The sequence below is a fragment of the Sphingobium sp. 3R8 genome, assembly GCF_020166615.1.
GTDB lineage: Bacteria > Pseudomonadota > Alphaproteobacteria > Sphingomonadales > Sphingomonadaceae > Sphingobium > Sphingobium bisphenolicum.
Map to the genome: position 1 here is coordinate 1 of NZ_JAIQXR010000013.1, position 55,459 is coordinate 55,459.

At 60.4% G+C, this 55,459-nt stretch carries 57 protein-coding genes, 1 tRNA gene and 1 pseudogene (1 of these 59 cut by a window edge); 21 read left to right on the forward strand and 38 right to left on the reverse strand.

The genetic code is table 11. The annotated features are described in order from the left end of the window. Positions 1 to 237 precede the first annotated feature (237 nt). The 3 genes from K9B33_RS13225 to K9B33_RS13235 all read left to right on the forward strand — a co-directional run bounded on the left by K9B33_RS13225 (position 238) and on the right by K9B33_RS13235 (position 2,610). Positions 238 to 1,020 (forward strand): alpha/beta fold hydrolase, encoded by a 783-nt coding sequence (locus K9B33_RS13225; RefSeq protein WP_224549376.1) that lies wholly within the window; start codon positions 238 to 240, stop codon positions 1,018 to 1,020. Further along, on the forward strand, positions 1,013 to 2,143 hold the full coding sequence (locus K9B33_RS13230; RefSeq protein WP_224549377.1) for a PAS domain-containing sensor histidine kinase: 1,131 nt from the start codon (positions 1,013 to 1,015) through the stop codon (positions 2,141 to 2,143). Before K9B33_RS13225 ends, K9B33_RS13230 begins: the two co-directional genes overlap by 8 nt. 92 nt (positions 2,144 to 2,235) lie before the next feature. Further along, positions 2,236 to 2,610: a response regulator gene (locus tag K9B33_RS13235; RefSeq protein ID WP_224549378.1), complete on the forward strand. Its 375-nt coding sequence runs from the start codon at positions 2,236 to 2,238 to the stop codon at positions 2,608 to 2,610. Between the two features lie 197 nt (positions 2,611 to 2,807). On the opposite strand, the gene K9B33_RS13240 is transcribed toward K9B33_RS13235, so the two are convergent. From K9B33_RS13240 to K9B33_RS13250, 3 genes are all read right to left on the reverse strand, one after another. Further along, positions 2,808 to 3,899 carry a hypothetical protein gene (locus K9B33_RS13240; protein WP_224549380.1) on the reverse strand — a complete coding sequence of 364 codons (1,092 nt, stop codon included), beginning with the start codon at positions 3,897 to 3,899 and terminating at the stop codon, positions 2,808 to 2,810. 93 nt (positions 3,900 to 3,992) lie between these two features. Then, a complete protein-coding gene (locus tag K9B33_RS13245) occupies positions 3,993 to 4,631 on the reverse strand; it encodes an FMN-binding negative transcriptional regulator (protein ID WP_224549382.1) in 639 nt (212 codons plus the stop codon). A gap of 11 nt (positions 4,632 to 4,642) precedes the next feature. Beyond that, positions 4,643 to 5,263 (reverse strand): LysE/ArgO family amino acid transporter, encoded by a 621-nt coding sequence (locus K9B33_RS13250; RefSeq protein WP_224549384.1) that lies wholly within the window; start codon positions 5,261 to 5,263, stop codon positions 4,643 to 4,645. 72 nt (positions 5,264 to 5,335) lie between these two features. Between K9B33_RS13250 and K9B33_RS13255 the strand changes: the two genes are divergently transcribed. After that, a complete protein-coding gene (locus K9B33_RS13255; RefSeq protein WP_224549386.1) occupies positions 5,336 to 6,235 on the forward strand; it encodes a LysR family transcriptional regulator ArgP in 900 nt (299 codons plus the stop codon). Positions 6,236 to 6,585: 350 nt separating this feature from the next. Here K9B33_RS13255 and K9B33_RS13260 read toward each other — a convergent pair whose 3' ends face one another. After that, positions 6,586 to 7,299 carry a Crp/Fnr family transcriptional regulator gene (locus K9B33_RS13260; protein ID WP_224549388.1) on the reverse strand — a complete coding sequence of 238 codons (714 nt, stop codon included), beginning with the start codon at positions 7,297 to 7,299 and terminating at the stop codon, positions 6,586 to 6,588. A 315-nt stretch (positions 7,300 to 7,614) separates the two neighbouring features. On the opposite strand from K9B33_RS13260, the gene K9B33_RS13265 reads away from it, so the two are divergent. Beyond that, positions 7,615 to 8,676 carry a PHB depolymerase family esterase gene (locus K9B33_RS13265; RefSeq protein WP_318011131.1) on the forward strand — a complete coding sequence of 354 codons (1,062 nt, stop codon included), beginning with the start codon at positions 7,615 to 7,617 and terminating at the stop codon, positions 8,674 to 8,676. A gap of 7 nt (positions 8,677 to 8,683) precedes the next feature. Here the strand turns inward: K9B33_RS13265 and K9B33_RS13270 are convergent, their stop codons facing one another. Together K9B33_RS13270 and K9B33_RS13275 are read right to left on the reverse strand one after the other, a co-directional pair. Then, a complete protein-coding gene (locus K9B33_RS13270) occupies positions 8,684 to 8,977 on the reverse strand; it encodes a DUF3253 domain-containing protein (protein WP_224549392.1) in 294 nt (97 codons plus the stop codon). A 7-nt stretch (positions 8,978 to 8,984) separates the two neighbouring features. Further along, positions 8,985 to 9,242 (reverse strand): hypothetical protein, encoded by a 258-nt coding sequence (locus K9B33_RS13275; protein ID WP_224549394.1) that lies wholly within the window; start codon positions 9,240 to 9,242, stop codon positions 8,985 to 8,987. 206 nt (positions 9,243 to 9,448) lie between these two features. On the opposite strand from K9B33_RS13275, the gene K9B33_RS13280 reads away from it, so the two are divergent. Continuing rightward, positions 9,449 to 9,901, forward strand: a complete 453-nt coding sequence (locus K9B33_RS13280) for a PA2169 family four-helix-bundle protein (RefSeq protein ID WP_224549395.1) — start codon at positions 9,449 to 9,451, stop codon at positions 9,899 to 9,901. A gap of 36 nt (positions 9,902 to 9,937) precedes the next feature. On the opposite strand, the gene K9B33_RS13285 is transcribed toward K9B33_RS13280, so the two are convergent. The 8 genes from K9B33_RS13285 to K9B33_RS13320 all read right to left on the reverse strand — a co-directional run bounded on the left by K9B33_RS13285 (position 9,938) and on the right by K9B33_RS13320 (position 18,648). Then, a complete protein-coding gene (locus K9B33_RS13285; protein WP_224549396.1) occupies positions 9,938 to 10,783 on the reverse strand; it encodes a glycosyltransferase family 2 protein in 846 nt (281 codons plus the stop codon). Next, positions 10,780 to 11,367, reverse strand: coding sequence for an SAM-dependent methyltransferase (locus tag K9B33_RS13290; protein ID WP_224549397.1), 588 nt, complete (start codon positions 11,365 to 11,367; stop codon positions 10,780 to 10,782). Before K9B33_RS13290 ends, K9B33_RS13285 begins: the two co-directional genes overlap by 4 nt. Next, positions 11,364 to 12,059, reverse strand: a complete 696-nt coding sequence (locus tag K9B33_RS13295; RefSeq protein WP_318011132.1) for a PIG-L family deacetylase — start codon at positions 12,057 to 12,059, stop codon at positions 11,364 to 11,366. The genes K9B33_RS13290 and K9B33_RS13295 overlap by 4 nt, the downstream gene beginning before the upstream one ends. Beyond that, on the reverse strand, positions 12,053 to 13,180 hold the full coding sequence (locus tag K9B33_RS13300) for an acyl-CoA dehydrogenase family protein (protein ID WP_224549398.1): 1,128 nt from the start codon (positions 13,178 to 13,180) through the stop codon (positions 12,053 to 12,055). Before K9B33_RS13300 ends, K9B33_RS13295 begins: the two co-directional genes overlap by 7 nt. After that, on the reverse strand, positions 13,177 to 14,223 hold the full coding sequence (locus tag K9B33_RS13305; RefSeq protein WP_224549399.1) for a glycosyltransferase: 1,047 nt from the start codon (positions 14,221 to 14,223) through the stop codon (positions 13,177 to 13,179). The genes K9B33_RS13300 and K9B33_RS13305 overlap by 4 nt, the downstream gene beginning before the upstream one ends. Continuing rightward, the gene (locus K9B33_RS13310) at positions 14,220 to 15,191 is read right to left on the reverse strand and encodes a glycosyltransferase (protein WP_224549400.1); all 972 of its coding nucleotides are present in this window, start codon (positions 15,189 to 15,191) and stop codon (positions 14,220 to 14,222) included. Before K9B33_RS13310 ends, K9B33_RS13305 begins: the two co-directional genes overlap by 4 nt. Next, positions 15,184 to 16,338 carry a glycosyltransferase family 4 protein gene (locus K9B33_RS13315; protein ID WP_224549401.1) on the reverse strand — a complete coding sequence of 385 codons (1,155 nt, stop codon included), beginning with the start codon at positions 16,336 to 16,338 and terminating at the stop codon, positions 15,184 to 15,186. The genes K9B33_RS13310 and K9B33_RS13315 overlap by 8 nt, the downstream gene beginning before the upstream one ends. 72 nt (positions 16,339 to 16,410) lie before the next feature. After that, positions 16,411 to 18,648 carry a catalase gene (locus K9B33_RS13320; protein WP_224549402.1) on the reverse strand — a complete coding sequence of 746 codons (2,238 nt, stop codon included), beginning with the start codon at positions 18,646 to 18,648 and terminating at the stop codon, positions 16,411 to 16,413. Between the two features lie 255 nt (positions 18,649 to 18,903). Here K9B33_RS13320 and K9B33_RS13325 point away from each other — a divergent pair, with 255 nt between their 5' ends. Beyond that, positions 18,904 to 19,656 (forward strand): Crp/Fnr family transcriptional regulator, encoded by a 753-nt coding sequence (locus K9B33_RS13325; RefSeq protein ID WP_224549403.1) that lies wholly within the window; start codon positions 18,904 to 18,906, stop codon positions 19,654 to 19,656. Next, on the forward strand, positions 19,635 to 19,844 hold the full coding sequence (locus tag K9B33_RS13330) for a hypothetical protein (RefSeq protein WP_224549405.1): 210 nt from the start codon (positions 19,635 to 19,637) through the stop codon (positions 19,842 to 19,844). Before K9B33_RS13325 ends, K9B33_RS13330 begins: the two co-directional genes overlap by 22 nt. Before the next feature lie 469 nt (positions 19,845 to 20,313). On the opposite strand, the gene K9B33_RS13335 is transcribed toward K9B33_RS13330, so the two are convergent. Next, on the reverse strand, positions 20,314 to 20,487 hold the full coding sequence (locus K9B33_RS13335; protein WP_224549407.1) for a hypothetical protein: 174 nt from the start codon (positions 20,485 to 20,487) through the stop codon (positions 20,314 to 20,316). 74 nt (positions 20,488 to 20,561) lie between these two features. Here K9B33_RS13335 and K9B33_RS13340 point away from each other — a divergent pair, with 74 nt between their 5' ends. Together K9B33_RS13340 and K9B33_RS13345 are read left to right on the forward strand one after the other, a co-directional pair. After that, the gene (locus tag K9B33_RS13340) at positions 20,562 to 23,381 is read left to right on the forward strand and encodes a response regulator (protein WP_224549409.1); all 2,820 of its coding nucleotides are present in this window, start codon (positions 20,562 to 20,564) and stop codon (positions 23,379 to 23,381) included. After that, positions 23,378 to 24,307, forward strand: a complete 930-nt coding sequence (locus tag K9B33_RS13345; protein WP_224549411.1) for a diguanylate cyclase — start codon at positions 23,378 to 23,380, stop codon at positions 24,305 to 24,307. The genes K9B33_RS13340 and K9B33_RS13345 overlap by 4 nt, the downstream gene beginning before the upstream one ends. Before the next feature lie 466 nt (positions 24,308 to 24,773). On the opposite strand, the gene K9B33_RS13350 is transcribed toward K9B33_RS13345, so the two are convergent. From K9B33_RS13350 to K9B33_RS13370, 5 genes are all read right to left on the reverse strand, one after another. Further along, the gene (locus tag K9B33_RS13350) at positions 24,774 to 25,334 is read right to left on the reverse strand and encodes a MarR family winged helix-turn-helix transcriptional regulator (protein WP_224549413.1); all 561 of its coding nucleotides are present in this window, start codon (positions 25,332 to 25,334) and stop codon (positions 24,774 to 24,776) included. Positions 25,335 to 25,397: 63 nt separating this feature from the next. Continuing rightward, complete coding sequence (locus K9B33_RS13355) at positions 25,398 to 25,823, reverse strand: hypothetical protein (protein ID WP_224549415.1); 426 nt, start codon at positions 25,821 to 25,823, stop codon at positions 25,398 to 25,400. Between the two features lie 50 nt (positions 25,824 to 25,873). Then, positions 25,874 to 26,230 (reverse strand): hypothetical protein, encoded by a 357-nt coding sequence (locus K9B33_RS13360; RefSeq protein WP_224549417.1) that lies wholly within the window; start codon positions 26,228 to 26,230, stop codon positions 25,874 to 25,876. A 73-nt stretch (positions 26,231 to 26,303) separates the two neighbouring features. Continuing rightward, positions 26,304 to 26,789: a helix-turn-helix transcriptional regulator gene (locus tag K9B33_RS13365; RefSeq protein ID WP_224549418.1), complete on the reverse strand. Its 486-nt coding sequence runs from the start codon at positions 26,787 to 26,789 to the stop codon at positions 26,304 to 26,306. A gap of 46 nt (positions 26,790 to 26,835) precedes the next feature. Next, positions 26,836 to 27,501 carry a S24 family peptidase gene (locus tag K9B33_RS13370; protein WP_224549420.1) on the reverse strand — a complete coding sequence of 222 codons (666 nt, stop codon included), beginning with the start codon at positions 27,499 to 27,501 and terminating at the stop codon, positions 26,836 to 26,838. A 332-nt stretch (positions 27,502 to 27,833) separates the two neighbouring features. Here K9B33_RS13370 and K9B33_RS23260 point away from each other — a divergent pair. Beyond that, a pseudogene (locus K9B33_RS23260) lies at positions 27,834 to 27,917 on the forward strand (hypothetical protein); the annotation flags it as partial. Between the two features lie 168 nt (positions 27,918 to 28,085). Then, entirely contained in the window at positions 28,086 to 28,718 is a 633-nt protein-coding gene (locus tag K9B33_RS13380; RefSeq protein ID WP_224549572.1) for a tyrosine-type recombinase/integrase, read from the forward strand. Between the two features lie 293 nt (positions 28,719 to 29,011). Here K9B33_RS13380 and K9B33_RS13385 read toward each other — a convergent pair whose 3' ends face one another. The 4 genes from K9B33_RS13385 to K9B33_RS13400 all read right to left on the reverse strand — a co-directional run bounded on the left by K9B33_RS13385 (position 29,012) and on the right by K9B33_RS13400 (position 35,090). Beyond that, positions 29,012 to 30,091: an NAD(P)-dependent alcohol dehydrogenase gene (locus tag K9B33_RS13385; protein WP_224549422.1), complete on the reverse strand. Its 1,080-nt coding sequence runs from the start codon at positions 30,089 to 30,091 to the stop codon at positions 29,012 to 29,014. Positions 30,092 to 30,093: 2 nt separating this feature from the next. Then, a complete protein-coding gene (locus tag K9B33_RS13390) occupies positions 30,094 to 32,679 on the reverse strand; it encodes a TonB-dependent receptor (RefSeq protein ID WP_224549424.1) in 2,586 nt (861 codons plus the stop codon). Positions 32,680 to 32,775: 96 nt separating this feature from the next. After that, on the reverse strand, positions 32,776 to 33,696 hold the full coding sequence (locus K9B33_RS13395; protein WP_224549426.1) for an AraC family transcriptional regulator: 921 nt from the start codon (positions 33,694 to 33,696) through the stop codon (positions 32,776 to 32,778). 551 nt (positions 33,697 to 34,247) lie between these two features. Then, positions 34,248 to 35,090, reverse strand: a complete 843-nt coding sequence (locus K9B33_RS13400; RefSeq protein WP_224549428.1) for a helix-turn-helix transcriptional regulator — start codon at positions 35,088 to 35,090, stop codon at positions 34,248 to 34,250. A 102-nt stretch (positions 35,091 to 35,192) separates the two neighbouring features. Between K9B33_RS13400 and K9B33_RS23160 the strand changes: the two genes are divergently transcribed. After that, complete coding sequence (locus K9B33_RS23160; protein WP_318011134.1) at positions 35,193 to 35,519, forward strand: NAD(P)H-binding protein; 327 nt, start codon at positions 35,193 to 35,195, stop codon at positions 35,517 to 35,519. A gap of 51 nt (positions 35,520 to 35,570) precedes the next feature. Continuing rightward, positions 35,571 to 36,092 (forward strand): NAD-dependent epimerase/dehydratase family protein, encoded by a 522-nt coding sequence (locus K9B33_RS23165; RefSeq protein WP_318011133.1) that lies wholly within the window; start codon positions 35,571 to 35,573, stop codon positions 36,090 to 36,092. Positions 36,093 to 36,215: 123 nt separating this feature from the next. On the opposite strand, the gene K9B33_RS13410 is transcribed toward K9B33_RS23165, so the two are convergent. After that, positions 36,216 to 36,914: an O-methyltransferase gene (locus tag K9B33_RS13410; RefSeq protein ID WP_224549430.1), complete on the reverse strand. Its 699-nt coding sequence runs from the start codon at positions 36,912 to 36,914 to the stop codon at positions 36,216 to 36,218. A 146-nt stretch (positions 36,915 to 37,060) separates the two neighbouring features. Between K9B33_RS13410 and K9B33_RS13415 the strand changes: the two genes are divergently transcribed. Then, positions 37,061 to 37,849, forward strand: coding sequence for a helix-turn-helix domain-containing protein (locus K9B33_RS13415; RefSeq protein ID WP_224549432.1), 789 nt, complete (start codon positions 37,061 to 37,063; stop codon positions 37,847 to 37,849). Positions 37,850 to 37,854: 5 nt separating this feature from the next. Here K9B33_RS13415 and K9B33_RS13420 read toward each other — a convergent pair whose 3' ends face one another. After that, a complete protein-coding gene (locus K9B33_RS13420) occupies positions 37,855 to 38,520 on the reverse strand; it encodes an O-methyltransferase (RefSeq protein ID WP_224549434.1) in 666 nt (221 codons plus the stop codon). A gap of 87 nt (positions 38,521 to 38,607) precedes the next feature. Between K9B33_RS13420 and K9B33_RS13425 the strand changes: the two genes are divergently transcribed. Next, positions 38,608 to 39,264, forward strand: a complete 657-nt coding sequence (locus K9B33_RS13425) for a TetR family transcriptional regulator (RefSeq protein ID WP_224549436.1) — start codon at positions 38,608 to 38,610, stop codon at positions 39,262 to 39,264. 582 nt (positions 39,265 to 39,846) lie between these two features. Here the strand turns inward: K9B33_RS13425 and K9B33_RS13430 are convergent. From K9B33_RS13430 to K9B33_RS13455, 6 genes are all read right to left on the reverse strand, one after another. Beyond that, positions 39,847 to 39,922, reverse strand: a tRNA-Lys gene (locus tag K9B33_RS13430). A gap of 106 nt (positions 39,923 to 40,028) precedes the next feature. Then, positions 40,029 to 41,141, reverse strand: a complete 1,113-nt coding sequence (gene rodA / locus K9B33_RS13435; RefSeq protein ID WP_224549438.1) for a rod shape-determining protein RodA — start codon at positions 41,139 to 41,141, stop codon at positions 40,029 to 40,031. Beyond that, entirely contained in the window at positions 41,138 to 43,222 is a 2,085-nt protein-coding gene (gene mrdA, locus K9B33_RS13440) for a penicillin-binding protein 2 (protein ID WP_224549441.1), read from the reverse strand. The genes rodA and mrdA overlap by 4 nt, the downstream gene beginning before the upstream one ends. After that, the gene (mreD, locus tag K9B33_RS13445) at positions 43,219 to 43,746 is read right to left on the reverse strand and encodes a rod shape-determining protein MreD (RefSeq protein WP_224549442.1); all 528 of its coding nucleotides are present in this window, start codon (positions 43,744 to 43,746) and stop codon (positions 43,219 to 43,221) included. Before mreD ends, mrdA begins: the two co-directional genes overlap by 4 nt. Further along, positions 43,743 to 44,657, reverse strand: a complete 915-nt coding sequence (gene mreC / locus K9B33_RS13450; RefSeq protein ID WP_224549444.1) for a rod shape-determining protein MreC — start codon at positions 44,655 to 44,657, stop codon at positions 43,743 to 43,745. Before mreC ends, mreD begins: the two co-directional genes overlap by 4 nt. Before the next feature lie 17 nt (positions 44,658 to 44,674). Next, complete coding sequence (locus K9B33_RS13455) at positions 44,675 to 45,721, reverse strand: rod shape-determining protein (protein ID WP_066601439.1); 1,047 nt, start codon at positions 45,719 to 45,721, stop codon at positions 44,675 to 44,677. Between the two features lie 160 nt (positions 45,722 to 45,881). Between K9B33_RS13455 and mutL the strand changes: the two genes are divergently transcribed. The 3 genes from mutL to K9B33_RS13470 all read left to right on the forward strand — a co-directional run bounded on the left by mutL (position 45,882) and on the right by K9B33_RS13470 (position 48,641). Beyond that, positions 45,882 to 47,672, forward strand: coding sequence for a DNA mismatch repair endonuclease MutL (gene mutL / locus K9B33_RS13460; protein ID WP_224549446.1), 1,791 nt, complete (start codon positions 45,882 to 45,884; stop codon positions 47,670 to 47,672). A gap of 103 nt (positions 47,673 to 47,775) precedes the next feature. Beyond that, positions 47,776 to 48,027, forward strand: coding sequence for a hypothetical protein (locus K9B33_RS13465; protein ID WP_224549448.1), 252 nt, complete (start codon positions 47,776 to 47,778; stop codon positions 48,025 to 48,027). Positions 48,028 to 48,149: 122 nt separating this feature from the next. Next, positions 48,150 to 48,641, forward strand: coding sequence for a hypothetical protein (locus K9B33_RS13470; protein WP_224549450.1), 492 nt, complete (start codon positions 48,150 to 48,152; stop codon positions 48,639 to 48,641). A gap of 107 nt (positions 48,642 to 48,748) precedes the next feature. On the opposite strand, the gene K9B33_RS13475 is transcribed toward K9B33_RS13470, so the two are convergent. The 4 genes from K9B33_RS13475 to ychF form a co-directional block, all read right to left on the reverse strand. Further along, positions 48,749 to 49,216 carry a MaoC family dehydratase gene (locus K9B33_RS13475; protein ID WP_224549574.1) on the reverse strand — a complete coding sequence of 156 codons (468 nt, stop codon included), beginning with the start codon at positions 49,214 to 49,216 and terminating at the stop codon, positions 48,749 to 48,751. 58 nt (positions 49,217 to 49,274) lie between these two features. Further along, positions 49,275 to 50,555, reverse strand: coding sequence for an ectonucleotide pyrophosphatase/phosphodiesterase (locus tag K9B33_RS13480; protein WP_224549451.1), 1,281 nt, complete (start codon positions 50,553 to 50,555; stop codon positions 49,275 to 49,277). 71 nt (positions 50,556 to 50,626) lie between these two features. Continuing rightward, positions 50,627 to 51,157 carry a DNA-deoxyinosine glycosylase gene (locus K9B33_RS13485; RefSeq protein ID WP_224549452.1) on the reverse strand — a complete coding sequence of 177 codons (531 nt, stop codon included), beginning with the start codon at positions 51,155 to 51,157 and terminating at the stop codon, positions 50,627 to 50,629. 4 nt (positions 51,158 to 51,161) lie between these two features. Then, positions 51,162 to 52,262 (reverse strand): redox-regulated ATPase YchF, encoded by a 1,101-nt coding sequence (gene ychF, locus K9B33_RS13490; RefSeq protein ID WP_224549453.1) that lies wholly within the window; start codon positions 52,260 to 52,262, stop codon positions 51,162 to 51,164. Between the two features lie 160 nt (positions 52,263 to 52,422). Here ychF and K9B33_RS13495 point away from each other — a divergent pair, with 160 nt between their 5' ends. After that, positions 52,423 to 52,866: a DUF983 domain-containing protein gene (locus K9B33_RS13495; protein WP_224549454.1), complete on the forward strand. Its 444-nt coding sequence runs from the start codon at positions 52,423 to 52,425 to the stop codon at positions 52,864 to 52,866. Here K9B33_RS13495 and K9B33_RS13500 read toward each other — a convergent pair. Both K9B33_RS13500 and K9B33_RS13505 read right to left on the reverse strand, forming a co-directional pair. Beyond that, entirely contained in the window at positions 52,863 to 53,615 is a 753-nt protein-coding gene (locus K9B33_RS13500) for a glutaminyl-peptide cyclotransferase (RefSeq protein WP_224549455.1), read from the reverse strand. The two genes, K9B33_RS13495 and K9B33_RS13500, sit on opposite strands and share 4 nt — an antisense overlap. Then, complete coding sequence (locus K9B33_RS13505) at positions 53,612 to 54,349, reverse strand: YgfZ/GcvT domain-containing protein (protein WP_224549456.1); 738 nt, start codon at positions 54,347 to 54,349, stop codon at positions 53,612 to 53,614. The genes K9B33_RS13500 and K9B33_RS13505 overlap by 4 nt, the downstream gene beginning before the upstream one ends. A gap of 155 nt (positions 54,350 to 54,504) precedes the next feature. On the opposite strand from K9B33_RS13505, the gene K9B33_RS13510 reads away from it, so the two are divergent. After that, on the forward strand, positions 54,505 to 55,459 hold the 5' portion of the coding sequence (locus K9B33_RS13510) for a dihydroorotase (protein WP_224549457.1). 377 nt of this gene lie beyond the right edge of the window; only the first 955 of its 1,332 coding nucleotides appear in the window; it begins with the start codon at positions 54,505 to 54,507; the stop codon falls past the right edge of the window.

Consider the following 55,459-nt stretch of genomic DNA (forward strand, 5'->3'; position numbering starts at 1 on the left):
TACTTCCGTTCTGTCCGACGGAGCCAGTTCATCAAATGCCAAAAACCCGGCTCTCTCATCGTCGATCTGCGTGGTTGCGCTGTTCGGATTATGCTATCACCGGCATCTCATCGCGTACCCCCTCGTTGCGCCTTGATCGTCTAATTGATTCCGCGAGTGTACACGCAGCCTCATGACCGAGTATCTCTTCCTGTTGTCGCCTGCCGCGTTTTGAGCGTCCTTGGTCAACCTGCCGCCATGGCGAAGCGGCTCAATGCTCGCGCGGCCGGCACCGGAGCGCGCGCGATGCTGTTCGCCCATGGCTTTGGCTGCGACCAGAATATGTGGCGCTACGTAGCGCCGGCATTCGAGCAGGACTTCCAGACCATAGTCTTCGATTATGTCGGAGCAGGCGCGTCCGATCTCACAGCCTATGACCCGCAAAAATATGCGTCGCTGGAGGGATATGCCGACGACGTCGTCGCGCTGGCAACGGAGCTTGGCATTTCCGATGGCGTGTTTGTCGGCCACTCGGTCAGTGCGATGATCGGCTTGATTGCAGCGCGCAAAGCGCCCGGGCTCTTTTCAACACTCATACTGGTAGGCCCCTCACCCCGTTATATCGACGATGGCGATTATGTTGGTGGGTTCAGCGAGGACCAGATCGTGGAACTGCTGGACTTCCTGGACACCAATCATCTTGGATGGTCGCAGGCTATGGCGCCCACCATTATGGGCAACCCCGACCGGCCTGAGCTGAGCGAGGAACTGGCCGCCAGTTTCTGCCGTACAGATCCGGAAATCGCAAAACGCTTTGCGCGCACGACCTTCATGTCGAACAACCGCGCCGATCTGGGGCCAATCGATGCGCGAGTGTTGATCCTTCAGTGCCGTGACGATGTGATCGCGCCGGAGAGCGTCGGCGCGTTCGTTCAGCAATCCATTCCCGGCAGCGAGCTGGTGCTGCTTGATGCCAACGGCCATTGCCCAAACCTGAGCGCGCCAGCTGAGACGATCGCTGCGATCAAAGCCTTTGTCTGAAGTCGAGGCCGGAGCGTCAGCCGCGCAACGGGAAGCCGGAATAGATTTCGAGCGCCTTTTCGACGTTGCCCCATGTGGATATGTGCTGGCAGAGAGAAATGGCCGCATCATTCGCGCCAATGAGACCTTTGCGGCCTGGACCGGCCGGCCGGCCGAACAGCTTGTCGGCAAACGTTTCTCGGATCTGCTGTCCATCGCAGGCAAGATTTTCTACGAAACGCATTTTGCTCCCACGCTGCATATGGCGGGTAGCTTCAACGAAGTGGCGCTCGATCTGGTCGACGATCAGGGGGCCAAGCTTCCCGTCCTTGTAAATGCCACGGGCGGACTCCACGACGGCGAGCATGTCCAGATATTGTTCGCGGTGTTCCGGGCCACGCAGCGTCGGCAATATGAGCAGGGATTGCTGGAAGCCCGAGACAAAGCCGAGGCGACCATCGTCAGTGAGCGCGCCACTTCCGAACTGCAGGAGCAATTCATAGCGGTACTCGGTCATGATCTGCGCAACCCGATCGCATCGATCGCGAGCGGTATCCATATGCTGGCCAAGGAGACGATCAGCCAAAGGGGAGCAAGGGTCGTTGAATTGATGAGCGGGAGCATCCTGCGTGCAAACGCCCTTATCGACAATGTGCTCGACTTTGCGCGGGGCCGGCTGGGCGGTGGCATCACACTTGATCGAAACGCCCGGGAACCGCTGGAACCGGTTCTGCGCCAAGTGGTAGCGGAACTGCAGTCCGTCTACCCCAAGCCGACTATCGAAACGCGCTATGAGCTGGCGGATCCGGTCGATTGCGATCGGATGCGGATCGGGCAGCTGCTATCCAACCTGTTGGGTAATGCGCTGACCCACGGCGCCAAGGACCAGCCGATCATGGTGGACGCGTCCACGTCGCGGAGCGAACTGGTGATCGCTGTTTCCAACGGCGGTGAGCCCATCCCGCCGCAAGTCCTGGAAAGGCTATTTCAGCCCTTCTTCCGTGGCGATGACCGGGTCAAACACGGCCTTGGCCTTGGGCTGCATATCGCGGCGGAAATCGCGCGGGCTCATGAGGGTATGCTTGTTGCGCGGTCGGATGTGAAGGCGACGACCTTCGTTTTCACCATGCCGTTGGATATTTGAGCGACCATCACATTCCATCGTTTTTATTTTGAACCTCGAATGATCTCAGGCATTCAGGATTATTGGGCATTCTCCCGGAAGGAACTCCAATCATGGCAGTAGACCGGGCAGTGCTCACCGTTCTCGTAGTGGAAGATGACGCGCTCGTGCGGATGCACGGCATCGACATACTCGAGGACGCAGGATTTGCGGTCCTCGAGGCGGCTGATGCGGACGAGGCATTGGTAATCCTGGATGGGCTGGACGATGTCGATCTCCTGTTTTCGGACGTCGACATGCCCGGCAGCATGAGTGGGCTAGACCTCGCTCACGTCGTGCATGAGCGATGGCCGGATATGCCCGTTCTACTCACCTCCGGTCATCATCGGATATGTGAGGCACAATTGCCGGCAGAGGGGAAATTTGTGACCAAGCCTTGGGCTCAAGCTGCTCTCGTCAAGCAAATACGAGACCTGCTTCACGCCTGACCCTCCACCGCCACAGGTGACGGATAAGGCCGCAGGGTAATATCACGTTCGTAGAGGCAAACGTTGCAGCGGCGAGGTTTATGCCAGCCAAACGGCGAGTCTTGGTGACAGCCGCCGGAATAGCTACCGGTCCGGACCTGAGGATCGAAATCCGGCTCAGGAACAGCAAGAATGGGTCGACCTATGCCTGCCGATCTCTAACGGCGCATGGCAAGTGCAGCCATGCCGGTCGCTTCGTCGGTCATGAAAAGATAGGCGTCCGTCTCAGGCTTGCGGTCCTTGTTGATCGACTTTGCCGTTACAGAGCCGTCATTGCCTTGATGAGCCGCCAGCCAAGCCTGTGCCTGTTTGAGCGCCGCCGCGCTGGTCGGTCCTCCCCCTTCCCGCAGAATGACCGCTACTATGGCGGTGGCATATCCGTCGCTCTCCTGCGGGAGGCTGGAGCCGTCGATCCTCTGCCAAGTCGACAGGCTTGGTAAATTCCATCCGCCGTCTGCTTGCTGGCAAGCGACCAGTTCCGAAATGACCTTCGTCCGCTGATCCGGTGCTAATACATCGCCAAGTTGGCTGTCAGCCCACAGGATAAGTGCGCGGGAATAAAGCGAGCCGCCGATGCCTTGGCGCAAATAGGCGCGCAGTGCTTCAATCTGCGGAGCCACCGCCGGATCGGCGGCATACCCGTCGGGCGCACGCGCGACAGCCAAGGCGGCCAATGTCGCCCCCCAATAGGTCGCTGTCGGGGATTCGAAGGGTTCCAGCCGGAAGTTGAGCCAAGTAAAGCCGCCCTTCTGATCGCCGGCCTTCATCTGCACGCCCCACATGTTGGCGAAGGCCTGTCGCGTATCGGGTCCAAGGTGGCCGCGTTCCTGATCGCGTGTCGCCAGTATCAGCGCGTTGAGAACGGCTTCGACGCCGCGAGATTCCGCCGACTTGGGCACGCCACGCGTCTGGTCGGGATAGAAGGGCTCTACCTCATCCCAAAGATAGACACGCTTTACCACATCATCGAACATCGCCATCTCGTCGACGCTTTGCCGTTGCTTGCCTGACTGGCTTCGTAGCGATGGCATGGCGAGGACATGCGGCAACGATGTATGACAAGAAACACAGCGCGTGCCATGGTCGCGCTCGGCCTTCGGCCATTGACGCCACCAGGTGAGGCGGTTGTCCAGATAGGCAGCAGCCGCAGTGCCATTCCAGGCCGACTTCTTTGTTGGCACGGCGTCTCCACGCGCGACCATCACGACAGCGAGTAAAACGGCGGAAGAAATGAGCGGCCAGCGTGTCATGCAGCGTTCCTGACGATAAGAAGCAAATGATAGCGTCGAGGCGCATGGGCACCATGTGTCATTCGACGTAACTTGCGTGGAAAGTGTTGATTGTCATGCCTTGCTATCTGCAAGGCTGTACATGACCAGAGCCATCGGCGAGCCTAGGTGCTGGGCCATCAATCCGTCGACCACACCGGCCTTATTCGAGGCCGGGTGGTTTTGGCTGGCCTTCCACTTGCCTTCGATTCGTTCGATCGCGATTTCGATGCCGGTGATGCCTTTCAATTGGCTATCGACATAGTCTGCCGGCGCATCATTCACCGACCATGGCTCGGGCTGATATTGCTCCTGCTGCCCGGTCAGAGCATCGATCTGCATCCTGAGCCAGTCGGGGTCGTCAATGATGACCGGCCGCCCTCTCGCCTGCACCATGACATAATTCCAGGTTGGTACGACTTTGCCATGCAGCCGCTTGGTGGGATACCAGGATGGCGAGACATAGGCCTGCGGTCCCTGAAAGATTACCAGCGCTTCAACGTCCCCGCGAAGGTCCGCAAGCTGCGAATTTGCCTTCGCCAGATGTGCCCGCAAAACCCCTAGTTCGCCAGCATCGGATTGCAACGTGAAAGGAATGAGGTTGGCGCTGATGCCGCTAGCGCCCGATGTCACAAGCATGGCGAGCGGATAGGCAGCGATCGCTTTATGGAGGATTTCGATGCGATCTTCGCGGAAAGCGGGAGGGCTATACATGGCGTGACCCGTCAGCCGAAGGTGCGCATCAGCAACGATGCCGCGAGGGAAAGCATGGTGACCCCGACGATAGCATCCAGCACGCGCCAGGCCATGGGACGGGCGAACAGCGGCACAAGCAAGCGGGCACCGTAGCCCAGAGCGGTGAACCATGTGAAACTGGCAGAAACAGCCCCTGCTACAAAGATCGGCCGCAGCGCAGGAGGCTGAGCCGACCCTGCCGCGCCCATCAGCAAGACCGTATCAAGATAGACGTGCGGATTGAGAAAGGTGAAGCCAGCCGTCGCGGCAATCGCCCCGCCAAGGCTTATGCTGCCGTTGGAGGCTACTGCCATAGCTTCGGGCGCGGCCATGCGTCGCAACGCTTTGAGACCGTACCAGCCTAGAAAAGCCGCGCCGCCGATTGTTAAAAATAGCGTCAGTTGCGGGATAGCTGCCAGAAAGGCGCCGACGCCTGCAACGCCCGCCACTATCAGCAGAGCGTCTGCGCTGCCGCAGAACAGGACGACTGGCCCGACATGCTCGCGCTTAAGCCCCTGTCGGAGCACAAACAGATTTTGGGCACCGATCGCCATGATCAATGCGGCGGACAGCAGGAAACCGGAGAAAAAGGGAGCAAATATGTAAGTCATGCTCTCCATATCCGGCATGTGCGCGGTTTAGCATAACTTGTTATTCTAATCTCGATGAAGCAATACTTCATCATGCTGGACTATCCCTCTCTGTCGGCTGTCGCTGCCGTGGTGCGCGAAGGCAGCTTCGAAAAAGCCGCCGCTCTGCTCAAGATCACGCCCTCTGCGGTTTCGCAGCGGGTCAGAGGATTTGAAGAACGGCTGGGGATTGCCCTCATCGTTCGCGGGCAACCCTGTACGGCTACAGATCAAGGCCGGGAGCTATGTTCACATTTCGACAAAGTGCGTCTGCTTGAAGCAGACCTTCCGATGAATTTTGCCAATGGAATGCAGGATGGCTCCCGCCCATCTTTGAGCATTGCGGTCAATGCGGACACCCTTGCCACATGGTTTCCATATGCCATAGCGGACTTTGCCCGAACGACCGGCATGCTGGTGGAATTGACGCTTGAGGATGAAGGACACACGGCCGATCAGCTGCGGACCGGAGAAGTGCTTGCTGTCGTTACTTCCGACCCGGAACCGGTTGCAGGATGCAGGACGATTGCACTGGGATCGCTCATCTATGTCGCTTGTGCCAGCCCGGACTTCGTCGCTCGATATTTCCCGACCGGGATAGACAGGGACGGTTTGAACCTAGCGCCAGTCATGCGCTTCAACAGGAAAGACCAGCTTCAGGCGAGGTGGGCTAAAGCCGCCTTCGACGCGGAAATGAATGCACCAACGCATTGGATTCCATCGACACAGGGATTTATCGACCTCGCCTGCGCCGGTCTTGGTTGGGGGCTCCAACCGAAAACATTGGCAAAACCGCATATCAATGCAGGCACTCTGGTCGAGTTGGTGCCGGCAGACACAATGGACGTCCCGCTCTTTTGGACGGGATCCCGTCTCCATGCCCAAACCCTACAAGCCATGACCGATGCTGTGAAAAATGTGGCCAGGCAGCACCTCCAACCCGTGCCAGTGTGAAGAAGCGGACTGACTGGAATCGGGGGCGAGAAATTCGGTCATGAATGTCTCCAATGGGTCGATCTTGCGAGCTTGCGATATCTTCTGCGGAACGGAAAATTGTCTCCGATCATCATTCCTATCTCGTAATGAAATCTGGCTCTTGGCCTCCACTGCTGCCCGGAGAAGTTCTCTGGCGGTATCCTCCGCAGCTTGCGGAGTCATGCTGACTGCAACCCCATCTGGTCCATCCAGCATAACCTGACCCTCTTCTGCGAACGCCTTGCCGCCTTCCTCATACACGCCTGGCTGCCGCATGTTGTCTCCATCGCCTTGTCGGCAATCGACGCTTGCCAGGCCCGTCGGTTCCTTCATTCGTTTACAAACAAATAGGACGGATCAAACTCACTGAGCATCCGCAGTCCTGCCAGATCGCTTATCGTCACATGGCCGCGCTGCATCTGCATCAGTCCGCGCTCTCGCAGTTCCTTAAGCATCCGGTTGATATGAACTGAGGTCATGCCGCAAGCCTCTCCTATATCGGCTTGGGTCAGCGGGCAGGAAAAACCCTTGCCGTCACTTAAGCTGACTGCCCGCAATTTCGCTTCGATCTCGCAAAAAAAATGACCGACACGAGCAACCGCATCAAGCCGCCCCAGTCGGAAGATCCATTCACGATGCATGGCCGCGTCCAGGAGTGTGCTGAACCACAGAAGCCTGGTCAGATTGGGTCGGTCCTTGACCAACTGATCAATGGCCTCATGCCTCACATAGGCAACCCTGCAAGGACCAAGGGTCGCGACTTCATGATCCAGGCGCTTCAAAGGATAGCCGTGCAAGTCGACAAAATCGCCTGCCACATGCACCGCAACCAACTGACGCCCACCCTCCTGATCATCCATGTACCGGCATATGAAACCTTCAACCAGATAGGTGCTTAAGCCGATCGGTTGTTTGGAAACCGCGAGACTGTGGCGAGCCGGCACATCCTGCACGGCATGGACGCTGGCCTCCAACGCCTCCAGGTCCTCTGCGGATAGTTGGTCCCGGCGGCGATTTCGGAGGAAATCGTTGAATATCGACATGGGCCTTATCCTTTCGAACACACATGCTGGCGCTCTTGGCGTTCCTGAGCGCTGTGCGCCTCGCGGCTGTATCAGTCCGCACACCCGGCCACTAGGATCATCAGCAGACAGGCGCCTGCCAATTTCCATCAGCGCCTTGCAACCCCGGCAGATAAATCCATATTGTGCGGTGCAGCATTAAAATTCGAATGAGCATCCGATGGCGTAGGTCGTATAGGAGATTTTCGCATGACGAGATTATCTGCCACAATTGCCAGACTGGCAGCAATGCGAGCGTCTCATCTAACCCAAGACGATGCCGTTGGACAAAGCCGCTTGGCGGACCTTCATGTAGTTGGTGCCAATCCCGGCGAATTAAACGCTAAAAGCTATGTGCCTGAGCGCCTGGCCGAGAAGCCGGCGCTCGTTGTCGTATTGCATGGCTGCACCCAAAACGCCGGAGGCTATGATCGGGGATCGGGCTGGTCCCAGCTGGCCGACGAGAATGGTTTTCTGCTTCTTTTCCCGGAGCAGCAGCGCGCGAATAATCCCAATCTTTGTTTCAATTGGTTCTCTGCGACCGACAATGCGCGCGGTCGTGGCGAAGCGCTGTCCATCCGCCACATGATCATGACGATGGTTGACGCATATGATGTCGATCCGTCACGCATATTCGTGACTGGCCTTTCCGCAGGTGGCGCGATGACCTCCGTCATGTTGGCCAGCTATCCGGAATTGTTCGCCGGCGGTGCGATCATCGCCGGTCTGCCGCACGGGTCAGCATCCAACATTCAGCAGGCACTCGAAGCCATGCGAGGCGCGGGAGCATATGACGCCAGAGAACTGGGCGATCGCGTCCGTCGTGCGTCGGACCATGAAGGCCCGTGGCCCAGCATTTCGATATGGCATGGCAGCGCCGACGCGACGGTCAGCAGCACCAATGCGGACGCAATTCTTGCCCAATGGCTGTCAGTCCACGACGTCGAGCCGACACCGGACGCTTGCGAACAGATAGCCGGCCACCGTCATCAGCTATGGCGCGATGGAACCGGACGGGTGCTAATCGAGGATTACCGCATCTCCAATATGGGACACGGCACGCCACTGGCCACGACCGGCCCGGAGGCTTGCGGGGCGGTGATGCCGCATATGCTGGAGGCTGGTATCTCGTCGACACGCCGGATCGCAGCGTCATGGGGTTTGCTGGAAGCCAGGGAGGCGCGCACTTCTGCGCAATCGGTACGAGAAAATCCAGACGCCGCATCCCATGTGCCGGCACCAAGGATAGGCCGTTTGGAACCGTTGCCGTCCGAACCTGCGCGCCCGATATTATCCGGGAAGGCTGGCGTCGAAAAAATAATCCACGATGCTCTTCGCGCCGCCGGTCTTATGCGGTGAAGGCAGTTCAGTCCTCGCGGTGCGCTCGACCGATCCGGTAGGGGCCGCTGCGTGATGGCATGTTGTTTCCCTTCCAACTCAGTTCGATCAGCCCATCGTCCATCATCTGATCGATCGCGGCGTGGACGACCGGCATTACCGCACGCCAGGCCTGTCTCGTCGGGTCCGCGCCGGCTTTGCTGGCGATTGCTCTTGCCACTTCGCTTGGACAGATTGTTGCCTGGTCCGAACGGCGGTCGAGCAGTTCCAAGGCAGCGGTGCGCGCATCGTGTGAACGGGCCGGCATGTCGCCGTGGGTCATGACAGAATTATAGCCCGATTTCTTCGAGCGCCGAGGCAACCTCGGGATCGATTGTGTGATCGGATTTGGGCGTGAGGCGGTTTAGCGCCGTACGCAGACGCTGTTGCGCGACTTTCAACGTCTTGTACCGCACCTCACGCGTGGCATTGGTGCGCCACGATCGGCTTTCTCCCAACAATGTTGCCCATTTTGCTTCTTCTGCCGCCAGGATCGACAGCGCCAGCCGCAGACCATCCCGCCGGCCATGCGCGTAATTTTGTTCCATGGTCATCCCTCAGCAATTTGCCTATCGTGTATAGGTAAAGTGCATCTCGTATCTTTGGTCAACGCCGCTCATGGGGCCTTCGTGCTGGCCAACTATCGCACTGACGCAAGTTAATTTCCGATTCTAGAAAGGGTCTTTCCCGACCCTTGGTCGTTCAGATCCCGAGACAGCCGCGTCTGACGGCGGGTCCATAGTGAGGATGTCCCATGACCGAACTCAGCCATGATATTTCAACGCTCAACAGCCTGATCGCTACCACGCTCGATAGCGTCGAAGGCTATACGGAAGCTGCAAAAAATACGGAAAATTCTGGCTTCGTGACACTGTTCAACGGCCTTGCCGGCGAACGCCGCCAGCTGGTTTCGCAGCTCCAGCAGCACGTCTCCTCTCTGGGCGGTGAACCCGAGGATGACGGCACCATTCTGGCAGGCGCGCATCGCGTTTTCCTCAACCTCAAATCCGTCGTTACTGGCCATGATGACAAGGCGATCATCAATGAGGTCGAGGCTGGCGAAGATCATATCAAGGCGAAATATGAAGATGCGCTCGAAGATCGAGAGCTTTCGTCCGCTGTGCAGACGCTCGTCGTTTCAGCCTACACGTCAGTCAAGGCGGGCCATGACGAAATTCGCGACATAAAGCATTCGATGGAACGTTGAATGCGTGGCGGCGGGGCAACCCGCCGCCTTCGATGCCTAGAACGCAGATGACCGCCGGGCGCCTGAAAGTTCAGCGGCATTAGCTGCCCGGCGCAGGATGATGCGATTGTCCGTCATGGCGATGAGGCCCATTTTCGCAAAGGCATCGAGCCACCCTGTCATAGGCCAGAATTGCCAGCGATCGCGAAAAAGCTGCGCGTTACGCACGATGTCCTCCAGATGCTGGAGTGGAGGGTCAAATACCTCATGATGCTGGTGAAAAGCGCCAGCGCCGCCTTTGAACAGGAGCGGAACGCCTGAATCCCGCGCCCGGAAGCCAAAGTCCGTATCCTCCGCGCCATAGCCATCAAAGGCTTCATCAAAACCTTGCAGGTCAGTGAACCGATTCCGACGGATGCCGAAAACCAATGACCAGAAGAGCCCGGCATTGGCCTCCTCCCGAATGCTTTTCGCCGGGAATGCGCGGATGGGATGGGATTTGGCTGATAGCTTGAGATGATCTTCTTCCCACCCATCACGAGCGTCTGTTGGACCCAGATATAAGGCTTCCGCACAGATTAGTGCGTCGGCGCGTTCAAGCTCATCGTCCATTTCCCCTAAAAGGTGGCGCATGGGTATGCAGTCCACATCCAGAAAGAGAAGATGCTCGCCCATTGCTGTGTGCGCCGCAGCGTTGCGAGCGGCGGCGAGCGGCAGGCCGATCCGCTCCAGCGTAACAAGGCGAACCGGGAATGGGGCTTTAGGTGCGATCAAGGCAGGCTTGCTGCCCATATCGACAATGACAAGTTCATCAGGAAGAACAACGCTGCGCCTCAACCCTTCCACCAGTTCGGCAAGATGGCCCTCCCGGTTCTTGACGATGGTCAGAACGCTGATGCTCACAGGGCACGCCGCCACAGATCGAGACGATAGCGTGGCCGTCGGCAGGCGGTGACCACCGTCATCGCGTTGGTCAGTGATCCAGACAGCTTGGCGACCGCGTCGTCACCGCTTTGCGGATAGTCGGTCTCGCCGGTAAAATGCACGAGCAGAAGGTCACCGCCAACAAGCAGATGCGCTTCCAGCCACTCGGCCGCACGACCAATGTCCATATCGTCCCAATAATATGCGACCTCGGACAGGACTATCAATTCGAACTGCCCGGAGGGTGCCGTTCGAGGAAAAGCCATTTGCTCGAATGTGACGTGATCGAGATGGGCCGTGCGCTGTTTAGCGGCTGCCAGCGCGGTTTCGCTCACGTCGATGGACAGCAGCGCTTTGCATAAGGCGCTGAGTTTCAAGGTCAGCATTCCTCTGGCGCAACCCACTTCAAAACCGCTGGCGTAGTTCCGGTCGCCAAGTGCCGCTATGCTGTCCTCGAACTTCGCCTGCTCGTAAGAGCTGGTTTCCAGATCCCACGGATCGCTCGTCCCGCTAAACATGCATTCGAAATAATCCGGGTCCAGGGTCGTTCGATGTCGGTTCATGGGCGCTTCCTGACGTAAAGAAGGTCGTGCGGCGCCATCGATCGCTTGTCTCTAGGCAGACGAAAGCCAAGGCCGTGCGAGGCGGTAAGCTGGCTGCGATGAGCTGCAAGGGCGTTGCGCGTGACGCCCGGCGACATGGACGGCGTGATAAGCGTCTTGTGCGTTCGGCTACTAGGTGCTTCACCCCAGACGCAATATTCAGCGACGGTGATCCGGCCCCGCGACCTGATCCTGACGGCATGTGCCAGGCCAGCTGCCGCAGAATGGTCGCAATGCGGCTCGTGAGCGGCAGTCGTCGCCAGGACATCTACGCGTAGTCGTCCGCACAACGCAGCAAGTTTACGGTAACTTCTGCCGAAAAGCACCGAACCTGGCACTTCAGGCGTAGCGTCCTTCCATCCAAGACATAAGGGCGCTCTGACTTGTAAGCCTGAAAGGCGCCGCAATGCCTGCCGCCCCTCCCGCTGACGGGCAGCGACGATCGAGCCTGCTTTCCCGTCTTTAAGCGGATGCGACCCCGACCCATCGGTCAGATAGACAAGTCCAGCGAATTTTCCTGCTTTGGCCATATGGGCGATGAGTGCGCCCGTACCCAGCGTTTCGTCATCAGGGTGCGGGGCAATGACGAGCCAGCGAAGGGCACGCCATGGCCTTGCTGTCAGGGGATGTGCGCCGATGCGCCCCATCACCATAGGATATCTCCGCTGCCCCAGGCATCATGATCGAGCCATGCGATCGCAGCCTGATCCTTTGCATAATCTGGTCCGGCCTGTCTCAAATAGACGCTCAGATCCCGGATGATCTTGTCGATACGTTGCCCATCGATGGCGCTGCGCGTGCCGATGATCCGGCTTGCCAATTCCATAACGTCGAGCGCTGCCCGTTCGACAACGCCACGGGTCATGCGGGCAAACGCCGGGCCATCCTCGTCACCCGCCGCTGCGCGGGTGGCGCATTCACGAACCCACAGATAAGCAGATCGCGCCGCAACGACCGCATCGGCGAATTTGGCACGCTGCAACGGATCTTCGCGGGCTGCTGTCGTCATGGCGGCGCGTGTCTCGGTTAACAGCGCCTCGACACCGCCGAGCTGGACAGCGGTAAAACGCCACGCACCAGTCGTGAAGTCCGGCTCCAGATCATAGTCGCCGCCTTTTCCCAGAAGAGCGTCGGGTCCAACGGACAGGCCACTTAAGTCGTACATCCCGCTTCCTGTCGCGCGCATGCCCCGCATGCGCCATTGCGACAGGTCCGTTCGCGCGGCTTCATCCGCCGGAACGATGACAAGCTGCCTTAGACCACTCGATGGTTGCGCCGTGATGATCGCATGGGTCAGCCCGCCCGCCCCGGTCGCAAAGGATTTGGCACCGTCCAGGGTCCAGTTGTTGTTTGCGCCGCCGAGGCGCACTCCGGGCGGTGGTTCGGTCGCCCAGACGCCGAACAGCGCACCATCGTGCAATTGCTGGTGCAGGACCGCGCATTGAACAGCCGTGCCAAACCAGTCGAACAGCAAAAGCGCGTTGACATGCCCTTCATACAGCCGCCCGACGCTAAGGTCGGCACGTCCAATGATGCGCAGGACAGACATCATGGCCATATATTGAGCCTGACGGTCAGGAAAGATGTCGCCGCCAGCACTGATCGGCGCAAATGGGTGCAGCAGTCCAGCTCCCCGCAGCAGCTTCACGCTCTCGATTGGAAATACCGGAGCGGCATCATAGCGTGTACCAAGGTTACCGAGAGGCTCTGCGATGGCTTGCGCCCGCTGCGCCGGCATGTTGCTCTCTATCGGCTTTACATCAGCGATGCTCATGCGGCCTCCTCCTGCCCAGGGCAGGTGGCGCCCGCTACCATGTCGAGCCATTCGGCAGCCCTGCGCGCGCCATTGGGATCGTGCAGCTTTTGCCGGGCCTCTGGCGACAATGCCAGTGTATCGCGTATCAGCTGTTGCCACCGCTCAGGCTGAGGCCAACTATCAACAACCAGGGCCGCGCCGACTTCCCCCAGCCGTTGCGCCGTCGTGCGTTGCTCATCATAAGGCCGGTCCTGGGCTATGCAGACGAAAGGGCGATCGGCGGCAAGCACGCTACCCACCAATCCATCGCCGGCTGCCCCAACCACCAGGGTCGCGCGGGCAATCTCACGATCGCAATCCTGCACCCAGCCAAGGATGGCAAGATTCGAGGGAGGATCATGCGGCATCGAGCATGGTCCGGTCACCCGCCAATGCCATTGCGGACAGCATCGGGCGGCCTGTGCGAAGGCTTCGCCATCGCCTGACTGACCTCCGCGACCCACAACGATCAGGATAGTGGGATCGGCATTTCTCGTGGGGGTTGGCCGGCCTGCTGTGATGCCGGGAAGATAGCGCGTCTTTTTTCGCACCCATGTCGGGGTAGAGGCCACGTCCAGATCCTGATGAAAGGGTGCCATCAACGCCGTAGCGCTCTGGAATGCGTCCAGATGGGGGCGGTCGGTCCTATTGCCGTTCAACCGGACATAGACAATCGGGACAGACGCCAGACGCGCCACCATGGCGATCTCAACAGACACATCGATGACCATGAGGGCGGGCCTATGAATGTCGATCCACCGTGCGATCCTCGCGATCCGCGAACGGATACCTTGATGATCCAGCGGAGCATAGTGCAGGCTGTCGGGCCGGAAATGAGATCCATCTGCGCCATTGAACGCACCGGTGTCGAGGCGATCATCGGCAAGATCGATACCCAGTGAACCAATCCCTGTCCCAAGAAGGACGACACGGCCAGCTGACGCATTGGCGATGGCACGCGCGCGGGCCAGATGCCCGGCACCATGATGATGGACATAATAGCCGATCGGCCGGAGGCTCATCGTCCTGCCTCCAGTTGCATATCGTGTGGCATGGGCGGAAGGCACGCCTCATGGTGCGCGATGTTCGCACCGCCATCGGCACGCTGGCGCATGGATTTGCGCCATGTCGCACGCTCGATCCAATGGTCGAAGGCTGGCGCCATGGGTGGGTTTTTCGACTCTGCTGCCTTGGACAGCGCACGCATTCCCGCTGCCATGCCACCTTCGGCGCGCCCTTCGGTTCTGGGTGAGACACGGACATAGACATCGGCAGGATGCGCCAGCCTGCCCCCCATGGCGACGGCCGCCCGGACCAGCGCGCGATCTTCCCCGGTTGGAAGGAGCGGAACGCCGCCACAAGCGCGATATAAGGCTGCTCGAATGGCGAGGGATGCGCCTGTATGATCGCCGTGTCGCGGCGCCGGGTCCCATACAACAGGATCGATGCGATCCTCGATCTCGCGCACCTTCGACCAATAATCATCCCATGCCCGCTGCAACTGCGTCACGGATGGCGGCAAAGGCTCATTCACTTCGTCGATGACGATCCTTCCACCGACGAGATCAGCGCCTCGCCTGAAGGCCGTCGCAATGTTGCTCAGCCAATCGACAGGTGGGCGTACATCCGCATCCGTGCTGACAAGAATTCCTGCCTCAAGGCTGGAAAGGGATCCAAGCCCTTCTGTCATGGCTAATCGCCGCGCAGATCCTGCATGCGCCAAAGCCGCCGGGAATTCGGCCACCACGGCCCGGATATCCAGTCGGCCGGCATGACGCGTTCGTGCTTCGCCAATCCTCTCCAGGCTGTCGTCCGTCGTATTGTTTACGGCGATCAAGACGCAGATGATTCCGGGCCACGACTGCGCGGCGATAGCTTTCAACAATGTAGCAATCCGCTCACCTTCATTGCGCGCCGGGACACACACGCACAGAGAAACCGGCGAAGTGCCGAACTCCGGTGAGGCAAGGCGGGGTGCCGGTTCAGCCATGTAACGGGGCTTCCATCACAGTCTTGGATTGTTGAGTGAGCGCAGGCGGCATCAAATCTTCGCGCGTCTTGCCCACCAGTCGCAACCGAGCGTCACCGCCCACGACAAGCCTGCGATAGAGAGCTTCATAGGCATCGATCATACGGCCAGCGTCGCAGACCTGCTCGGCGCGACGGCGGCATGCGCGGCGATCAAGCGACAGCGCTGCCAAGGTCGACCGCGCCAGCGATTCGACGTCATCTGGAACAGCCAACACGCCACACGAATCATCCAGAATGTCGGGTATCGCACCGCGGGTAAAAGCGGCTATCGGCACGCCGCAGGCAAGCGCCTCGGCCACGACCAGCCCGTACGGCTCCTCCCAGAGAGGCGTACACATGAAAGCGCGTGCGCCGGCTACCAATTTTGCAAGCTCTCCATGCGCGAGGTGACCGACATGGATGGCGTCGGCACCCAGATGCAGGGCAATCTGTTCTCGAAAATAGACTTCGTCGAGGATCGGGCCTGCGATCCTGAGTGGCAATCCGACTTGTTTTGCGGCCGCGATCGCGAGGTGCAGCCCCTTTTCCGGAACGATGCGTCCATACCAGACCAGATAGGCCTCCGTGTCGGGCGCAGGGTTAAATGAGAAGCGATCGAGGTCGATGCCGTTCATGATAACCGAGTCGACCGGCAGAACATGATTCCATAATTCGCCAACGGCATTGGAAACAGCGACGAACGCGTTGTTGCGCGCCCGGCACAGGCGAATGCCGCTCTCGAGCCAGCAAAAAGGCGGTGTGTGCAGCGTGGTCACCATCGGCATCGGCAGACTGTCCGCCATCGTTACCGGGATATAATGCAGGCTATTATTGTGGATGACGTCAAAACGCCGATGGCGAAGCTCACTCATCAGGCTGAGATAGGCATGATGCTCCTTGAAGAAGGCCACGTCCGGCGCCTCCGCCGTGCCCACAGTGCTGATCGCCGTCTCCGAACAGATAGCTTCCAGGCCCAGACCAGGCTCCGATCGCGAAGAGGCGAATATGGTTACGGCATGTCCCCGATCCCGCAGCGACCGGGCGAGGAGATGCGTATGCATTTCCAATCCGCCCGCAAATGGCTCGGCAATCGGATATTTAAGGTGAGCGATAATGCCGATTCGCATCTGGCGTCGTCCTTACAGGTTGGCAAGGAGGGCCGGCCTGTCGCCGGCCTTCGATAGAGATGGATGAAAAGCTCAGCTTTCCAGCTGAGCATCCAGATCGACCGCAGCCTCGCGGGGCCAGTGACGCAGGGCCCTGCAAGCCTGGATGAACGCCTTGGCATCGGACGGTTTTGCGATCGGAAGGCAGGCCTCATCCAGATCTTCCGCTATGCCGGCCTTGACGAAGATGGCCTCGGCGTCCTTGCCGATGCCGATATATTTGCAGTGGGCGAAGGCGTCGGTCACAAAATCCCTGGCAGCTGCATCAAGAGCCAGAGAAGCAGCGCCTTTCGCAGATACCAAAATAGCGACCGCGTCGAACAGGACGGAAGGTCCGCCATCGATCTTATGTTTGGCCGCTACTATAGTGCCGTCGGACAAGGTCACGCCCGCGATCTTTGGCGCAATCACTTCATATACCGCGCCTTCATCATCGATAGCATTGAGCAGCGCTTTGAAGATGGCTGCATCAGTGCCATCGCTCAGCAATATACCAAGTTTGCGACCCTTGAAGCTGTCGGGTCCATTCTTGACTATGCTCAGCGAGTTGGAGGGTGGCAGATCATCGATAGGGGCGCGCGCGACGACCGCGGCTTCAGGCAGACCGATACCAAGCCCATCGGCGACCGTCTCAGCCAGCGCCGCATCGACATGGATGAGATGAGACACAGTGCGCGAGCGTATGTCGGGCCGTTCGACCTTCGATAGTTCGAACACCAGAGCATCGCCGATATGCTTCTGTTCGCTCGGAGCCTGGCTGATGAAGAATTGCCGAGCCTGGCTATAATGATCGGCGAAACTCTCCGACCGTACACGCTGTTTCGGTCCATCGGCCGTTTCGGCAAAGCTAGTGAAGCCGCGCGCCGGGTCTTCGCGGGGGCCACCTTGAGTAGATCCCCAGCTATTGGGCTCATAGTTCACGCGACCCTTGGGGTTGCGCATGGCCATATGACCGTCCTGCTGGAAATGGGCCATCGGACATTTGGGGGCATTGATGGGTAGGTGGGTGAAGTTGGTGCTGCCCAGGCGTTTGATCTGCGTATCGAGATAGGAGAAGTTGCGTCCCTGCAGGAGCGGATCGTTCGAGAAATCGATGCCCGGCGGAACATTCTGCGTCATGAATGCAACCTGCTCCGTCTCGGCGAAGAAATTGTCGACGACACGATCGAGCACCAGCCGTCCGACGATACGAACCGGCACCAGTTCCTCCGGAATGAGCTTGGTCGCATCGAGAATGTCGAAATCGAAACTATCCGCAAAAGCGTCATCGAAAAGCTGGACGCCCAATTCCCATTCAGGAAAATCGCCAGCATTGATCGCATCCCAAAGGTCGCGACGATGAAAATCGGGATCGGCGCCGTTGATCTTCACCGCCTCGTTCCAGACCACCGATTGCAGCCCCTGTTTGGGCTTCCAATGGAACTTGACGAAGGTGGACTTGCCTTCACAGTCCACGAACCGGAAGGTATGAACGCCAAAGCCTTCGATCGTCCGAAGCGAGCGCGGAATGGTCCGATCGGACATGATCCACATGATCATGTGGATGCTCTCGGGCGTCAGGCTGATGAAATCCCAGAAATTGTCATGGGCAGTCTGCGCCTGAGGGAAATCCCGGTCCGGTTCGGGCTTGGCGGCATGGATGAGGTCAGGGAACTTGATCGCATCCTGAATGAAGAAAACTGGGATATTATTGCCGACCAGATCCCAGTTGCCCTCCTGAGTGTAGAGCTTCACCGCAAAGCCGCGAACATCGCGGGCAAGGTCGGGCGATCCCTTTGAACCTGCAACCGTTGAGAAGCGGACGAAGGCAGGAGTACGCTCTCCGACCCGCTGAAACACATCGGCGCGCGTGACGTCAGCAAGGCTCTCGGTCAGTTCGAAATAACCGTGCGCGCCATATCCGCGCGCGTGGACGACGCGCTCGGGAATGCGTTCATGATCGAAATGGAACATCTTCTCGCGAAAATGCGCGTCCTCAAGCAGGGCAGGTCCGCGCGCGCCTTGCTTGAGGCTGTTCTGATCATCGGCCACAGGGATGCCATGCTGGGTCGTGAGGGTTGCGATGTCGCCGCCCGCGACCTGATGGGTTTCCCCACCGCTACCCTGAGCCTCGGCATAGGTCGGCAATATCGCCGCATCGACGGGCAGTGCAGGGGCTTTCTCAGGACTTTCCCCACCGATGTCTGAAGACGACAAGTCGGCAGCTGTGACTTTCGCTTTGACGCTTGCCTTGGCTTTGCTGGATTTCGACGGGGGTGGAGTTTTAGCCATGATCATCCTCATCTAATTGGCGATTATCGCGATGAGGGCTGGAGCCGATCGGATCGGACGATGGCAGCCCTGACGGCGGTAGAGATGCAGTCAGGAACAGGCAGCGCTGCGCGAAGTTGCCAGGTCGGAGCGTAAATTAACCTGTGTCATCACGATTGTGGGGCCAGCGAAGCAACGGCCAGCCGCGCGGTCCGTTATAGCTACGCGCTGGCGTCCGCTAGAGCAGTTTCTTCATTTTGACAGGATCACGCTTTCATGTTCACCGAGCGGTTTCTCAGACACAGGCGCGGCGTGCACCTTGAAATTGAGGAGCGGGCGCGGCTCGAAACGGCCATCGGTGAGATCAAGACGTTGCCGCCGCGGACCAATGTCGTGGTGGCAGGTGAGGAGTTGAGCCAAAGCATATTGCTGCTCGAAGGTTTCATGTCCCGCTATATCGACGATCGCAACGGCTTGCGGCAGCTCGTTGCGGTGCATGTGCCGGGCGATTTTGTCGATCTCCATGCGTTCCCGTTGAAAATTCTCGACCATGATGTGGCTACGATGACGGCTGCTACAGTCGCGATAGTGCCGCATTCCGAGTTGGAAGCGATCACGCATGACCTGCCCGCATTGTCACGCAAATTATGGTTTTCCACACTGATCGATGCCGCAATCCATCGTGCGTGGCTATTTCGCCTCGGGCGGCTTGATGCGGTAGGTCGGGTCGCGCATTTCATTAGCGAGACGAACGTCCGCCTTATGTCGGCGGGGCTGAGCGACGGCCGGCGCTTCGCGCTTGGCCTTATCCAGTCTGATCTGGCTGAAATCTGTGGACTGACGAACGTGCATATCAACCGCGTTTTGCGTCAGCTTCGCGAGGAGCGACTATGTGTTTTTCGTTCGTCCCTCGTGGAAATTTTGGACCCTGAAAAATTGGCTGCCGTGGGTCAGTTCAATCCAGCCTATCTTTATATCGATCTGCAATCCGCCGAAGCTCCGTCCTCATGCCCAAGGCCAATTACATGATAGAATTTCCAAATACGCCACAGCCCTTGAGTGAGCCGGGAAATGCGAGTGCAGAAGATGGTCTGGTCATCCTAGACGGCCCAAATGGCGTTGCTATTACGATGACGGCAGACGCGGCGCGGAAAACCGGCGATAGTCTGATTTCGGCTGCAGATATCGCTGACCGGCAGGCCAATAATATGGCATGATCGTCGCGTCAGCTACTTTGAGGAAATGCTCCGCAAAAGCTGACCGTCGGCAACTGGAAATCAAAAAGCCCTGGCTGAGTGGCAACAAAGGGTCGATCAAGATGCCGACAGTCCCGTTTCGCTAGCTGTTTTCGGGTGCGTGATTGCAGCGGAGTGCGGCATATCCATTGATATGATTTTGGGATGTGCTCCTAGAACGGTTGGTTGACAGAACGATACATCCATATCGGACCAGTATCTTCGGTCACCGCTGATCTCTTTTAGAAAATGGCAATCCCCAGCTCCGAATATCGGTCGCATGAAATTGCGGGCATATCCTTCCGGGCGACGCAGATGGAACATCCATCAGCATATTTGTCCCGATCCTATGGAGCAGTGCGGAGCGCGTGCACCATCCGGTATCAGGCCTTATTTCCCAGCATTTTGCCTCTTAATAATTGGAATCGTTGGCCTATCGATAGCCGCGCTTTCAGATGCCGGCGCGGATGGTCGCTACATCGTGATCGCTGCGCCAGGCGCGACGCTCGCGGATACGATCAATCTCGTTCGCGACGCCGACGGGCGCATCGTTCAGGCCGGCCGCTTTCGCAATATCGTTATTGCCGGGTCGGATCGACCCGATTTCCCAATTGCCTTGCGGCATGCGGGAGCCTGGCTTGCAATTGCTGCACCCGGGCGCGACGGTTGCCTTGATCCCTTATCACAGAAGGCTCCATCATGACACAGTTGGACCAGTTGCGCCTTCATTTCGGCAAATTTCTACTCCCGCTTCTCTGGGCGCATGTCCCGCTGCTTGCTGCCGTGGCGATGCTCACGGGTCATCCCCCCTTCGGCGCGGCGCTCGCTGGCGCATTTCTGGCGGCGGTCTATCACATCACATGGTCGCGTAAGGGCATTGTCCCCTCCACCCGATATCTTTCCGCCGTGGCCCTGATGGGGGAACCGGCGATCTTGCTCCTGCTGCTGCGCGGCCATGCCTGGCAGATGGACATGCACATGTATTTCTTCGCCATGCTCGCGCTCACCATTGCCTGGTGCGACAGGCGGGCCATTCTGGTGGCTGCGACCGCCACAGCAGCGCATCATTTGCTCCTGCTTTATCTGCTTCCCAATGCCGTCTTCCCCGGTGAAGGCAATCTTGAACGCGTCCTGCTGCATGCAGGCATCGTGGCCTTCCAGACGGCTGTGCTGGTCTGGTTCAGCGACAAGCTGGTTGAGAGCTTCGGTCGCAATCAGCGCATGGGCGACGAGATATTGGCCAAGAATGAGGCACTGGAAGCCCGCACCTGGGAAGCCGAGAAGGCCAATCAGGCCAAGTCACTTTTCCTCGCCAATATGAGTCATGAAATCCGAACGCCCATGAATGCGATATTGGGCTTCTGCCATCTCGCCCTGCGCACCGACCTTGATCCCAGGCAAAGGGACTATGTCGGCAAGATCAACCAGGCCGGCCAGTCGCTGCTTCGGCTGATCAATGACATTCTCGATTTCTCTAAAAATGAGGCAGGCAAGCTCACGCTGGAATCGCGTCCTTTCGATGTGCGACGTGCCATCGAGAACCAGATGCACCTTGTAGCGGATGCGGCGAAGGCCGGCCATGTGGCGCTAGTGTCGCGTATCGGGCCCGAGGTGCCGGATCGCCTGTCTGGCGACGAATTGCGGTTCGGGCAGGTCGCGCTCAACCTCTTAAGCAATGCGGTCAAATTTTCAGAGGGTGGATCCGTTACGATCAGCCTTGCCCTTGTGGATGCGGGTGACAGCGATGTGATGCTCGAATTGGCGGTCCATGACATGGGAATAGGCATGACACTGGATCAGCAATTGTCGCTCTTCCAGTCCTTCACCCAGGCAGACAGTTCGACCACGCGCCGCTTTGGCGGCACGGGTCTTGGTCTCGCTATCTGTCGGCAGATCGTTGAGCAGATGGGCGGGACCATCCGTGTCGATAGCGTTCCCGGCGGTGGCAGCAGCTTCACCTGCCTGATGCGCATGACCCGGGCTGAGGAACCGGTTAGCCTGGAAGTGCCCGTCCCGCCCCACATTCGTCAGCTTCATGTGCTTGCGGCGGATGACAATCCCGCGTCGCGTCAAATATTGCAGGACGTCTTTGCTGGCTGGGGCATGATGATCGATCTTGTCGCCTCGGGCGATGAGGCGCTGGCGGCGGTCAAGGGCGCCGACGAGATGGATAAGCCCTATGATCTCCTACTGCTTGACTGGAAAATGCCAGGAATGGATGGCATGCAGGCGATCGAAGCTATGGGGAGAACCACCTATCGGACTCGACGTCCAAGGACGGTGATCATTACCGCCTATGGCGCAGACGCGTTCGTCCAGAGTGGGCATGAGGGCGACGTTGCGGCCTTCCTTACAAAGCCGATCATCCCGACGATGCTCCTTGAGGCGATCACGAATATTTTTGCCCAGGATGCCGATCCTTTGCATGATGGTCTGGTAGTAAAAACGCTGCCATGCGTCTCCCCGCAGTTTCATGGACTCCCCATTCTTCTGGTCGAGGATAATGAGATCAATCGGGAGATCGCACTGGAATTACTGGGCGATGCCGGGCTCGTGGTGGACTGGGCCGAAAATGGCAAAATTGCTTGTGAGATGGTGCGAAGCCGGCCCGACGCCTATGCCGCGGTCCTGATGGACGTACAGATGCCCGAGATGGACGGCATCACGGCCACTTGCATCATACGGGAAAGCCATTCGGCCGACCGCTTGCCGATCATCGCCATGACCGCCCATGCCTATGAAGAGGAGAAGGCGCGGTGCCGCGATGCGGGTATGAATGACCATGTCGCCAAGCCGGTGGATCCCGTTGCCCTGATGGCGACCCTTGATCGCTGGCTTGCAGTACCCGTGCCGACCATTCAACCGGCACCGACGATGATAGAGAAGGCAGGCGATGGCTCATTGCCTGACAGCCTGCCGCCCTTCGACATCGCGGCGGCTTTGGTGCGTGTCAACGGAAAGGCCGCTCTTCTGCAAAAGCTGATCGTCACGTTCGGCGATACCTATGCAAACGTCGCGCATGACCTGCGAATGCATATAGCCACCGGACTGCTGGCCGACGCGCGGCGTCAGGCACATAGCCTTAAGGGCGTTGCCGGATCGCTGGGCCTAGCCGACGTGGAGCCGATAGCAGCGGAGATTGAGCGCATGCTGGCCAATGGCCGGATCGCGCCGGCGCGATCCGCGATAGACCGACTGGAGCAGGCGATTGCGCCAGCGATTGCCGCGGCGCGCAGTCAGAAGATCGCGCCCGTAAGAGATCGCCACCTGGCCTTTATGTCTGCCGATGGAGAAGAGGCGCGGGCCGCGCGTGAGGCACTGCATGATCTGCTGCGCTGCCGCAGCCTGCGCGCACGTGCCAGCTTCCAGCTTTTCGCAGATGCGCTTGGCATGTCTGAACAGATGCGGGCGATCCATCCCGTTCATCTGGCCCTGGAAAGGCTGGATTATGATGCGGCCCTGCATTGGATAGAGGATGAAAGCCACTTACCGACCATGGACCGGGAAGCCATGTCATGACCAAAGCCAGGATCCTGATCGTCGACGATGAAATCTCCAATATCGAGATCATGAATGCGCTACTTGAGGATGACTATGATATCTGTTTCGCGACATCGGGGCGGCAGGCCATCGATACCGCGCGGATAGCACAACCTGACCTGGTTTTGCTGGATGTGCTGATGCCAGACCTCGATGGCTTCGAGGTTTGTCGGCAGTTCAAGTCCGATGCCATGTTGGTGGACATCCCGGTGATCTTCACGACCGGTCTGGGTGACACCGAAGACGAGATGCGGGGCTTGTCGCTGGGCGCTATCGACTATGTCACCAAGCCGATCCAGCCGGCCATCCTGCGGGCCCGGGTTGGCAACCATGTCGAACTGAAGCGCCTGCGTGATCAACTGGCTGCCATGGCGGTGACGGACGCTCTTACAGGTCTCAGCAATCGGCGACATCTCGAGCGAGCGCTGGAAACGGAAGCGTCGCGTCTGTCACGAAGTGGCGAATGGCTATCTGTCGTCATGCTGGACATCGATTTCTTTAAACAGTTCAACGATACCTATGGCCATCCCGCCGGCGACCGTTGCATCATGATGGTAGGAGCAGCATTGACGCGGGCGGTGAAGCGCGCCAGCGATGTGTCGGCCCGCTATGGCGGCGAGGAATTTGCCTGTATCCTGCCAGGCACAGATCCCCACAGCGCTGAACTTGTTGCACAGGAAATTCTACTGCAGGTCCAGTCACTCAACATTCCCCATGAAATGTCGCAAGTCAGCCCGTTCATCACCGTCAGCATAGGTGTGGCTAGCGCGCGTTGCTCATCCACGATGGAGGTGGGGCGCTGGATTTCGGAGGCTGATCAGCAACTTTATGCAGCAAAGCGGGAAGGGCGAAACCGAATGGCTCTGAAGCAATTTGGCAGTGAGAATGCGTTGTGCCATCCGTAACGCGGATTTGCAGACGGCTGACTGGCGTCTGAAATGGCCGCCCAGCGTCGCTAAGGGCGTAAAGCCGTCAGTGTGGGGCACCCACCAAGGGCATCGATGTGCCACGTTGGAGGTGGCCAACACCACTTGAAGGAGGCGCCCGTGTCGGAAGTTAGCATAATCGGGTTGGCTTTTACTTCCTAGAGTCCATCTTGTTCGAAGACAGAGTGATACTCCATTTCGGATAAAGACGGGGTCGCAACGAAAGTACGCTTCCGGTACGCAGCCGCATGCGTGATCGATATCAAATAATTGACGGACCTGCTTTGCTGGAAGATTTCATAAATCCCCATAATGCAGCCCTATGTGAAGCGCTGTGTAATTCCATCAATGCCGATATCAGCATTCTTAACCGAAAGATCGAGGTTTTGAGAACTTTGGTTGGGCCAGAGATTTTTCGGCCCAACCAATCACTCTAATTGTACCGTCAATTTCTGGTGTGGTTTTGTTGGAACATCAATTTCTTCTGTGCCTTTTGCGCCCATTCGCTCATGAGTTTGGCGCCAGCAGCCGATAGTTCGAGATGTATCCTGCGACCATCCCTGAGATCTGGCCGACGTACCACCAGCCCATTCTCCTGAAGCGTCGTCATATGACGCAATGCAGTAGTGGGCGGTGAGCATGAGGCGATACAGGCGCTGGATACGCTGACTGCGCGATGTTCCAGCAGAGAAACGTAAAGATCAATGAGTATGTCCCATGCCGGATCGCTGAAAAGACCGAAAGGGAATATGTCGGATCTTAGCCTGCGGAGCGCATAGGTCTGTCGCATCAGCGCGAGATGATCAAAGTCGGAACGTCCGGCTTGGCTTTGAACGATTGGTGGCTCGATCGGCGAACATGAAAAGCCGATCAGTTCGCTATCCTCGGTGATCTTCGTCTTGTTGATCCGATTCAACCAATGTTCGAATGTGGCGCGCAGAGCGTCAACGGTCGGTCCGTCCAGCCCCGTTTGGCCAGACGGAAGCTGGGGCTTCCAATTCTCCATGTGAAAATCCTCATTGGCGACTGATCGGTCGCAAAGGTGGCCGTGGGTAAGGCGGCAGCGCTACTACTGGGTGGGGTTTCGTCGTTTTCTCAAGCGCCCGTCCAGATATATGCCGCGCACCATCAGGAGTTGCATGGGGATCGCCATCAGTCCTTTCAGGCCATGATAGACTGCCGGTTTAAACCCGATCGGCAGAAAAGCTGCCAAGTGAATGGCAATAGCTGCAAGCGCGCATCCGGCACTCCATAGAGGCCAATAACGGTTGCTTTTTATCGCCAACGCTGTGAAAGCCAGTAAACAGAGAATATCGACCATCAAGACGGGAACCGATGCATGGGTCCAATTTTGATCCAATAATCCGGCCCAAAAGCCCGCCCCTGTCTTGAATGCGATGATCGCTGCACCGTAGCGCCCCACAATCCCGCCAGCCTGAAATGCGAACAGACAGCATAACAGCGTCATAGCCCAGTAAAACTGTAAGATCCCCATTTTTCAGTCATCCCACAAACTGGGATGGCGGAAGAGCATGTATTTTACGATTATGCAACTACGCGAAGGTGATGCTGATCACCGGCCGTATCGATCTTCCAGGGGCAAACCGGTCCAGGCTCGCATCCAATTTCAGCATGGCGTAGATTTGACTGGAACTTCATATCGATAAGTTCCTGATGAACAGTCACAAACGCCCTGCGGCCGTCGACCATCATTTTAAATCCGTCCGCCAGCCCCTCGAGCGTTGGCTGGGTCATAGCATCATTCAAACGCGCTTCATCAAATGCGTTCAAAACGTCGGTGGTCAGTACTGATAGTTTTTTCAGCGCGCCGTCGATCGCGTTCTGTGTGCGGCCCAGATTCGTCACCACCTGGCGCGCCGTGTCTGCGTTCAAGTTTTCCATGTCTGCTCCCTTGGGACATCCACGAAGAGGATGCCCATTCTAGATTATTGAAAAGTCGAGAAAGGCCGAATCGTCAGGACAGGACGACGAAGGCCCCCTTAATTACGATGACCATTGCCATAGAGACGATGATCACAAATAGCGCGATCTTGGATATCGCAATCAGTTTTGCACTCGATGTCAGGTCATTCGATGGCCCTCCCGTAGGTGGAAGGCCGAGCCTTTGGAGTGATCCACCCCGTGGCTCGGCGACCACTTCGAGATCATCCATTTTGGGTAGTTCGGCAACCGCTGCCGATTTGAATTCAAATTTTTGAACGGAGTCTGCTGTCTCGATTTTAGCCAGTAACAGCGCGGCGGCAGCTCTGTTTTTCACGCCAAGCGTCACGGTCGCACGGCGCAAATATTGATCGACCGTACCGTGCGACAAGCCAACGAGCGGGGCGATTTCCTTGGAGTTTCGTCCTTCCCCAACCAGGCGCAAGCACTGGCACTGGACACTGGATAAACCGAGCTCATTCCCCATAGCGCTTTCCTCGCCGTCGGCTTCGTTAACCATCTTAACGATACAGATTCTGCTACGGCAACATGTTTCGGAGAACGTTTTAACGAAGGTGCCGACCGACCCAGGCGACACGACCAACCACATTCACCAAGGCCGGATCGATATCGGTCCAATCGGGATAATGGGGATTGTCGCTGACCACGCTGAACGAACCTCGTTTCGGCCCCATGGCGATCCGCTTGACCAGCAACACCCCATCCAGGCGCAGCACATAGATGCCATCCCGCAAGCGAACGCCGTCATCGTCATGGTCCACCATGATGTCGTCGCCGTCATTCAGGGTGGGTGCCATTGATTCGCCGTCCACCCGGATGATCGACACCCCCTGCGGCCGCACGCCCAGCAGGCGCAACCAGCGGGCGTCGAACGCCATAGCGCCTGCGGCCCATGCATCATCGTCAAGCGACCCATGACCGGCCGATGCTCCCAACGCCAGACGCGGCACGGCCACCACCGTCGGCGGGGACTGCACGCTTACCGGCGCCGTGGTGGAGGCGATCGTTCTGCCCCCCAGCACCTGTTCGGGCACGCCGAAATAGCGCGCCAGCACATGGCGATCAGCTTCATCCAGCTTTCGCGGTGTTCCGCGCTTGATGAACTGCTGAATATACGCGGGATTACGGCCTATCAGCCGAGACAGATCGGCATATGTAACGCCACGGTCGATAGCAAGGTTATCTAATATGCTTCGCGTATCATATTTCATGCCCGTCTAACACTTTTCGCGAGTGGGCGACCGTTATCCCAGTTCAGCTTATAGATTGCCAGCCTAGCCTTCAATTGCCCGCATGTCACGTTGTGGTAGCCAGCATCAACTCTGATCACGTGATCATATGGCAACGGACGTCGATCGTCTTTTTGGCATCACGCCTTATCGTTGGTGAACTAAAGATATCTTATTTTGCAGTTGCGGTTCGAATTGCGGACCGTCCGTAATTCAGGGGCCAAAATCGACTGTCGAATGTCTCGGAAGGGTCGTTCATCTTAAGTCGTTCACCACCGACCATTCTAAATCAAACCGTGCCAGATACGCACAACATGCTGGCGCCGCCATTCGACTTCATCGCGAAATGCTTCCTGCCGGTCATCAATCGCATGGGGCCGAAAGTTGAGGCTCGACTTGTAGGGCACGGTTTCTACCCGCGCGGGGGAGGCCGGATCGAGGTGGATAACCGTTCGGTAGAAAGGCGGCCATGCTCCGTGCCGCATGGAGCATGGCCGCACAGATCGGTGCGCAGTTCTCTTTTAAGCGTTCCTTCTCATGGCCATTACGGCCGTAGGAGAAGTGTCATGGGATTATCAGAGTTTGATCCCGCCGCTCGTGAGCGAGTCTCGTGGAATGCAGGGCGCAAAGTTGGAGCGAAGCGAGCGCTCAAACCGCGCCAGATCTGGGCTGTGCGTTTCTTTCTAGATCAGCACGGGCGACTCCGGGATCGCGCGCTTTTTGATCTCGCAATCGATAGCAAGCTGCGTGGCTGTGACTTGGTGAAGATCAGGATTAGCGACATCGTTTGCGATCGGAAAATTCGGACACGAGCCACCGTCGTTCAGCAAAAAACAGGCAGGCCTGTTCAGTTTGAGCTGATGGACGATGCTCGCGCGAGCCTCCTTAAATGGCTTGAGCTTCGGGGTGGTTCCCTGGACGATTACGCCTTCCCGAGCCGGACCAATCATTCTGCCCACATAAGCACAAGGCAATATGCACGGCTTGTCGATGAATGGGTGACAGGAATTGGTCTGCCTGGCGAGGACTATGGTACTCATTCTCTTCGGAGGACCAAGGCGTCGATCATTTATAAAGCGACCGGAAATCTCCGCGCGGTCCAGATCTTGTTAGGGCACACCAAGATCGAAAGTACGGTCCGGTATCTCGGAGTGGATGTGGAAGACGCTTTGACATTAGCAGAGGGTACAGAAATCTAAGTTTGCTGGTTCCCCGCTGCGGCGGGGAACCAGAGCCTTTTATCACGGTCGTTCCATGCCATTCGCAAGCTTTGATGATAGGAAAGGAGACTGTCCGCAGCTGGGAATGAAAAATGGTAGCTGAGCGTCCTAGATGGGTCGTGGCCAGCCACCTTGTTAAGCTGGGAGTGTATTTGAAGCTCTTCGAAGTCTGATAGGAATTATTAGTGCTCGGATATAAATTCATTATTGTCTCAATGCACATTAATCTGGTGAAATAAAAATAATAAATTTTACGGAAATATCGTAATTAACTAATAAATAGCTATCACCGCCTTAATTACTGAACCGTTCTGTGAAGCGGCAAATGCCTGCTCAATATCAACGAAATCATAGGCCTTTATGATTTTTTCGATAGGCAATCGTCCGTCCCGATAATAAGTGATCAGCCGCGGTATAAATTGTCGCGGATTCACGCCCCCTTCAACGATGCCCACGATCCGTCGTCCCATGCTCATGATCGCCGAGGCATCAAGCCCGGCTGTGCCAGGCGGATAGGCCGCGATTAGCGCTAGCGTTCCTCGTTGCGTCAGCAGGGCTACCGCAGGTTCCAGCAACGCCAGGACGCCTGTCGTATCGAGGACATAGTCAAACAGTCCAACTAAATCGGCTATCTCACTGGCCGTCTCAATAGCCCCTAACTGCCGTGCAAGATCGAGCCGATGTGCATGGCGATCAAGGATCGCGATCCGCCCCGCCTCCGCGATGACCGCCGCCATCACCGCCGACAGGCCGACCGCCCCCGCGCCTAGAATCGCGACACTCTCGCCCGGCGCGACCTTAAGCGTTTCCAGCACCGTGCCAGCGCCTGTCTGTATGCCGCAGCCCAGCGGCGCCAGCAGCGCCAGCGGCAGGTCGGCATCGACCTTCACGACATTGTCGCGATGCGCCAGCGCATAAGTTGCGAACGCCGACTGGCCGAAGATATTGCTGCCGACCGGCTGGTCGCCGCGCCAGAGGCCACCTTCCCCCGGCTGAAGGACGCCCAGGAAGTTGCGCGGCACGAAATCCACGCAATAGCCCGGCTGATGCGCATGGCAGGCCGGACAGGCGCCGCAGCTGTGGAAACTGAGGAGCACGCTGTCACCCGGCATCACATGGTCGACATCCTGGCCTACCGCTGCAATGACGCCAGCCCCTTCATGGCCCAGCACCGCCGGGAAGGGAACCGGTAGATCGCCGTCACGCATGATCATGTCGGTGTGGCAGATGCCGCACGCGCGGACGCGCACCAGTACCTGTCCCGGACGGGGCGGATCGATTTCCAGCCGCTCGATCCGGAAGGGCGCGCCCGGCCGCTCCACCACAGCCGCGTCGATTGCGATCCGCGCCATCTTCAGAAATCGAAGCCGAAGCGCAAATACCATTCGCGCGGCCGGTTATAAGTGCCGAAGATCGCGCCGGCCGCGATATTCGCCCCGCCCGATGTCAGGAAGCGCTTATCGGTCAGGTTGGTGCCGCCTGCGGTCAGGTTCCAATGCCCGTCCGGTTCACGATAGCTGATGCTGGCGTTGACGATATCGGTCGATACGCGCTTGAGTAGCAGAGTGCGCTGCGTGTCGTTCCACGCGCTGGATGTGTAGGTCCAGTCGGCCAGCATCACGACCGATCCGCCATTGCCCAGCTTCGCCTCATAACGCGGGCTGAGATTGACCTTCCATTTGGGCGTCTTGGGCAGTGTTTCGCCGACCAGCGTCCCTGCCTGGAACGCGTTAGCGCCGCCGACTGCCGCAGCACCCGCCGACACCGACGTATATTGCGCGTCGATATAGCCGACTGCTCCGTTGATGGTCAGGCCATCGACAGGCGCCGCGACCATTTCCAGCTCGAAACCGCGAATGCGCGCGTCGCCCGCATTGGCGATGGTGGGCGACGTACCAACCTGGATATTGAGCTGAATATCGCGATATTTGGTAGAAAATACCGCGGCGTTGAGTTGCAGATGGCGGTCGAGCAGGGTCGATTTGATGCCCGCTTCCCAGGTGGTTGCCCTTTCCTCGTTAAAGTCCGGCGCGACATTGCCCTGCGGGTTGGTGAGGCGCGTGGTCCAGCCGCCGGTCTTGTAGCCTTTCGACCAGCTACCATAGAGCATGACATCGTCGGACGGGTGGATCTGTACGCCGACCTTGGGCGAGAAGTCGCTGAACTTCTTGCGGTTGACACCCGGCGTATAGACCCGAACCGGATTGGTGGGGTCAGGATAGCTCAGCCCCACCTGGCAGGGGATAGGGGCCAGCGGGAACGGGCCGTTCGGGCTGATATTGCCATTGGCGTCAGCGCAACCGAACAGCTTGTAGTTGAACCCGTTCAGCTCCTGCTGACCACCCTCGAACCGCTTGCGTTCATTGGTGTAGCGCCCGCCGATGGTGATGCCGATCAGGTCGATCGGCCGATAATCGATCTGTCCGAAAAAGGCGTAATTCTTGGTGCCTAGCTGGTTGGGACCATCGACTTGCACCAGACCTTCGCCAAAGGTCACATAGTCATGCAGGTCGCCTGCTTCCTTGAAATAATAGGCGCCCAGTACATAGCGCAGCTTTTCCTCGAACGCATTGCCGAGCAGTTGGAATTCCTGACTGAACTGCCACTGGTTCATGGTGAAGCTGAGTTGCAGGAAATTGAGCGGCGATCCGTCGGCATCCAGCCCGGCGTTCCAGTGCAGTTCGCGATAGGCAGTGATGGATTTCAGCGCCAGATTGTCTGCCAGATCGAAATCGACAATGCCACTCAGCCCCCAGCTTTCCAGATTGGAATAGCTGTTGCCGCTGGCATAGCTGCGGTCCTTGTCGGCGATCAAATAGCGACCGTCCCAAGGCAGGCGGTCATTGGCCGGATTGCCGTCGACATTCGCGCTAGCGACGCTGGGCAACTGGAATTGCGGGTTGAATTGGGTGCCCGTCACGCCACACAAGGCCTGCGCATTGCGCGCGGCAATCTGCGCCCCGGTGCTGCCGATGCAGAAATTATAGAGGCCCGCGAACAGGAAGCCGGTGGTGCCCGTCGGGTCGAACGCAGTGCCTGGCAGGTTGGTCGTGCCCGCGAAATTGCCGGGGACGAACTCGGCCGTGCCGATCAGCTTGTTGGCCGACGTGCCCTTGTCCTTGCTGTAATCCCCCGAAAAAGTGGCCCGTACAGCGCCGCCATTGTTCCAGCGCAGCTTGCCGCGCAGGTTCCAATTGTCATTCTCGCCTTCCTTGCTGGCGCTGTCATAGCCAGCGGCGGAGAAAGCCGAGAAGGGCGGCGCGTTGTTGGCGCGCTGGTCGGGATAGGGCAGACGCTTCAAGAACCCGTCTCGCGATTTGATGCCGAAGGTAAAGGCGGAGCTGAGGTCGTCGGTGATCGGCACCGTCACGGAACCACGTGCCTGGAACAGCTTGTAGCTGCCCAGCGTCACGTCACCCTTGGCCTTGAACTCTTTGCCCGGATCAGCAGTAACAATGGAGATCGCGCCACCAATGGTGTTCCGACCGAACAAAGTCCCCTGCGGCCCCTTCAATATCTCGACCCGTGCGACGTCAAGCAGATCCTGGTTCGCGCCCACCGTGCGGGCTAGATAGACTCCGTCCAGATAGATTCCGACACCCGGATCGATATTAAAGGCGAAATCATCCGATCCGATGCCGCGAATATAGGCGGCGAGCACGGCGGTCGATCCGGAAAAGGGCGTGCCAGCGTCCAGATTGACGTTGGGGGCAATCGCCGAGAGTTGGGACACGCTGCCCACGGCCCGCTCCTGCAACGCCTCAGACGTAAAGGCGGAAATGGCGATCGGCACATCCTGCACATTTTCCGCGCGTTTCTGTGCCGTTACGACGATCTCTGCGATCCCTCCGCTTTCGGGCGGTGGCGTCTCCTGCGCGTGCGCGGTCGTAGCGACCATGGCGCCGGACGCCAGCAGATAGGCGATCATCGATGTTTTCATAACCCTCTCCTCCAGTTCGCCCGCCTGTGCCGGCGGATTTATCAACCGATATAGGATGGACCGGCGCACCGGTCTTGGACGCTGGCGAACCTGCAATCAGGACAGGAGCGAACGATGGCGCCATTGGCTGGGGGACGCGCCGTAGCGGCGGCGGAAGCAGCGGGTGAAGAAGGCGGAATCATTGTAGCCGACCTCGAACGCAATGTCGGTAATGGTGCGACCATCACCGGCCGCCAACATGGCGGACGCGCGCTCTAGCCGCTTCGTCATGATGAAGGCGGTGGGCGTCTGGCCGACATGGCGGAAAAAGCTTTTCTGCACCGCGCGCTCGGATAGGTTGAGCGCGGTGCTGATCAGGCAGGTGTTGAGGTCAGGGTGATCCAGATGGGCCAGTGCGAAATCGACCGGGGAGGAGAGATGCAGGGCGGGCACGTCCGGGCGCATCGCCCGGCGACATGCCATGCGCGCGGCATCGACCAGCAGTGCGCCGGTGTCCGCATCCAGCTCGTCGAACCGATCGCGCTGCATCCACAGGCCCTGCAGCAAATGGAAAAGCAGGCCGACCTGCGGGTCGTGCGACGGCAGCCATTGGCCATGCCAGTCCCGCGAGAGCGCCCCTTCTGACAGCAGAGAGAGGGGAACCTGCAATATCATGCAGTCATTGCTCCGCGATATATCGAAGGCATAACCGCGCCGATCATCGGCTATGACGATGTCGCCCGGCCCCGCTTTGACATGACGATCGTCATGACGCATGATCATCGTGCCGCGACGAAGCAAATGCAGCAACAGATGCGGCCCGGCATCTTCAGTCCCGATCCGACTGACTTGCGCCCGATCGCTCAAGGCCCGCGCGAGACCAATCGGACCCAGCGACCAGTGCGCCAGCTCTGCGCGAATACCTTCCGGCGCATGGGTGGTCATGCCGGGGAAGGCGGCTGCCACGATCTTTTGCCAGACGATATGGCGGGACGACGCTGGCACCAGCCGGGTGGAAAAATGTTCGATCGCGGTCATTGCGGCTGGCCTGCACCGGGATGCGTCGGCACGATAGTCTTGAAAGCCTCGCTCACGACCAATCCCCTCCCTGTTAGCTGCCCGTGATACAGTGTCAGCTCATGAATAAGTGTATATCAGGGATACAATCCGAACACTAGCCGTTTGGCGCCAACTGATGGTTCCGCGGATTGGCAATGACGCCGTCAGACCTAAGCCTTGGGACTTGGTCGAACGACGACTGTCTATGTATATCGTTGAATTATCGATATAATATGTGCCAATAAACCCGGTGCCCGACGACTGTTCATAACATATGTACTAAAGGGCAACCTCCAAACTGTCGGATGTGCGAATGTCTCATCTCCGGCCGCGGACCGCCCCCGACTGGACCGGTAGACAGGCGTTATGCGACCGCCGAGCCATGCCGACCTGTTGAGGGCGCAATAGACGTTCGGTCTTCGGATCGAAAAATAGCCTTAATAATTAAGAATGCAAAAGCTGCCCGTCTGCACGTGGTGATCGAAAATCGGCTGCCTGATGTCTTGAAAGGGTCGACCTCGGCGTCGACGTTAAAACGCTGCTCCCTCGGAATCACGGCTAGCTTCAAGAAAGGCCTTTAGGCGGTCGGCAACTTCGGGGGTTGCAGGATTGTAGACCATCATAACCAGATCCTGCCGTCCCTCGACGGAGAAGGTGGAAAATTCCAGCTCGATGGGTCCAATCTCGGGATGGTGCAGGCGCTTCACACCCTCGCCATGCCCGACAACCTCATTGTCCCGCCATAAGGCGGCGAATTCGGGGCTCATGGCGGATAGCTCATCGACAAGCTGGCGGATTTCAGCGCCAGCGCCTGCTCGTGCGGCATCCGCGCGGAACGCACCGACCACAAAACGCGCGACGCTGTACCAATCCTCTTGCGCCGCCTTTACCCGGGAATCGGAGAACATCAGGCGCAGGATGTTGCGGTCCCGCCGCGAAAGGCCGGAATAGTCGGTCAGGACCACTGCGGCCGCTCTGTTCCATGCCACGACATCCCAGGTTGCGGTCCGGATGATTGCGGGGCTGATGGGAATGGCGTCGAGCACGCGCTGCAAGCGGGGCGAGATGCCTTGCGGCTCGCTATAACGCGCTTCCGGTGGATGGCCGAAGGCAAGAATATGGAGATGTTCCCGCTCCGGCTCGGTCAGCATCATCCCGGTCGCGATACGCTCGATCACATCGGCGGACGGCGCGCCGCCGCGGCCCTGTTCGAGCCAGGTGTACCAGGTTGCGCTGATATTGGCGCGCTGCGCCACCTCTTCCCGGCGAAGTCCCGGCGTCCGGCGGCGATCGGTCGAAAAGCCGAAGGTCGCCGGATCAAGCCGCATACGGCGATCGCGCAGGAACAGGCCGAGGGCATTGTCGATTTCCACCAGAGGTCCAGGCTGTTTGGATCTATACCATGATAAGGTCACTACTTTAACAGGAAGATGTGCGGGCGGATAGAGGCTCCGAACAGTATCGGAGTATCGATGATGCGTATTTTTCTCACGGGTGCGACAGGCTTCATAGGATCGCGAGTTGTGCCCGAACTGCTTGCCGCAGGACATGATGTGCTGGGCCTGACACGATCCGAAGCTGGCGCGGCCTCGCTCGCTGCGGCGGGAGCGGAGGCACACCGGGGCGCGCTGGAGGATCTGGACAGCATCCGTGCAGGGGCCGCCAAGGCTGATGCTGTGATCTACACCGCCTTCGATCATGATTTCTCCAACTTCGTCGCGAATTGCGAGAAGGATCGGCGCGTGATCGAGGCATTGGGATCAGTGCTGAAGGGGAGTGATCGCCCGCTGCTCATTACGTAGGGCACAGGCATCGGGGATCCGGGTGACGGCACGCCTGCTGTGGAGGATGTGGTGAACCTCGATCATCCCAACCCGCGCATCGCTTCGGAACTGGCTGGACAGGCGCTGCTGGAGGAGGGCGTGAACGTTTCGGTCATGCGCTTGCCGCAGGTGCATGACACAGTGAAGCAGGGCCTCATCACGCCCTATATCCAGATGGCGCGGGAGAAGGGGAGCGTGGCCTATGTCGGCGATGGCAGCAACCGCTGGCCTGCCGCGCATGTCCTTGACGTGGCCAAACTCTATGCGCTTGCGATCGAGCGCAGAGAGGCTGGCGCACGCTATCATGCTGTTGCCGAGGAAGGCATATCCGCCCGTGCGATTTCGGAGATCGTGAGTGTTGGCCTCGGCCTGCCGGTCCTGTCCGTGTCTCCCGAGGATGCGCCGGGCCATTTCGGATGGTTTGCCATGTTCGCTGGTCTCGACATGCCTGCATCAAGCAGGAAAACACGCGAATCACTGGATTGGCACCCTGCCGGTCCCGACATGCTCACCGATCTGAGGGCGATGGATTACGCCGCAATTCCAGCCTGATGGATAGACTTGGTGGGAGTGAGCCGGATCGGCGAACTCCCACCGGACTTTTGGCGCACTTTTCCCGCTGCAGACCTGCATTATCTTATGCCGGTTCCACAATTGAGCACTCACCCTGATCCGTCAGCCGACCCGCACGGTGAATTCGTTGCCGCGCGACTCATTGATCGCCAGCGGCTGCGAGAGGTAGCCGTTCGCGGGATCGCGGACATAGGCGATATAGTCCGGGTCGAACGCATTCTCGCCAAGGACGATCGCGCCGGGCGCCAGTGCGGGTTCGATCAGCTTGAGCACCGGCAGGTAAAGCGACCAGGCGCCGTCGACCAGCACCAGATCGACAGCACCGCCGACATCCTTCAATGTCTCCAGCGCATCGCCCTCGCGAATCTCGACCAGATCGGCGAACCCGGCCGCCTCGATGTGTGCACGGGCGCGGGCGACCTTGCCGGGCGCGAGTTCCGACCCGATCAGCTTGCCCCCGCCATTGTCGCGCAGGGCTGCCGCCAGATAGACGGTGGAGACGCCCATCGACGTACCGAACTCGACGATGCGGGTGGCCCGCCGTGCCCGCGCCAGCGCGTAGAGATAACGACCATATTCGGGCGTGACCGAGAGGAAATGCTCGGCATGATCATTTTGATAGACTAAGGCCAAGTCGGCCTTCTCCGCCTCGACCATCCTCGCGGCTATCACCTCGAGCGGCTCGCTCGCTATTTCGAGCTGCCCCATGATCTCCGCCATCAGGGCGCTATCGGCCGTTTCGGCCTCGCGGTGAAGGCGATCGAGCATCTGTGTGACGCGGGGATCGAGAAGCATAGTCATTCGGCTGATCCTTTCGTGCGGCCGGCGCTGGCGCGGGGCCGGCGGGTTTCTTGAACACCGGATAAGCGACGCCTGCGCTGGCGTCATTCCGAAGGCTGGACAGATTGTTATCCAATCTCGACAGATTATCGTATAGGCTGCGCGCCATGCCGATGCTCAGCGACACGTCCGTTCATGAGGATTGGGTCGAACCCGACATAGTTCCGCGCGCGGTCGTGACCTATGGCATCGATTCCGACGTCGAACTGATCGAACTCGACCTGCACACCCATCTGAAGGGGCAGATCATCCTTGTCGAGCGCGGGGCGCTTAGCTGCGAGGTCGAAGGCGGCCTGTGGATCGTGCCGCCGGGCAGCGCGATCTGGATACCGGGCGGCCCGCTCAAGGGCTATAATGCGTTCGTCGCCCCGGACCTGATCGCGGGCCTGCCGACGATCTGTTGCGCGGTGTCGGTGACTCTGCTGCTGCGCGAGCTTCTGACTCGGACGGCATCGCTCCCGCTCTACTATGAGGAGGATGGCGCCACCGGCCGGTTGGTGGCGGTCCTGCTCGACGAGATCGCTGGTGCGAAGGTGGAGGACCTCCACTTGCCGATGCCACGCGACCAGCGCCTGCGCCGGATCGTTGATGCGATGATGGCGGCGCCCGCCGAGCGCGGCACGCTGGAGATCTGGGCGAGCCGGTCGGGCATGAGCGAGCGAAGCCTGCTGCGCCTGATCAGCCGCGAGACCGGTATGAGCTTTGGCCGGTGGCGGCAACAACTCGGGGTGATGCTGGCGATCAAGTGGCTCGCTGGCGGCGCCTCGATCCAGCAGGTTGCCGCTGATCTTGGCTATGAGAGCGTGCCGAGCTTCGTGACGATGTTCAGGAAGGCGATCGGCACATCGCCCGGCCGATACATGGCCGAGCGATATGCGCGCCGCACAATAGCATAGCCGGATCAGCCGATCCGGATCGTCAGCTCGACCTCGTCGGTAAACGGCATTGACAGATAGCCGTTCGCCGGATCGTGGACATGGTCGAGATAATCGGGGCAATGATCGGCATTGTCGGCGACGATCACCGCACCGATACGCAGGCGGCTTTCGACGAGCGCGAGTATGTCGCGGTAGAGCGACTTGGCGCCGTCGAGCAAAAGCACATCAATCGTCTCCGGCAGGTCTGTGGCGAGCGTCTCCAGCGCGTCGCCCTCGCGGAACTCGACCAGATCGACGAGGCCTCCGGCGGTGAGATTGTCCCGGGCGCGCGCGATCTTCGAGGGCTCGAACTCGCTGGTGATGAGGCTGCCGCCACCATTGTCGCGCAGGGCCGAGGCGAGGTGTAGCGTCGAGAGACCGAAGGACGTGCCGAACTCGACGATCGAGCGGGCCGCGGTCGCGCGGGCCAGCATGTAGAGGAGCTTGCCCGCATCGCGCGAGACGGGCAGCGCATAGTCCTTCAGCTGTGCGTAGAAGTGGCGATAGTCAGCCTTGCTCCGCATCAGCCGGACCTGCTCCTCGCGCGAGATTGCAGCGAATACGGGGTCGTTCATTGGGTGCGCGGAATCGGCTTCGTCGAACAGGCGGTCGAGCAGGGGAGCCACGGGTGCGGCGGTGAGCGTGGTCATGGGAATTCTCCTGGTATTTGCGTGGAGATCAAAATATGACGAGTTCGTCAGGTTTGACTATTCGCATTGACCGGAGCCCACGTGCGCATGGCGCAGAACCCTCGCATTTCCTCACGCAAGGCGCCGCAACAGGCCCGCTCGAACGATCTCGTCACGGCGGTTCTGGAGGCGGCTGTTCAGGTTTTGGCGGCGGAAGGCGCAGCCCGATTCACCACTGCGCGAGTCGCCGAGCGTGCTGGCGTCAGCGTGGGCTCGATCTACCAGTATTTCCCGAACAAGGCGGCGATCCTGTTTCGCCTGCAAAGCGACGAATGGCGTCAGACTTCGGGACTGCTGCGGGATATCCTTGAGGACAGGGCCAGAGAGCCGCTGGTCCGGCTCCGCGCGCTGGTCCATGCCTTCATCCGCTCGGAATGCGAGGAGGCGACGATCCGGATCGCCCTCCATGATGCGGCGCCGCTCTATCGTGATGCGCCCGAAGCCGAGGAGGCGCATGCTGCGAGTGCCGGCATCCTCCACACATTCCTGCGCGAGGCTGCGCTGGATGCCAGCGATGCCGAACGCGCGCTTGCGGGCGATCTCCTGAAGCGAACGCTGAGCGCGGTCGGCAGCAGCTATTCGGAAAGTCCAAGGACGCCGGACGAAATCCACGCCTATGCCGACGCGCTGGCCGACATGTTCTGCGCTTATCTGGAGCGGTTAGCTGCTCCACGACCGGTCGTCGCGGAACCTTCGGGAATGTGAGGGGAGGACGGCCCAGCCAATCATCGATCGGGTAAGCTTGGGGTTAGCGCAGCCTGCTCTGGAACGCCCTGTGAGTGAGGCCCGCCGCTGTCAGGGCTGAGGAACTGCCCAGGGGCCCCGGTTCTATGCGGATCAGCAGATTGCTCTGCGGAGATTTGATGCCTCTCGGTAAACTGATCCCCGCAAGGGACTCGCCTTCGGGATAGCGGGCGAAGGCGGAGCAAAATGGGGATCGCGGGCAGCCCGACTTGGTCGGTGGCATTGAGGTAAGTGCGATCCAGCGGCGGCGGTACGCCGCAGTTAAATGGCGAACAAGATGATGGCCGATGAGAGCCCGCGTGCGAGTCGCTGTACTCGTTAAAGGCCGGCCCGTCACCGAGCACCTTAGGTGCAGGCCCTCGCCCACGTTCCAGCCAAAAGATTCAGCGGGCCAAGCCGGAAAAGGTCTCAGACGATCTCACGTGAGCTCACTAAATCGCCTGAAAATGTTGCCATGGTGTTGCCATAGGATCGGGAGGAACCTGAGAGGCCCTGTATACCTCATTGCGGCCGGCGGTAACCTGTTGATTTCATTGGAGTTTTTGGTGGACGCACTTGGGCTCGAACCAAGGACCCGCTGATTAAGAGTCAGCTGCTCTACCAACTGAGCTATGCGTCCATTCCGGCGCCGCAGGCGCTCCGGTGTGGGCGGGCTGTTAGCAGTCGCTTGGCTGTTTGCAAACCATAAATCACCCAAAGACCGGAAATTTTTCGGCTGCGGCGATCTAGGCCCAGTTTCCCGTCCCCGTACGCCGCTTGCCCGCACGATCGATGGCCATGACGATGCCGATGCACAGCATCACCGTCAGCATCGAAGAACCGCCATAGGACATGAAGGGCAGGGGGATGCCCACCACCGGGGCCAAGCCCATGACCATCATCAGGTTTATCGCCACATAGAAGAAGATGGTGGTGGTCAGTCCCGCCGCAACGAGCCGCGCAAATTTGTCGTGGGTCCGCATGGCGACCCGGATGCCCCATCGGAACAATAGCATGAAGGCAAGGATAAGCAGCGCGCCGCCCAGCAATCCCCATTCCTCGGCCATGGTGGCGAAGACGAAATCCGTATGGCCTTCGGGCAGATAGTCGAGGTGACTCTGCGTACCGTGGAGGAAGCCCTTGCCCCAGAAGCCGCCCGATCCGATCGCGATCTTGGACTGGCTGATATGATAGCCCGCGCCCAGTGGATCGCTTTCGGGATCGAGGAATATAAGGACGCGATTCTTCTGATAGTCGTGCAGGAAGCTGAAAGCGATCGGGATCGCCGCTCCCCCGACCAGTCCCGTTCCGATGAACAGGCGCAGTGGCAGACCGGCCAGGAACATGACCGTCACGCCGCCCGCCGCGATCATCGTCGCAGTACCAAGATCGGGCTGAATGAGTACCAGCGCCCAAGGCAGGCCGATCAGGACCAGTGCCGGCCATATCGCGTTCCAGCGCCGAATTTCGCCCACCGGCAGCATGGCATAGAAGCGCGCGACCGTCAGGACGATGATCGGCTTCATGAATTCGGACGGCTGAAGTTGCATGAAGCCGAGATTGATCCAGCGCTGGCTGCCGCCGGCGACGCCGCCGATCAGTTCCACCAGAAACAGGGCCGCCAGAACCGCCCCATAAGCCGGGAAGGCGAAGCGCGCGAATATCTCCACCGGAATGCGGCTGAGCGCCAGCGCCATCGCGGAAAAGATACAGAAACGCGCCGCCTGCATGGCCGCCCAGGGAAAGACGCTCCCGCTCGCCGCGCTGTAGAGCACGATCGTGCCGAAGCCGGCGATCGCAAGCAATAGCGCCAGTATGCGCCAGGGAAATTCGGTCAGTGGCTGCGGAACGATGCTCATGGCGCACCGGTCACATTGGCGCCGGGCGGTGGAGGAACATCGTCTTCGCTCTCATCGCGCGCCGGCGCCCGCGCCGGTGCGGTCGGGGAGGGCGTCGCCGCAGTACCGACATCGTCCGCGGCATTATCAGAAGGGGGCGAAACCTCCCCCTTCTCAATCGCCTTGGCGAGGCGGAAGGCGGCCATCTGGCGCGCCTGGCGCTCGGCGGGCGTACCGCCCCAACCCTTTTCCAGCATCTCCAGCTTCTCCATCGCCTTGGCCGGATCGAACAGATAGGACAGGGTATCGCTGGCGATCATCGGTGCGTCCTCGTTGCGGATCATATGCCCGCCATGTTCGATGATGCAGGCGATCGCGTAGCGTGGATTATCAAAGGGCGCGAAGCCCTGAAACAGGGCGTGGTCGCGCAGCTTGAATGCCAGCGAACTGTTGCCGCGCACGCCGCCGGCGCGTTCGGCCATGGTGATGCGCCGGACCTGCGCGGTGCCGGTCTTGCCAGCGATCATGACGCCGGGGATCGAACTGCGCGCCGCGCCGCCGGTGCCGCCGCCATTGACCACCGCGTTCATCGCATCGCGGATGATGACAAGATGCTCATCGGTCGCGCCGACCGTCGCGGGCTGAGGCCGGTTGGCGTTATGGATAAAATTGGGCATCAACTGTTTGCCGGTCGCCAGACGCGCCGCCATCACCGCCATCTGCAGCGGGTTGATGAGCATGTAGCCTTGGCCGATGGTGGCGTTGACCGTGTCGTAAACCTGCCACTTCTGATTATATTTCTTTTCCTTCCACGCCGGGTCCGGCACCGTGCCATAGCTCTGGCTGGGGAAGGGCAGGTCGAATTTCTGACCCATGCCGACACGGCGCGCCATGCTGGCGATCCGGTCCATGCCGATGCGCTGCGCCATTTGATAGAAATAGATGTCGCAGCTCTGGGCGATCGCGCCGCGCATGTTGAGTGGGCCGTGGCCCCGCCGCTTGTGGCAGTGAAAGAGGGTGTTGCCGACCCGGATCGCGCCGCCGCAGCTAATGGTTTCCTGTGGCCCGATGCCGGCCTCCAGCAGTGCCAGTGCGACCATAGGCTTGACCGTCGAACCAGGTGGATAGAGGCCCTGCAGCGTCTTGTTGCGCAACGGAACATGGTCGTCCTTCGACAGCATCTCATATTCCAGATGGCTGATGCCGTCGGAAAAGCTGTTGGGATCGAAGCTGGGCATCGACGCCAGCGCCAGCACATCGCCATTGTGGCAGTCGATCACCACCACCGAACCACTCTGGGTGGCAAGCCGGCGGCCGGCATATTCCTGCAGTCCAGCGTCGATCGTGAGCTTGATCGAATTGCCGGGCGTGTCCGGGCGTGTCGTCAATTCCCGCACGATCTTGCCGCGGGCCGTTACCTCGACCCGCTTGGCGCCGGCCTTGCCGGTCAGATGCCGGTCGAACGCCTTTTCCAGTCCGTCCTTGCCCAGCTTGAAGCCGGGCGTGATCAATAACGGATCCTTGCGCGCCTTATAGTCTTCCGCCGTGGCCGCGCCGACATAGCCGAGCAAATGCCCCACCGTCGCGCCAGCGGGATAATGGCGGGAAAAACCCTGGCTGGGCGCTACGCCGGGCAGATCGGGCAGACGTACGCTGATGGCGGCATATTGGTCGTAGGTCAGCTTGTCTGCGACCTGCACCGGGCGAAAACCAGCGGACTTTTCCAGATCCTCGCGGATGCGATCGACCTCGTCCGGCTCCAGATTGAGCAATTGCGCCAGGTGGCGAATGGTCGTCTCGGCATCGATAACCCGCTGGGGGATCAGGTCGACGCGAAAATCGGTGCGGTTGTTGGCCAGTGGCCGGCCGTTGCGATCGACAATCCAGCCCCGGCGCGGCGGGATGAGGGTCAGGTTGACGCGGTTGCTCTCGGACAGAAGGCTATATTTCTCATTCTCCGCCACGCTGATCCAGGCCATGCGCCCGATGAGCACGGCGCCGATCGCGCCTTGCAGGCCGCCCACCACCATCGCGCGGCGCGTGAAGGTGAAGGATTGGGCGGCTTCGGTGATGATCTTGCGCTTGGGGGTAAGGAATTTCATGCCATGACGCGCCAGCGGTCGATCCGCGCGCACTGCCGGACGACGAAGGGAAACAGCAATATCGTCCAGACCATCTGTGGCGCGACCAGCAAGAAACGCACATTACCTCCACCGGTGATCCTTGCGAAGAACAGGCCCCCGGCGATGCAGAAGATAATCGCGAGCGCCGCGATTAGCCAGTCCTGTCGATAGCTGCGCCAGACCATGCGATGCTCGATCGTGTCGATGCCGATCAGCGCCACGGTCCAGAGGAACATGGCCGAACCAATCGGTTGCCCGCTCATCATGTCGTCGAACAGGCCCAGCGGCAGGCCGATCCAGGTGCGCCACAGGTCGGGCCGCAGTAATCGCCAGGACAGAAGCAGCAGCAGGCCGAAGGGCGGCATGACCGGGGATTGCGCAATAACCGGCAGCGCCGTCAGGAACGAACCCAACATCACGGTGATGACCGGGGTACCCGCCAGGCGGAACCGCGAGGGGTGTCGACCCAATCTTGGCACATGGTGCAGATGCGGGTCGATCATGGCGTGGCGCCGTTGTCGGCCACACCTTCGTCCGCCACCGGGGTGGCTGCCGGGCCGGGCCGGGTGACCGCTTCCTCAAAGGCGCGCTCGACCACCACGGCGTCGACCCGTCCAGGGTTCGCCAGCGGCACGCCATAGGCGATTTCGCCCTGCGCGCGGACAACGACTGCGACAGGTATATTGGGTTGATAGACGCCGCCGATGCCCGAGGTTACCAGCAGGTCGCCCGGCTTGAAAGGGTTGCGACCGGCCGTCAGCGCCCGAATCTCGACGGTCCCGTCGCCCAGGCCCGTGGAGATGGCGGGGATATTATCGTTCGTCCGCCGCACCGGTACGATGTTGCTCGTATCGGTCAGGAGCAGCACGTCGGAGCTGTTGGGCGTGACGATGTGGATGCGGCCGATCAACCCTTCGGGCGCTCGGACCGGCATACCGGGGCGGACGCCCTGCCAGCGCCCCGCATTGAGACGCGCAAAACGGCGCGTGCTGGTGGCGGATGACGCGATCAGTCGCGCCGTCAACACCTGGCTGGCGTCGGCATCGACCAGCTTCAGCAGCTTTTTCAGGCGCAGATTTTCCTGCGCGACGCCCTTGGCTTCGATGATGCGGTTACGGTCCGCCTCCACCTGCCGGCGCAGCGCGACATTCTGCGACCCGGCGCGCCAATAGGCGGCCAGCACTTCGTCAATCGAACTGACGCCGCTCACCATGCCTTTCAGCGCGTTGGACACCGGGCGACCGGCTTCGGCCGTCGCAATGCGGATCGCAGAGAAACCGGTGGGGTCGAAGATCGCGACCACCACCAGCAACAAACCTACGGCTGCACCGGTTACCGCCACGACGTAGCTGGCGAAAAGGCTGTATTGCGCCTTCCGGTTGATACCGGGGCGTCGGCTGGGTGGCCGCGCCATCTAATCGTCCTTCTCGATCAGGCGGTTTGCAGCACGCCCCGGAAGATCGGATCTTCCATCGCGCGGCCGGTGCCAATGGCGACGCAGGTCAACGGGTCTTCGGCGATGGTCACCGGCAGGCCGGTTTCGTCGCGCAGTTCGTCGTCCAGCCCCTTGAGCAGTGCGCCGCCGCCGGTCAGGACGATGCCCTGGTCGACGATGTCGGCCGCCAGTTCAGGCGCGGTGTTTTCCAGCGCGATGCGGACACCTTCGACGATGGTGCTGATCGGTTCCGCCAGCGCATCGGCGATCTGGCCCTGGTTGATCGAGATTTCCTTGGGAACCCCGTTCACCAGATCGCGGCCCTTGATATGGATCGTTTCGCCGACGCCGTCTTCGGGCGGCTGGGCGACGCCATATTGCTTCTTGATCCGTTCCGCCGTGGCTTCACCGATCAGCAGATTGTGATGGCGACGGACGAAGGACACGATCGCCTCGTCCATCTTGTCGCCGCCGACGCGGACGGAGGTGGTGTAGGCCAGGCCACGCAGCGACAGCACGGCGACTTCGGTCGTGCCGCCGCCGATGTCGACCACCATCGACCCGATCGGCTCGGTCACCGGCATGTCGGCGCCGATCGCGGCGGCCATCGGCTCCTCGATCAGGAACACCTGGCTGGCGCCGGCATTGCTGGCGGCGTCGCGGATCGCGCGCCGTTCCACGCTGGTCGAACCCGACGGCACGCAGATCACGATTTCAGGGGCGCGCCAGGGGCTGTGCTTGCCGCCATGCACCTTGGTGATGAAATGCTTGATCATCTGCTCGGCGACGTCGATGTCGGCGATCACGCCATCGCGCAGCGGGCGGATGGCTTCGATCGAATCCGGGGTCTTGCCCATCATCAGCTTGGCGTCCACGCCGACCGCCTTCACCCGCTTGACGCCGTTCAGCGTCTCGACCGCCACCACCGACGGCTCGTTCAGTACGATGCCGCGGCCGCGCACATAGACCACCGTATTGGCGGTGCCGAGGTCGATGGCCATATCCTGCGAGGTGAATTTGAAGAGACGCGAGAAGATCGACATGCCTTATCCTGTATCGCCCGCCGTCCCCGCGACGCGATTGGGGACCGGTCGGAAAGCTGTTCTGCTCTTGCCGTTCACCTCTTCTTTCTTGCGCCTTGCAGTGCAAAAAATTCAGGTTCGCGGCTCGCGGAAAGCGCTCGATTGGGCTAGTCCCTAATCAATGTCAATACGCCGTCTGCCCGAACATCTGGTCAATCGTATCGCTGCCGGTGAAGTGGTCGAAAGACCCGCCAGCGCGCTGAAAGAGATCGTCGAAAACGCTTTGGACGCGGGCGCGACTCGCGTCGCCATCCGCCTGTCCAATGGCGGGCTGGACCGGATCGAGGTCAGCGACGATGGCTGCGGCATGGATTCGGGCGACATGGCGCTGGCGCTGGAGCGCCACGCCACGTCGAAGCTGCCCGACGATGCCATTGAAAATGTGGCCACATTGGGCTTCCGCGGGGAGGCGCTGCCTTCGATCGCCAGCGTGGCGCGCCTGTCGATCGACAGCCGGCCGCGAGGGGCCGATGGATGGAACCGCACGGTCGACAATGGCCAATTGGTGGCGGAGGGGCCGATCGCCTTGCCACCCGGCACCCGGGTCATAGTGGAGCAGCTATTTGGCAAGGTGCCGGCGCGGCGCAAGTTCCTGCGCTCGCCCAAGGCGGAATATGCCGCCTGCCTCGACATTGTCCGTCGTCTCGCAATGGCACATCCCGCCGTCGCTTTTTCGGTCGAACATGACGGTCGCCGGGTGCTGGGCGTGCAGGGCGAGGAGGCGCGCGAGGAGCGTGTCGCGGCGCTGACGGACCGGGCGCTGGCGGACAATCATGTGATCGTGTCGCTTGAACGCGAAGGCATCCGCCTGTCCGGCGTCGCGTCGATCCCGACCTACAATCGCGGCGTGGGCGATCATCAATATTTGTTCGTCAACGGGCGACCGGTCCGCGACCGCTTGCTGATCGGGGCACTGCGCGGCGCTTATGCCGACATGTTGGCGCGCGACCGGCATCCGGTCGTGGCGCTGTTCCTCGACGTGCCGCCGCTGGAAGTGGATGTGAACGTCCATCCCGCCAAGACCGAGGTGCGTTTCCGCGATCCGGCATTGATCCGCGGCATGATCGTATCCGGCCTGCGCCGCGCGCTGGATGCGGAGGGGTTTCGCGCGGTGCAAAATGCCGACCCGGCGGCCCTGGGGGCGTGGAAGCCCGAACCGGTCTCGCCCACCCCGATCGGGTCGATGCCGATCTTCGAGGCGCCTGCCGCCTCACCGGCGAGCTACAACCAGTTTGCGCCATCCTCCTTTGCCGATCGCCGCCCATCCTTCATCACCCCGCCACCGCAGGCCCGCGCCGAACCCGCCGCAGCCCCTGCGCCGGAAGGCAACAGCTTCCCACTCGGCGTGGCGCGTGGTCAGGTGGCGCGCACCTATATCGTGGCGGAAGCAGAGGATGGGCTGGTCATCGTCGATCAACATGCCGCGCATGAACGGCTGACCCTGGAGCGGATGCGCCGGGCGATGGAGGGGCAAGGCGTCGCCTCGCAGGCGCTGCTGCTCCCCGAAGTGGTGGAACTGGACGAACCGGCCTGCGACCGATTGGAGGCGCGCATCGCGGAACTCAAGGATTTCGGCCTGGACCTGGAGCGATTCGGTCCATCGGCGATGCTGGTCCGATCGGTTCCGGCGATGCTGGGGCAATCGGACGTGCAGGGCCTCGTCACCGATCTGGCCGACGATCTGGCCGCCTATGACAGCGCGCTGTCGCTCAAGGAGCGGCTCGATCTGGTGGCCGCGACCATGGCCTGCCACGGATCGGTGCGGGCAGGGCGGGTGCTGAGCGTCGCGGAAATGAACGCCCTGCTCCGCGAGATGGAAGTCACGCCGCGATCGGGCCAGTGCAACCATGGGCGCCCGACTTGGGTGAAGCTGGATCACAATTCGATCGAGAAGCTTTTTGGTAGGAAATAGAATGCGTTGCAAGGTAGCTGTTAGGCGACTGATGTAGGAGGACCATACATAGTTGTCGACTTCTGCTGTCCCTCTAATTGCTGCTGTAGCCCGTTTGGAGTATATGTCCGAGATGGCTATTTCTGATCTTATGGCGAGCTATGCAGGCGACGTTGCTTGGGCAAATTTTGCACGTGCATATGGTCAGAACGATCAAAGCATTGAAAGCGTAGCAGATGCGGTTGTCGGAGAGCAGGCTGCTGCTTGGCTTCAAGGCCCTTTGTCGGCGCTTGATGGCTACAGCCCTAACGGGATCATGGGTAACTATCCCAGCGGACATATCGCGATTCGTGCATTACTCATGCGATTGCCGTAACGTAAGCTTTCCGATGACATCAGGCATTAGCTTCTCACAGAATTCCGTTACCGCACATGGGACAAGCTTGGTGAAGCTCGGCCATGGCGGTATTGAGAAATTGTTCGGGAGGAAATGAGCCGATGATAATCCTCGCCACCTTGTTGCTGGCCGCTGCCGATCCGGTTTGCGCAGCGCCGGCGCCGCTGGTCGAACCCTGGACCAGTTGGACCCAAAGCGGGCAGGCGAAGGCCGGCGTGCTGGCGCAGGGTGCGCCGGCGCTGATCCTGGGCAAGCCGTTGACCGCCGATCTGTCCCCCGCCGCGCAGGTCCAGTTTCGCGTCGCGCCGGGCAAGGGCGCGAAGGAGGGCTATGGCGGGCTGTTCAGCCTGTCGCTCAAGCAGGCGGCGCGGGTCGGCATTGCGCTGTCGGGGCCGGCGTGGGTGGATGTGGTGACGGGCGACGCATCGCTTGCCTCGGTCGATCATGGCCATGGGCCGGACTGTTCGGGCATCCGCAAGATCGTCTGGTTCGACCTGCCCGCCGGGCGGCATCTGGTGCAGATTGCGGGATCGAAGGCGGCTTCGGTGCGCGTGATGGCGGCGGATGCGGTGGCGAACCAGCTTAGGAACTAAATTCTAAGCCCGTTCGGGCTGAGCCTGTCGAAGCCCTGCACGTCTTTCGTCGAGAAATGACGGCCCTTCGACAGCCTCAGGGCGAAAGGACAGGGGGAAGATCGCAATCAAGCCGGCCGCGTGCGCCACATGGCGATCGGGATCATGGTCAGGACCGGCCTGTCGTCCTGGTTGAAGATCGTCACTTTGTTGCGGACGATGCCCATTTCCGGGCGGCTTTGCGATGCCTTCTTGTCGATCACCTCACTGCGTCCACGCAGCGTATCGCCGGGCCGTACCGGGCGCAGCCAGCGCAATTCGTCCACGCCCATCGCCCCCAGGCTGGCCGCCTGGCGACCGGGCTGCCGCTGCATTTCCGCGACGAACATCTTCATGAACAGGGCGGTGGTGTGCCAGCCGCTGGCGGACAGCGTCCCGAAATGGGTCTGCGCGGCCGCTTCGTCGGACAGATGAAAGGGTTGCGGGTCGAACTCTGCCGCAAAGGCGATCGTCTCATCGCGCGATACCGTCAGCGGGCCGAAGTCGAAGCCGTCGCCGATCGCGATGTCCTCGAAATAGACAATTTCTTCCGCCATCATCCGTCTCCCATTGCAACGGATGAAGGCTTAGAAGCGGTTTCCGTTTACGTCAATGTCAGGGTTTGATCAGGCCCTGCAACATAGCCGCATCGCCATCGGATGGTTGCGGCGTCACGCCCAGCAGCCGGGCCAGCAGTGGATAGACGTCGACATTGGCGAAGTCGGCCGACGGGCGAAACCCCGTGTTGAAGGCCGGGCCGTTGGCGATGAACAGCGCCTGCATTTCTGGAGCGCGATCGTCCCAGCCATGGTCGCCGCCGGTGATCGGCTTGGTCGGGGTCGTATTCTGGAACACCCAACCGGTTTCCGCGAGGCAGAAATAGGGCGGGATGCGACGGTGCGTGCCATAGTGGAAGCGCGCCGGGATTTCGCCCTTGCGCCAGCATTGCATATGGCCACGCGACTTGAACAGCGCGGCTTCCAACGTCTTTTCATGGCCCGGGACCGCGGCCAGGCTGGCATAGGGGCCGGTTTCGACGGTGCGATAGTCGGCCGGGTTCGCGATCTTGTCGAGGACGATGACCCGGTCGTTCGCCTTGGCCGCCATGCCGTGGTCGGACACGATGACGATGTTTGCGGGCTGTCCCATCGCCTTCAGTCCGGCGATCAGGTTGCCGATATGGACGTCGACATCGGCAACGGCCTGGGTCGTTTGCGCCGCATCGGGGCCGTTGACATGACCAGCGGTGTCCACCTCGTCGAAATAAAGGGTGACGAACCGCGGACGGATGTCGGCCGGGCGGCGTAGTATGTCGAGGACGCTATTTACCCGCTGGGTCGCGCTGATCGCCTCATTGAACTGCGCCCAGTCGCTGGGGCGCGATCCGTTGCTGATGCTATAGGGCCATTCGGCCGCCTTGGTGCCGCCCCAGGCGACGTTGGAACCGGGCCAGAACATCGTCGCGGTGCGCACACCCTGTTTCTCGGCGGTGATCCAGATCGGCTCGGCTTCGTTCCACCAATAGGGATCGTCGCTGGCCATGGTGAACTTGTCCTTGGGCCGGCTCTCATCCTCCATATTGTTGGCGACGATGCCGCTGCGATCAGGCCGGTCGCCGGTGACGATCGCCCAGTGATTGGGGAAGGTCTTGGTCGGGAAGGACGGGCGCATCGACGCCTCGACGCCTGCGGCGGCCAGCGCGTTGAGGTTGGGCGACACGTTGCGGGTCAGATAGTCGGGGCGGAAACCGTCGATCGACACCAGCAAGGTGATCGGCGCGCGCTGCTCGGCGGGTGCAGACGCGATGGCGACGGGATGCGGCTGCATCGGCGCGCAGGCGCCCAGCAGGGCGGAGACGGACAGGGCGAGGGCGTGGGGCAGGCGGCGGAGGGACATCAGCGACTCTTCATGTTTTGGCATTGCCCGCTGCTTAGCAGCCGGACCATGTCGGTAAAGTGACGAAGACGTCAGGAAGCCGCAGCGAGATGATCGGCGATCGCCATCCACGCGGCGCGTTTGGCGTCGCGCGACAGGCTGGCATAGGCGCCGCTGGAGGAGGGCAGGTCGATTAGGGGCATATCCTGCCGCTCGCCCAACTGTCGCCGGCCATGTAGCGCGGCTGTCTTGCCGTTGAAGGCGATGGCCCGGAGCGCGGGCAGGCGCGCGACGAAGGCGCCAAGGTCGCGCAGTTCCGCGCCACGGATCGATCCGTCCAGACTGCCATCGCGCTCGGCGCTCTCGATCACGTCCCACAGGCCAATGCCGCGTGCGCGCAGCCGTTTGAGCCGCATCGCATAAGGCTGGCCGCGCAGATCTTCGCCCAGCACATCCCCGACCAAAGTCCAGAAAGCGTTGCCGCGATGGGCATAATATTCGCCCTGCCGGATCGACGCATCGCCCGGCAGGCTGCCCAGGATCAGGACGCGCGTATCGGCATCGACGCTGGGCGGGAAGGCTGCCTTGCGCTGGGCAGGCATCTGGCCAAGCCGCAGCGCCATGGGATCAGACGTTGAAACGGAACAGCATGATGTCGCCGTCCTGCGTCACATATTCCTTGCCTTCCGACCGCCACTTGCCCGCTTCCTTGGCGCCGGCTTCCCCATTATATTGCACGTAATCGGCATAGGCCATGGTTTCGGCGCGAATGAAGCCCTTCTCGAAATCGGTGTGGATCGCGCCCGCCGCCTGAGGCGCCTTCGATCCCTTCGCCACCGTCCAGGCGCGCGCTTCCTTCGGTCCTACGGTGAAGAAGGTGATGAGGCCCAGCAGTTCGTAACCGGCGCGGATGATGCGGGCGAGACCGGCTTCGGTCAGGCCCAGCGCTTCGAGATATTCGGCGCGTTCCTCGACCGGCATGGTCACCAGTTCCGCCTCGATCGCGGCGGACACGATCACCGCACTGGCGTTTTCGGCCTTCGCCTTTTCGAACACGCGCGCGGAAAAGGCGTTGCCGTCCGATGCGGCGTCTTCCTCGACATTGCAGACATAGAGAACCGGCTTGGCGGTCAGCAACTGCGCCTGATTGAACAGCCGCTCTTCCTCGACATCGCGCGGCATGGTGAGGCGGGCGGGCTTGCCCTCGCGCAGCAGGTCGAGCGCCTGGCCCAGCACGGCGGCGGCGGCCTTGGCTTCCTTGTCGCCCTGCGCGGCCTTCTTGGCGAGGTTGGGGACGCGCTTTTCCAGGCTTTCCAGATCTGCGAGCATCAATTCCATCTCGACCGTCTCGGCGTCGGCGATCGGATCGACCTTGCCCTCGACATGGGTGATGTCGTCATCCTCGAAACAGCGCAGGACGTGGACGATCGCGTCCGTCTCGCGGATGTTGGCCAGAAACTGGTTGCCAAGCCCTTCGCCCTTCGACGCGCCGCGCACCAGTCCGGCGATGTCGACGAAGCTGAGCTGCGTTTCGATGATCTTCGCGCTGCCGCCGATCTTCGCGATCGTGTCCAGCCGGTCGTCGGGCACGGCGACGCGGCCTTCATTGGGTTCGATCGTACAGAAGGGATAGTTGGCCGCCTGCGCCGCCTGCGTTTCGGTCAGCGCGTTGAACAGGGTGGACTTGCCCACATTGGGGAGGCCGACGATACCGCAACGAAAACCCATTTGACTGCCTTATAAGATCGGAAACATTGGCGCGCCCGATAGCGGTTTGCGCGCCCGATGGCCAGCCTTGGCGCGTTCGTGGGCCAGAAGGGGTGGGACAAAAGGCGCAATTGCAATCGGCGGCGCTTTGCCGACATAGGGGATGATGGCTGGAGATGATATGGAACAGAGCAGAGAAACCCACTGGATCGACGAAAAGGGGCGGGCGTGGAAGAAGCGCCCTGCGCATGAAACGGGCGCATTCGGTCGCTGCCCGTGCTGCGGCGAAGGGCATATCTTCAACGGGTTCCTGACGATGCGCGACCATTGCGAGGTGTGCGACCTGGACTATAGCTTTGCCGATCCGGCCGATGGCCCGGCGGTGTTCGTGCAACTCTTCGCCTGCGTGCCGGGCGTCATATTCATCATCATGCTGGAGATCATGGCGCGGCCGGGCCTTTGGGTGCATCTGGCCGTCGGGGTGCCGGTGCTGATCCTGACGACGCTTCTGCCGATGCGGCCGATCAAGGGCTGGCTGATCGCCGCCCAGTTCACGAACAGCGCGCAGGAGGCCGGCACTGCGGCGCTGTGGGCCAAGCTGCACGGCGGAGAGCCGCGCGGCTAGGGCTTGGGCGCGAGCTTGATTTCGAACAGTTTCGGCCAGTTCTTCCCGGTGATGAAGATGCGGTCCTTCGCCGCGTCGTAGGCGATGCCGTTGGCGACGGCTTCGCTATCGGTGACGCCCGCGGCCTTGCGCAGGCGCGACACGTTGATCCAGTCGATCACGGCGCCGGTCGCGGGATCGATGCGGGCGATGCGGGTGTCGTACCAGATATTCGCCCACACCTCCCCCTTCACATATTCCAACTCGTTCAGCCGATCGACCGCCCGGCCGTTCCAGGTGACGGTGATACGGCGCTGTTCGGCCAGGCTGTCGGGATCGAGGAAACGCAGTTGCGCGGTGCCGTCGCTCATGATGAGGCTGCGGCCATCCTGCGTCATGCCCCAGCCCTCGCCATCATAGCGGAAGTCGGATAGCGGTGCGAAATCGGCCAGGTTCCAGACGAAGCCCCGGCGGTGCCGCCAAGTCAGGCTGACCAGCTTGTCGCCCCAGTTGACGATGCCCTCGCCGAAATAGGGCGGGTCGATGATGCGGCGTTGCAGGATTTTGCCGGTCTTCAGTGCCACCTTGCGGATGTCCGACTGGCCCTCCAGCCCGGTGCTCTCGTACAGTGCGCCGTCGAGATAGAACAACCCCTCGGTGAAGGCGGCGGAATCGTGCGGATAGGTTCTAACCAGCGTCCAGGGCGTGTCGGCTTGGGCGGGGGGAACCAGAAGAAAGGCGCTGCCGAGCGCGAACAGGACGCGCTTCATTCTGCCGCCTGGCTTTCGATCGCGGTGGCCAGCCAGGCGGGCAGGGTAGCGGGATCGAGCGTTTCGACCCGACGCAACTCGATCGACAGGCCGATGTCGGGCAGCGCGGCGCGCTGGCGCTTTTCGTCCGCCTGCGCGATCGGCACGGCGACGAGGCGACGACTTACCTTGTTGCGATAATGCATCCGGGCGGTGTTCTCCTGCCCGACATAGCAGCCCTTGTCATAATCGACGCCGTTCAGTTCCTCCGCATTGGTTTCCAGCCACAGCGTCTGGTCCTGCCCCAGTTCCGCCGCGCCTTCGAACACGCCCAGCGCCAGGCGGTGCGCGCGGAAGGCAGGCGCGGCGTCGCCCGGCGTGGCGGACGCGAGCCAGCGATGGCCGAGCGCGGGCAGGCGCGGGTCGAGAGGCTGGTCGGTGGCGTCGGGCGACCAATGGACAGCGAGCCCTTCCTCGCGGGCTATCGTGACCTTGCGGCGCAGGCGATAGATCGTCAGCCGCCTGGCGAGTGCGTCGGCCTGCGCCGCCTCGCAGTCGATCAGTATGTCGTCGCCCTCCGCCCACAGGATGAAGTCGAACAATGCCTTGCCTTGCGGCGTCAGCAGTCCGGTCCAGCGTGGCTGGCCGGGAGTAAGGGTCAGGACGTCGCGGGTGAGCAGCCCTTGGAGAAAGGCTTTGCCCTCCTCGCCGGAAATTCTCAGGATCGCGCGGTCGCTTAGGGTGGTGCCGGTCATCGGCTTTAGGTAGGACAGTCACGTCAAATTACCAACCCGTTCGGGCTGAGCGAAGTCGAAGCCCTTGCCTGAGCGGAGCGAAGGCCTCACTGCGTTCGGCAGTGCCCTTCGACTTCGCTCAGGGCGAACGGACTTATAAAGCGGAAACCTACGCCATGACCCAGACCTTCGACATGATCCTCAAGAACGGCACCGTCCATACGCCGGGCGGCGCGGAGAGCGTGGATGTGGGCGTGCGGGCCGGGAAGATCGTGGCGATCGGCGCTAGCTTGGGCGATGCGGGCGAGGTGATCGACTGCACCGGCCTAGACGTCCTGCCCGGCTGCATCGACAGCCAGGTCCATTTCCGCGAGCCGGGGCTGGAGCATAAGGAAGACCTCGAATCGGGCAGCCGCGCCGCGGTGCTGGGCGGCGTGACCGCCGTATTCGAAATGCCCAACACCAATCCCAACACCGACACCGCGGAGCGGGTGCATGACAAGCTGAAGCGCGCGCATCATCGCATGTGGTGCGACCATGCCTTCTATGTCGGGGCGACCGCCGAAAATGCCGAGCAGTTGAAGGAGCTGGAACGCATCCCCGGTACGTCTGGGGTAAAGATCTTCATGGGCGCCTCGACCGGCAGCCTGCTGGTGGACGATGACGACGCCCTGTCGCGCGTGCTGGCCAGCGGCACGCGCCGCGTCGCCATCCATGCCGAGGACGAGACGCGGATGAACGCGCGCAAGGTCCATGCGCTGGAAGGCGATCCGTCGACCCACCCCGTCTGGCGCGACGATGAAAGCGCGATGATCGCCACGAAACGCATCATCGCGCTGGCGCGCAAGGCGCGCCGTCGCATCCACATCCTGCACATCACGACGCCCGCCGAACTGGAATATATCGCGCAGAACAAGGATATCGCGACCTGCGAAGTGACGCCGCAGCATCTGACGCTGGCGGGCGAAGACGCCTATCCGCGCCTTGGCACCTATGCGCAGATGAACCCGCCGATCCGATCGGGCGCGCATCGCGATGGCCTGTGGTTCTGGCTCAACCAGGGCGTGCCCGACGTGCTGGGCAGCGACCATGCGCCGCACACGATCGAGGAGAAGGCCAAGACCTATCCCG

Coding starts and splice junctions, on each gene's coding strand:
- K9B33_RS13260 (WP_224549388.1), bottom strand. CDS start 7,299: ATGTCGATATTCAACGATTTCCTCCGAAATCGCCGCCGGGACCAACTA.
- K9B33_RS13365 (WP_224549418.1), bottom strand. CDS start 26,789: ATGGTTAACGAAGCCGACGGCGAGGAAAGCGCTATGGGGAATGAGCTC.
- K9B33_RS13320 (WP_224549402.1), bottom strand. CDS start 18,648: ATGGCTAAAACTCCACCCCCGTCGAAATCCAGCAAAGCCAAGGCAAGC.
- K9B33_RS13255 (WP_224549386.1), top strand. CDS start 5,336: ATGCTGGACTATCCCTCTCTGTCGGCTGTCGCTGCCGTGGTGCGCGAA.
- K9B33_RS13315 (WP_224549401.1), bottom strand. CDS start 16,338: ATGCGAATCGGCATTATCGCTCACCTTAAATATCCGATTGCCGAGCCA.
- K9B33_RS13420 (WP_224549434.1), bottom strand. CDS start 38,520: ATGACCACGCTCACCGCCGCACCCGTGGCTCCCCTGCTCGACCGCCTG.
- K9B33_RS13455 (WP_066601439.1), bottom strand. CDS start 45,721: ATGTCGATCTTCTCGCGTCTCTTCAAATTCACCTCGCAGGATATGGCC.
- K9B33_RS13410 (WP_224549430.1), bottom strand. CDS start 36,914: ATGACTATGCTTCTCGATCCCCGCGTCACACAGATGCTCGATCGCCTT.
- K9B33_RS13290 (WP_224549397.1), bottom strand. CDS start 11,367: ATGAACCGACATCGAACGACCCTGGACCCGGATTATTTCGAATGCATG.
- K9B33_RS13305 (WP_224549399.1), bottom strand. CDS start 14,223: ATGAGCCTCCGGCCGATCGGCTATTATGTCCATCATCATGGTGCCGGG.
- K9B33_RS13495 (WP_224549454.1), top strand. CDS start 52,423: ATGGAACAGAGCAGAGAAACCCACTGGATCGACGAAAAGGGGCGGGCG.
- K9B33_RS13390 (WP_224549424.1), bottom strand. CDS start 32,679: ATGAAAACATCGATGATCGCCTATCTGCTGGCGTCCGGCGCCATGGTC.
- K9B33_RS13275 (WP_224549394.1), bottom strand. CDS start 9,242: ATGGAACAAAATTACGCGCATGGCCGGCGGGATGGTCTGCGGCTGGCG.
- K9B33_RS13485 (WP_224549452.1), bottom strand. CDS start 51,157: ATGGCGCTGCGGCTTGGCCAGATGCCTGCCCAGCGCAAGGCAGCCTTC.
- K9B33_RS13480 (WP_224549451.1), bottom strand. CDS start 50,555: ATGTCCCTCCGCCGCCTGCCCCACGCCCTCGCCCTGTCCGTCTCCGCC.
- K9B33_RS13345 (WP_224549411.1), top strand. CDS start 23,378: ATGACCAAAGCCAGGATCCTGATCGTCGACGATGAAATCTCCAATATC.
- rodA (WP_224549438.1), bottom strand. CDS start 41,141: ATGAGCATCGTTCCGCAGCCACTGACCGAATTTCCCTGGCGCATACTG.
- mutL (WP_224549446.1), top strand. CDS start 45,882: ATGTCAATACGCCGTCTGCCCGAACATCTGGTCAATCGTATCGCTGCC.
- mreD (WP_224549442.1), bottom strand. CDS start 43,746: ATGATCGACCCGCATCTGCACCATGTGCCAAGATTGGGTCGACACCCC.
- K9B33_RS13385 (WP_224549422.1), bottom strand. CDS start 30,091: ATGGCGCGGATCGCAATCGACGCGGCTGTGGTGGAGCGGCCGGGCGCG.
- K9B33_RS13350 (WP_224549413.1), bottom strand. CDS start 25,334: ATGGAGAATTGGAAGCCCCAGCTTCCGTCTGGCCAAACGGGGCTGGAC.
- K9B33_RS13470 (WP_224549450.1), top strand. CDS start 48,150: ATGATAATCCTCGCCACCTTGTTGCTGGCCGCTGCCGATCCGGTTTGC.
- K9B33_RS13360 (WP_224549417.1), bottom strand. CDS start 26,230: ATGGAAAACTTGAACGCAGACACGGCGCGCCAGGTGGTGACGAATCTG.
- K9B33_RS13245 (WP_224549382.1), bottom strand. CDS start 4,631: ATGTATAGCCCTCCCGCTTTCCGCGAAGATCGCATCGAAATCCTCCAT.
- K9B33_RS13235 (WP_224549378.1), top strand. CDS start 2,236: ATGGCAGTAGACCGGGCAGTGCTCACCGTTCTCGTAGTGGAAGATGAC.
- K9B33_RS13250 (WP_224549384.1), bottom strand. CDS start 5,263: ATGACTTACATATTTGCTCCCTTTTTCTCCGGTTTCCTGCTGTCCGCC.
- K9B33_RS13340 (WP_224549409.1), top strand. CDS start 20,562: ATGACACAGTTGGACCAGTTGCGCCTTCATTTCGGCAAATTTCTACTC.
- K9B33_RS13505 (WP_224549456.1), bottom strand. CDS start 54,349: ATGACCGGCACCACCCTAAGCGACCGCGCGATCCTGAGAATTTCCGGC.
- K9B33_RS13300 (WP_224549398.1), bottom strand. CDS start 13,180: ATGAGCATCGCTGATGTAAAGCCGATAGAGAGCAACATGCCGGCGCAG.
- mrdA (WP_224549441.1), bottom strand. CDS start 43,222: ATGAAATTCCTTACCCCCAAGCGCAAGATCATCACCGAAGCCGCCCAA.
- K9B33_RS23160 (WP_318011134.1), top strand. CDS start 35,193: ATGCGTATTTTTCTCACGGGTGCGACAGGCTTCATAGGATCGCGAGTT.
- K9B33_RS13330 (WP_224549405.1), top strand. CDS start 19,635: ATGCCCAAGGCCAATTACATGATAGAATTTCCAAATACGCCACAGCCC.
- K9B33_RS13370 (WP_224549420.1), bottom strand. CDS start 27,501: ATGAAATATGATACGCGAAGCATATTAGATAACCTTGCTATCGACCGT.
- K9B33_RS13500 (WP_224549455.1), bottom strand. CDS start 53,615: ATGAAGCGCGTCCTGTTCGCGCTCGGCAGCGCCTTTCTTCTGGTTCCC.
- K9B33_RS13475 (WP_224549574.1), bottom strand. CDS start 49,216: ATGGCGGAAGAAATTGTCTATTTCGAGGACATCGCGATCGGCGACGGC.
- K9B33_RS13380 (WP_224549572.1), top strand. CDS start 28,086: ATGGGATTATCAGAGTTTGATCCCGCCGCTCGTGAGCGAGTCTCGTGG.
- K9B33_RS13415 (WP_224549432.1), top strand. CDS start 37,061: ATGCCGATGCTCAGCGACACGTCCGTTCATGAGGATTGGGTCGAACCC.
- K9B33_RS13280 (WP_224549395.1), top strand. CDS start 9,449: ATGACCGAACTCAGCCATGATATTTCAACGCTCAACAGCCTGATCGCT.
- K9B33_RS13225 (WP_224549376.1), top strand. CDS start 238: ATGGCGAAGCGGCTCAATGCTCGCGCGGCCGGCACCGGAGCGCGCGCG.
- K9B33_RS13310 (WP_224549400.1), bottom strand. CDS start 15,191: ATGGCTGAACCGGCACCCCGCCTTGCCTCACCGGAGTTCGGCACTTCG.
- ychF (WP_224549453.1), bottom strand. CDS start 52,262: ATGGGTTTTCGTTGCGGTATCGTCGGCCTCCCCAATGTGGGCAAGTCC.
- K9B33_RS13295 (WP_318011132.1), bottom strand. CDS start 12,059: ATGGTGATGGGGCGCATCGGCGCACATCCCCTGACAGCAAGGCCATGG.
- K9B33_RS13425 (WP_224549436.1), top strand. CDS start 38,608: ATGGCGCAGAACCCTCGCATTTCCTCACGCAAGGCGCCGCAACAGGCC.
- K9B33_RS13325 (WP_224549403.1), top strand. CDS start 18,904: ATGTTCACCGAGCGGTTTCTCAGACACAGGCGCGGCGTGCACCTTGAA.
- mreC (WP_224549444.1), bottom strand. CDS start 44,657: ATGGCGCGGCCACCCAGCCGACGCCCCGGTATCAACCGGAAGGCGCAA.
- K9B33_RS13240 (WP_224549380.1), bottom strand. CDS start 3,899: ATGACACGCTGGCCGCTCATTTCTTCCGCCGTTTTACTCGCTGTCGTG.
- K9B33_RS13465 (WP_224549448.1), top strand. CDS start 47,776: ATGTCCGAGATGGCTATTTCTGATCTTATGGCGAGCTATGCAGGCGAC.
- K9B33_RS13395 (WP_224549426.1), bottom strand. CDS start 33,696: ATGACCGCGATCGAACATTTTTCCACCCGGCTGGTGCCAGCGTCGTCC.
- K9B33_RS13355 (WP_224549415.1), bottom strand. CDS start 25,823: ATGGGGATCTTACAGTTTTACTGGGCTATGACGCTGTTATGCTGTCTG.
- K9B33_RS13270 (WP_224549392.1), bottom strand. CDS start 8,977: ATGACCCACGGCGACATGCCGGCCCGTTCACACGATGCGCGCACCGCT.
- K9B33_RS13335 (WP_224549407.1), bottom strand. CDS start 20,487: ATGCCGCAAGGCAATTGGGAAATCGGGTCGATCCGACCCGGCAATAAC.